General features: G+C 40.6%; 60 protein-coding genes, 1 other RNA gene and 2 pseudogenes (1 of these 63 running past the window's edge). 55 read left to right on the top strand and 8 right to left on the bottom strand.

Translation table 11 applies throughout. From position 1 onward, the window contains the following. Positions 1–446: 446 nt before the first annotated feature. Positions 447–794: a transfer-messenger RNA gene (gene ssrA, locus PCY08_RS06385) on the bottom strand. Between the two features lie 206 nt (positions 795–1,000). On the opposite strand from ssrA, the gene recJ reads away from it, so the two are divergent. From recJ to dnaJ, 23 genes and pseudogenes are all read left to right on the top strand, one after another. After that, positions 1,001–3,226: a single-stranded-DNA-specific exonuclease RecJ gene (gene recJ, locus PCY08_RS06380; protein ID WP_301559806.1), complete on the top strand. Its 2,226-nt coding sequence runs from the start codon at positions 1,001–1,003 to the stop codon at positions 3,224–3,226. A 134-nt stretch (positions 3,227–3,360) separates the two neighbouring features. Beyond that, complete coding sequence (locus tag PCY08_RS06375) at positions 3,361–3,645, top strand: DUF2695 domain-containing protein (protein ID WP_301559802.1); 285 nt, start codon at positions 3,361–3,363, stop codon at positions 3,643–3,645. A gap of 226 nt (positions 3,646–3,871) precedes the next feature. Beyond that, positions 3,872–5,533, top strand: coding sequence for a ribonuclease J (locus PCY08_RS06370; RefSeq protein ID WP_301559801.1), 1,662 nt, complete (start codon positions 3,872–3,874; stop codon positions 5,531–5,533). 65 nt (positions 5,534–5,598) lie between these two features. Then, complete coding sequence (locus PCY08_RS06365) at positions 5,599–6,378, top strand: alpha/beta hydrolase family protein (protein ID WP_301559800.1); 780 nt, start codon at positions 5,599–5,601, stop codon at positions 6,376–6,378. Between the two features lie 130 nt (positions 6,379–6,508). Next, positions 6,509–7,729, top strand: coding sequence for an aminoacyltransferase (locus PCY08_RS06360; RefSeq protein ID WP_006144934.1), 1,221 nt, complete (start codon positions 6,509–6,511; stop codon positions 7,727–7,729). 4 nt (positions 7,730–7,733) lie between these two features. After that, a pseudogene (locus PCY08_RS06355) lies at positions 7,734–8,874 on the top strand (peptidoglycan bridge formation glycyltransferase FemA/FemB family protein). A 146-nt stretch (positions 8,875–9,020) separates the two neighbouring features. Next, positions 9,021–9,722, top strand: a complete 702-nt coding sequence (locus PCY08_RS06350; protein WP_025168598.1) for a M57 family metalloprotease — start codon at positions 9,021–9,023, stop codon at positions 9,720–9,722. 68 nt (positions 9,723–9,790) lie between these two features. Beyond that, positions 9,791–11,614 (top strand): excinuclease ABC subunit UvrC, encoded by a 1,824-nt coding sequence (uvrC, locus tag PCY08_RS06345; protein WP_301559799.1) that lies wholly within the window; start codon positions 9,791–9,793, stop codon positions 11,612–11,614. 71 nt (positions 11,615–11,685) lie between these two features. Beyond that, positions 11,686–12,636, top strand: coding sequence for a 16S rRNA (cytosine(1402)-N(4))-methyltransferase RsmH (rsmH, locus tag PCY08_RS06340; protein ID WP_049530144.1), 951 nt, complete (start codon positions 11,686–11,688; stop codon positions 12,634–12,636). 9 nt (positions 12,637–12,645) lie between these two features. Next, positions 12,646–12,963, top strand: a complete 318-nt coding sequence (gene ftsL, locus PCY08_RS06335; protein WP_301559798.1) for a cell division protein FtsL — start codon at positions 12,646–12,648, stop codon at positions 12,961–12,963. A 3-nt stretch (positions 12,964–12,966) separates the two neighbouring features. Beyond that, entirely contained in the window at positions 12,967–15,222 is a 2,256-nt protein-coding gene (gene pbp2X / locus PCY08_RS06330; RefSeq protein WP_301559797.1) for a penicillin-binding protein PBP2X, read from the top strand. A gap of 1 nt (position 15,223) precedes the next feature. Beyond that, entirely contained in the window at positions 15,224–16,204 is a 981-nt protein-coding gene (gene mraY / locus PCY08_RS06325; protein WP_301559796.1) for a phospho-N-acetylmuramoyl-pentapeptide-transferase, read from the top strand. 127 nt (positions 16,205–16,331) lie between these two features. Beyond that, the gene (locus PCY08_RS06320) at positions 16,332–16,859 is read left to right on the top strand and encodes an aromatic acid exporter family protein (RefSeq protein WP_301559805.1); all 528 of its coding nucleotides are present in this window, start codon (positions 16,332–16,334) and stop codon (positions 16,857–16,859) included. 75 nt (positions 16,860–16,934) lie between these two features. Then, positions 16,935–17,291, top strand: coding sequence for a MerR family transcriptional regulator (locus tag PCY08_RS06315; RefSeq protein ID WP_301559795.1), 357 nt, complete (start codon positions 16,935–16,937; stop codon positions 17,289–17,291). Positions 17,292–17,326: 35 nt separating this feature from the next. Then, positions 17,327–18,673 (top strand): type I glutamate--ammonia ligase, encoded by a 1,347-nt coding sequence (gene glnA, locus PCY08_RS06310; protein WP_301559794.1) that lies wholly within the window; start codon positions 17,327–17,329, stop codon positions 18,671–18,673. 118 nt (positions 18,674–18,791) lie between these two features. Beyond that, complete coding sequence (locus PCY08_RS06305; protein WP_049508281.1) at positions 18,792–19,112, top strand: PadR family transcriptional regulator; 321 nt, start codon at positions 18,792–18,794, stop codon at positions 19,110–19,112. Continuing rightward, positions 19,112–19,687: a DUF2812 domain-containing protein gene (locus PCY08_RS06300; RefSeq protein ID WP_301559793.1), complete on the top strand. Its 576-nt coding sequence runs from the start codon at positions 19,112–19,114 to the stop codon at positions 19,685–19,687. Before PCY08_RS06305 ends, PCY08_RS06300 begins: the two co-directional genes overlap by 1 nt. 34 nt (positions 19,688–19,721) lie before the next feature. Beyond that, positions 19,722–20,228 (top strand): DUF2812 domain-containing protein, encoded by a 507-nt coding sequence (locus PCY08_RS06295; RefSeq protein ID WP_301559792.1) that lies wholly within the window; start codon positions 19,722–19,724, stop codon positions 20,226–20,228. A 166-nt stretch (positions 20,229–20,394) separates the two neighbouring features. Continuing rightward, positions 20,395–21,429, top strand: a complete 1,035-nt coding sequence (gene hrcA, locus PCY08_RS06290) for a heat-inducible transcriptional repressor HrcA (RefSeq protein ID WP_301559791.1) — start codon at positions 20,395–20,397, stop codon at positions 21,427–21,429. A gap of 26 nt (positions 21,430–21,455) precedes the next feature. Next, the gene (gene grpE / locus PCY08_RS06285; protein WP_301559790.1) at positions 21,456–21,971 is read left to right on the top strand and encodes a nucleotide exchange factor GrpE; all 516 of its coding nucleotides are present in this window, start codon (positions 21,456–21,458) and stop codon (positions 21,969–21,971) included. Between the two features lie 316 nt (positions 21,972–22,287). Then, positions 22,288–24,111 (top strand): molecular chaperone DnaK, encoded by a 1,824-nt coding sequence (gene dnaK / locus PCY08_RS06280; protein WP_301559789.1) that lies wholly within the window; start codon positions 22,288–22,290, stop codon positions 24,109–24,111. A 214-nt stretch (positions 24,112–24,325) separates the two neighbouring features. Then, complete coding sequence (locus tag PCY08_RS06275; RefSeq protein WP_301559788.1) at positions 24,326–24,958, top strand: DJ-1/PfpI family protein; 633 nt, start codon at positions 24,326–24,328, stop codon at positions 24,956–24,958. A 269-nt stretch (positions 24,959–25,227) separates the two neighbouring features. Continuing rightward, the gene (gene dnaJ, locus PCY08_RS06270) at positions 25,228–26,364 is read left to right on the top strand and encodes a molecular chaperone DnaJ (protein WP_060955286.1); all 1,137 of its coding nucleotides are present in this window, start codon (positions 25,228–25,230) and stop codon (positions 26,362–26,364) included. A gap of 86 nt (positions 26,365–26,450) precedes the next feature. Here dnaJ and PCY08_RS06265 read toward each other — a convergent pair whose 3' ends face one another. From PCY08_RS06265 to PCY08_RS06255, 3 genes are all read right to left on the bottom strand, one after another. After that, entirely contained in the window at positions 26,451–27,104 is a 654-nt protein-coding gene (locus PCY08_RS06265) for a hypothetical protein (protein ID WP_301559787.1), read from the bottom strand. A gap of 80 nt (positions 27,105–27,184) precedes the next feature. Further along, on the bottom strand, positions 27,185–27,472 hold the full coding sequence (locus PCY08_RS06260) for a hypothetical protein (RefSeq protein ID WP_301559786.1): 288 nt from the start codon (positions 27,470–27,472) through the stop codon (positions 27,185–27,187). Between the two features lie 9 nt (positions 27,473–27,481). Continuing rightward, positions 27,482–27,892 carry an HIT family protein gene (locus PCY08_RS06255; RefSeq protein ID WP_045763641.1) on the bottom strand — a complete coding sequence of 137 codons (411 nt, stop codon included), beginning with the start codon at positions 27,890–27,892 and terminating at the stop codon, positions 27,482–27,484. Positions 27,893–27,959: 67 nt separating this feature from the next. Here PCY08_RS06255 and PCY08_RS06250 point away from each other — a divergent pair, with 67 nt between their 5' ends. From PCY08_RS06250 to PCY08_RS06180, 15 genes are all read left to right on the top strand, one after another. Beyond that, positions 27,960–28,691 carry an ABC transporter ATP-binding protein gene (locus tag PCY08_RS06250; RefSeq protein ID WP_301559785.1) on the top strand — a complete coding sequence of 244 codons (732 nt, stop codon included), beginning with the start codon at positions 27,960–27,962 and terminating at the stop codon, positions 28,689–28,691. After that, positions 28,688–29,737 carry an ABC transporter permease gene (locus PCY08_RS06245; RefSeq protein ID WP_301559784.1) on the top strand — a complete coding sequence of 350 codons (1,050 nt, stop codon included), beginning with the start codon at positions 28,688–28,690 and terminating at the stop codon, positions 29,735–29,737. Before PCY08_RS06250 ends, PCY08_RS06245 begins: the two co-directional genes overlap by 4 nt. Positions 29,738–30,179: 442 nt before the next feature. Further along, positions 30,180–30,974: a cell cycle regulator CcrZ gene (ccrZ, locus tag PCY08_RS06240; protein ID WP_248034700.1), complete on the top strand. Its 795-nt coding sequence runs from the start codon at positions 30,180–30,182 to the stop codon at positions 30,972–30,974. After that, positions 30,971–31,606, top strand: a complete 636-nt coding sequence (gene trmB, locus PCY08_RS06235; RefSeq protein WP_070460207.1) for a tRNA (guanosine(46)-N7)-methyltransferase TrmB — start codon at positions 30,971–30,973, stop codon at positions 31,604–31,606. The genes ccrZ and trmB overlap by 4 nt, the downstream gene beginning before the upstream one ends. 99 nt (positions 31,607–31,705) lie before the next feature. Continuing rightward, complete coding sequence (gene rimP, locus PCY08_RS06230; protein ID WP_367316845.1) at positions 31,706–32,212, top strand: ribosome maturation factor RimP; 507 nt, start codon at positions 31,706–31,708, stop codon at positions 32,210–32,212. Positions 32,213–32,254: 42 nt separating this feature from the next. After that, complete coding sequence (nusA, locus tag PCY08_RS06225) at positions 32,255–33,391, top strand: transcription termination factor NusA (protein ID WP_000032287.1); 1,137 nt, start codon at positions 32,255–32,257, stop codon at positions 33,389–33,391. A gap of 22 nt (positions 33,392–33,413) precedes the next feature. Then, positions 33,414–33,707 (top strand): YlxR family RNase P modulator, encoded by a 294-nt coding sequence (locus tag PCY08_RS06220; RefSeq protein WP_000857562.1) that lies wholly within the window; start codon positions 33,414–33,416, stop codon positions 33,705–33,707. Beyond that, positions 33,700–33,999, top strand: a complete 300-nt coding sequence (locus PCY08_RS06215) for a YlxQ-related RNA-binding protein (protein WP_223140590.1) — start codon at positions 33,700–33,702, stop codon at positions 33,997–33,999. Before PCY08_RS06220 ends, PCY08_RS06215 begins: the two co-directional genes overlap by 8 nt. A 16-nt stretch (positions 34,000–34,015) precedes the next feature. Further along, on the top strand, positions 34,016–36,769 hold the full coding sequence (gene infB / locus PCY08_RS06210; protein WP_301559782.1) for a translation initiation factor IF-2: 2,754 nt from the start codon (positions 34,016–34,018) through the stop codon (positions 36,767–36,769). Positions 36,770–36,936: 167 nt separating this feature from the next. Continuing rightward, positions 36,937–37,287, top strand: a complete 351-nt coding sequence (rbfA, locus tag PCY08_RS06205; RefSeq protein ID WP_001273602.1) for a 30S ribosome-binding factor RbfA — start codon at positions 36,937–36,939, stop codon at positions 37,285–37,287. 151 nt (positions 37,288–37,438) lie between these two features. Next, on the top strand, positions 37,439–38,218 hold the full coding sequence (locus tag PCY08_RS06200; protein WP_301559781.1) for a hypothetical protein: 780 nt from the start codon (positions 37,439–37,441) through the stop codon (positions 38,216–38,218). A gap of 1 nt (position 38,219) precedes the next feature. After that, entirely contained in the window at positions 38,220–38,402 is a 183-nt protein-coding gene (locus PCY08_RS06195; RefSeq protein WP_301559780.1) for a hypothetical protein, read from the top strand. 321 nt (positions 38,403–38,723) lie between these two features. After that, positions 38,724–38,957: a DUF1858 domain-containing protein gene (locus PCY08_RS06190; RefSeq protein ID WP_000368732.1), complete on the top strand. Its 234-nt coding sequence runs from the start codon at positions 38,724–38,726 to the stop codon at positions 38,955–38,957. Then, positions 38,957–40,291 carry a DUF438 domain-containing protein gene (locus tag PCY08_RS06185; protein ID WP_301559779.1) on the top strand — a complete coding sequence of 445 codons (1,335 nt, stop codon included), beginning with the start codon at positions 38,957–38,959 and terminating at the stop codon, positions 40,289–40,291. Before PCY08_RS06190 ends, PCY08_RS06185 begins: the two co-directional genes overlap by 1 nt. Positions 40,292–40,300: 9 nt before the next feature. Beyond that, entirely contained in the window at positions 40,301–40,555 is a 255-nt protein-coding gene (locus tag PCY08_RS06180; RefSeq protein ID WP_049527031.1) for a DUF1912 family protein, read from the top strand. A 37-nt stretch (positions 40,556–40,592) separates the two neighbouring features. Here the strand turns inward: PCY08_RS06180 and PCY08_RS06175 are convergent. Next, a pseudogene (locus PCY08_RS06175) lies at positions 40,593–40,898 on the bottom strand (DUF898 family protein). A gap of 164 nt (positions 40,899–41,062) precedes the next feature. Here PCY08_RS06175 and PCY08_RS06170 point away from each other — a divergent pair. The 16 genes from PCY08_RS06170 (at position 41,063) to groL (ending at position 53,330) form a co-directional block, all read left to right on the top strand. Next, positions 41,063–41,353, top strand: a complete 291-nt coding sequence (locus PCY08_RS06170) for a DUF4651 domain-containing protein (RefSeq protein WP_000850670.1) — start codon at positions 41,063–41,065, stop codon at positions 41,351–41,353. After that, positions 41,350–41,667, top strand: a complete 318-nt coding sequence (locus PCY08_RS06165) for a thioredoxin family protein (RefSeq protein WP_301559778.1) — start codon at positions 41,350–41,352, stop codon at positions 41,665–41,667. Before PCY08_RS06170 ends, PCY08_RS06165 begins: the two co-directional genes overlap by 4 nt. A gap of 13 nt (positions 41,668–41,680) precedes the next feature. After that, positions 41,681–42,307 carry a YtpR family tRNA-binding protein gene (gene ytpR / locus PCY08_RS06160; RefSeq protein ID WP_301559777.1) on the top strand — a complete coding sequence of 209 codons (627 nt, stop codon included), beginning with the start codon at positions 41,681–41,683 and terminating at the stop codon, positions 42,305–42,307. A gap of 42 nt (positions 42,308–42,349) precedes the next feature. Continuing rightward, on the top strand, positions 42,350–43,111 hold the full coding sequence (locus PCY08_RS06155) for an SDR family NAD(P)-dependent oxidoreductase (RefSeq protein ID WP_301559776.1): 762 nt from the start codon (positions 42,350–42,352) through the stop codon (positions 43,109–43,111). Between the two features lie 75 nt (positions 43,112–43,186). Then, positions 43,187–43,582 carry a single-stranded DNA-binding protein gene (locus tag PCY08_RS06150; RefSeq protein ID WP_301559775.1) on the top strand — a complete coding sequence of 132 codons (396 nt, stop codon included), beginning with the start codon at positions 43,187–43,189 and terminating at the stop codon, positions 43,580–43,582. Between the two features lie 188 nt (positions 43,583–43,770). Then, positions 43,771–44,754, top strand: a complete 984-nt coding sequence (locus PCY08_RS06145; protein ID WP_049527042.1) for a substrate-binding domain-containing protein — start codon at positions 43,771–43,773, stop codon at positions 44,752–44,754. Next, complete coding sequence (locus PCY08_RS06140; protein ID WP_049527044.1) at positions 44,754–46,070, top strand: sensor histidine kinase; 1,317 nt, start codon at positions 44,754–44,756, stop codon at positions 46,068–46,070. The genes PCY08_RS06145 and PCY08_RS06140 overlap by 1 nt, the downstream gene beginning before the upstream one ends. A 6-nt stretch (positions 46,071–46,076) precedes the next feature. Beyond that, entirely contained in the window at positions 46,077–46,760 is a 684-nt protein-coding gene (locus PCY08_RS06135; protein WP_006147185.1) for a response regulator transcription factor, read from the top strand. Beyond that, positions 46,757–48,055 carry a sugar ABC transporter substrate-binding protein gene (locus PCY08_RS06130; RefSeq protein ID WP_301559774.1) on the top strand — a complete coding sequence of 433 codons (1,299 nt, stop codon included), beginning with the start codon at positions 46,757–46,759 and terminating at the stop codon, positions 48,053–48,055. The genes PCY08_RS06135 and PCY08_RS06130 overlap by 4 nt, the downstream gene beginning before the upstream one ends. A gap of 140 nt (positions 48,056–48,195) precedes the next feature. Next, positions 48,196–48,633: a PTS sugar transporter subunit IIA gene (locus tag PCY08_RS06125; protein ID WP_301559773.1), complete on the top strand. Its 438-nt coding sequence runs from the start codon at positions 48,196–48,198 to the stop codon at positions 48,631–48,633. Between the two features lie 14 nt (positions 48,634–48,647). Beyond that, positions 48,648–49,142 carry a PTS sugar transporter subunit IIB gene (locus PCY08_RS06120; RefSeq protein ID WP_000261775.1) on the top strand — a complete coding sequence of 165 codons (495 nt, stop codon included), beginning with the start codon at positions 48,648–48,650 and terminating at the stop codon, positions 49,140–49,142. A gap of 56 nt (positions 49,143–49,198) precedes the next feature. Beyond that, entirely contained in the window at positions 49,199–50,041 is an 843-nt protein-coding gene (locus PCY08_RS06115) for a PTS sugar transporter subunit IIC (protein WP_006151610.1), read from the top strand. Then, complete coding sequence (locus tag PCY08_RS06110) at positions 50,025–50,879, top strand: PTS system mannose/fructose/sorbose family transporter subunit IID (RefSeq protein WP_301559772.1); 855 nt, start codon at positions 50,025–50,027, stop codon at positions 50,877–50,879. Before PCY08_RS06115 ends, PCY08_RS06110 begins: the two co-directional genes overlap by 17 nt. A gap of 102 nt (positions 50,880–50,981) precedes the next feature. Beyond that, positions 50,982–51,275, top strand: coding sequence for a DUF202 domain-containing protein (locus tag PCY08_RS06105; protein WP_301559771.1), 294 nt, complete (start codon positions 50,982–50,984; stop codon positions 51,273–51,275). 135 nt (positions 51,276–51,410) lie between these two features. Continuing rightward, the gene (gene groES, locus PCY08_RS06100; RefSeq protein WP_301559770.1) at positions 51,411–51,695 is read left to right on the top strand and encodes a co-chaperone GroES; all 285 of its coding nucleotides are present in this window, start codon (positions 51,411–51,413) and stop codon (positions 51,693–51,695) included. A gap of 15 nt (positions 51,696–51,710) precedes the next feature. Next, the gene (groL, locus tag PCY08_RS06095; protein WP_301559769.1) at positions 51,711–53,330 is read left to right on the top strand and encodes a chaperonin GroEL; all 1,620 of its coding nucleotides are present in this window, start codon (positions 51,711–51,713) and stop codon (positions 53,328–53,330) included. Between the two features lie 98 nt (positions 53,331–53,428). Here groL and serS read toward each other — a convergent pair whose 3' ends face one another. From serS to PCY08_RS06080, 3 genes are all read right to left on the bottom strand, one after another. Next, a complete protein-coding gene (gene serS / locus PCY08_RS06090; RefSeq protein WP_223140603.1) occupies positions 53,429–54,703 on the bottom strand; it encodes a serine--tRNA ligase in 1,275 nt (424 codons plus the stop codon). Positions 54,704–54,916: 213 nt separating this feature from the next. Continuing rightward, entirely contained in the window at positions 54,917–55,288 is a 372-nt protein-coding gene (locus PCY08_RS06085) for a DUF956 family protein (RefSeq protein WP_301559768.1), read from the bottom strand. A gap of 2 nt (positions 55,289–55,290) precedes the next feature. Then, the gene (locus tag PCY08_RS06080) at positions 55,291–56,655 is read right to left on the bottom strand and encodes an aspartate kinase (RefSeq protein WP_301559767.1); all 1,365 of its coding nucleotides are present in this window, start codon (positions 56,653–56,655) and stop codon (positions 55,291–55,293) included. 158 nt (positions 56,656–56,813) lie between these two features. Between PCY08_RS06080 and PCY08_RS06075 the strand changes: the two genes are divergently transcribed. Further along, on the top strand, positions 56,814–57,043 hold the beginning of the coding sequence (locus PCY08_RS06075) for a hypothetical protein (RefSeq protein WP_301559766.1). The gene runs 331 nt beyond the window's last position; 230 of the gene's 561 nt are visible here — the first part of the coding sequence; it begins with the start codon at positions 56,814–56,816; the stop codon falls past the right edge of the window.

Here is a 57,043-nt window from a genome sequence, read left to right as displayed (position 1 = left end):
CGTGAAAGCCAGCGTCTTTAGGCGCTGGCTGGTAATTTGGGCTTATAGCCCTAGTACAAACCACCCGTTTGACGGGTGGTTATGATTGGTCTACTTAATGGAAAAGTGGTAAATAAGCAATTTTTAAACTGTTCAAAAGGGTCGTAAATTGAAGTGGAGAAATTTCTATCGAGTATCGTTAGTAGGATTACTAAAAATAAAAGTTGACTGTTTATTTTTAAAATATGGAGATGGAGCCTTGTAAACTAGGCAAACAAAAAAAGAGGTTGGGATAAAAAAGATCCCGACCTCACTTTTTATTAGCAATCAAACTTTGACGCGGTAGCTGATTGGAGTTTTTGTTTGTCTTTTAGACTCCAAAAAGCTCCTAATCATCCTCGCAGGGATGGGACTACGAAATCGAGACTTTGTCTATCGATTTCTGTCCCACCGCCTTTTTTAAAATATAATGGAGCCGGTGGGAGTCGAACCCACGTCCAAACACCTGCTAACATATTTGTCTACAACCATAGGTTATGTATTGTTTTAACAGCCCCTCGACACATAACTCAAGCCTAGGAACTGCGAGTCTATAAATCTCTTATCAAACTGCTAGACAAAGTTTGATCGTATCTCGCTAATAATAAGACCTGTCATTGAACACGAGCGATCCAAATCGGGTCACGCCTGCTGGTTTTTAGGCAGCTAGAGCGTAAGAAGTGTTATTTTTTGCAGTTATATTTAACTGAGCGTTTACGTCGCCACACGAGTCGCAAAATATGCCTCATAATGCCTGTCGAATCCGTAACGACCCCAAAAGACAATACAATTATTATACCTTATCTGAGGGGAAATTGCAAAAGTCAAGTAAAAAAAGGAATGACACTTTGTCATGTATATGTTTTATAAGTGGCTGTTTAGAGCGATGAAGAGTCATTAACTTAGTAAGAAAATCAAGAGAAAAACTGGAAATCATGTTATAATAAAAAGATAGAATCGTAAGAAAGAGTGGATGATTTTTTTGATAATTCCTACTTATAATTGGCAATTCGCTCCGCAAGTTGAGGATGCGGATTTTACAAAGATAGCTAAGAAAGCTGGTTTGGGCCCAGAAGTAGCTCGTTTGTTATTTGAACGAGGCATTCAGGATGAGACTAGTCTAAAAAAATTTTTAGAACCTTCTTTGGAGGAATTGCATGATCCCTACCTTTTAAATGATATGGAAAAGGCAGTGGAGCGAATTCGCCATGCTATTGAGCAAGGGGAACTGATTCTCATTTACGGGGACTACGATGCGGATGGGATGACTTCAGCTTCCATTGTCAAGGAAAGTTTAGAACAGTTAGGCGCTGAGTGCTTGGTTTATCTTCCCAATCGCTTTACGGATGGTTATGGTCCAAATGCCAGTGTCTACAAATATTTTATCGAACAGCAGGGCGTGTCTTTGATTGTGACGGTGGACAATGGTGTGGCGGGGCATGAAGCCATTGATTTGGCCCAGTCTATGGGAGTGGACGTCATTGTGACTGACCACCATTCTATGCCTGAGGTTTTACCAGATGCCTATGCTATTATCCATCCTGAACATCCAGGGGCGGACTATCCTTTCAAGCATTTGGCGGGTTGTGGTGTCGCATTTAAGTTGGCTTGTGCACTTTTAGAAGAAGTACAGGTTGAGTTGTTAGACTTGGTTGCAATTGGGACAATTGCCGACATGGTCAGCCTGACGGATGAAAATCGTATCATGGTCCAATATGGTCTTGAGGTCTTGCGCAATACCCAACGAATGGGCCTGCAAGAAATGTTTGAAATCGCTGGGATTTCGAGTAGTGATGTGACAGAAGAGACAGTTGGTTTTCAGTTAGCACCGCGTTTAAATGCTCTAGGACGTTTGGATGATCCCAATCCAGCTATTGATTTGTTGACTGGATTTGACGACGAGGAAGTGCATGAAATCGCCCTTTTGATTCATCAGAAAAATGAAGAACGTAAGGAAATTGTTCAGTCGATTTACGATGAAGCCAAGGGCATGGTGGATCCTGATAAAAGTGTTCAAGTCATGGCTAAAGAAGGCTGGAATCCGGGGGTTCTTGGAATTGTGGCAGGGCGTTTGCTTGAAGAACTAGGTCAGACAATTATTGTGCTTAATATCGAAGATGGACGTGTCAAGGGTAGTGCTCGAAGCATAGAAGCAGTCGATATTTTTGAAGCTTTGGACCCACATCGAGAACTGTTTATCGCATTTGGTGGTCACGCAGGTGCTGCGGGTATGACCCTCGAAGTGGATAAGTTAGAAGTCTTGTCTGATGTTTTGGAAGCCTATGTCCGAGAAAAAGGTGCAGATGCCCAAGGTAAAAACAATCTATTTTTAGACGAAGAACTGGACTTAGAGGCATTGAGTTTGGAGACGGTGAAAAGTTTTGAACGTCTAGCTCCTTTTGGGATGGATAACCAAAAACCTGTCTTCTATATTCGAAATTTTCAAGTTGAAAATGCTCGCGTTATGGGGGCTGGTAATGCTCATCTCAAGCTGAAAATTTCCAAAGGTGAATCCAGTTTTGAGGTGGTCGCTTTTGGTCAAGGGAAATGGGCGACTGAGTTTTCGCAGACTAAGCAACTGGAATTGGCGGTGACTCTTTCTGTCAACCAATGGAATGGACAAACAACCTTGCAGTTGATGATGGTTGATGCCCGTGTAGAAGGAGTCCAGCTCTTTAACATCCGTGGCAAGAATGCCCTGTTACCAGAAGGGGTAGCCGTTTTGGATTTTACGCAAGAGCTACCTGATGTGACCTCTTGTTCAGCTATTGTCGTTAAGAATATTCCTGAGGATATATCCCTCCTTAAGAAAATCTGTCAGGAGCAGGAATTTTCAGCTCTTTACTTTAAAAATGATATAGCCAAGGCTTACTATTTGACGGGCTATGGCACAAGAGAGCAGTTTGCAAAATTGTATAAAACCATCTATCAGTTCCCAGAGTTTGACATTCGCTATAAACTCAAGGATTTGGCGGCCTATCTCAAGATTGAGCAAATCTTGTTAGTCAAAATGATTCAGATATTTGAAGAGCTTGGCTTTGTGACCATTGAAAATGGAGTCATGAGGGTGAATAAAGAAGCTGAAAAGCGTGATATAGCTGAGAGTCAGATTTATCAAAAGCTGAAACAAACTGTTAAAGATCAAGAGATTATGGCTCTTGGAACAGTTCAGGAAATCTATGATTTCTTAATGGAAAAAAATGAATAGAGATAGAAAGAGTTGGCTTGCTGACTCTTTTTATATTCATGAATAAGCTCCAATTGGAGTCGGTTTTGTGTTATAATGAGGAAAGAGGACTAGTTGGCAGATAAACTGGTCAAAGGAAAGTCTAGAGGTGTCAAATGGATAAGCTGAAGAAAAAGAGATTACGAGCGGACTATAAAAAGCAAGAAAGACAAAAATTCGAAGAAAGTTTGCCCCTGTCAAGGGAGCTCTTTTTTGACTTGTTTGACTTTTTGGATGTAGAGCTTGAATATCAAGCTTGTCAGGACGATTTTTTATTAACACAAACATTTCTAGAAGAGCACAATGTGGATGTCGAAATAGTTAGAGACTTTTTAGAAGTAAATGGAGCCTACTGTGACTGCGAAGTGTTATTCAATGTCGCGGAAAGATTTGAAGAGTGACAGGAAGCTAGTCAGAAAACATTCTTTTGAGAAGCTTGTAGTTCTCACTTGTTTGTGCATTTGAGAAGAGTTATTGATAGTTCTTTAACTGGAAACCTTCATTTTGAAAATTAGTAAAAAAATGGTATAATGAATGGAAAAGATTCGGCTGAAAGTGAATTGGACTTTCAGAAAAAGAGAGCATTTAAAGCTCTACAAACAGTTGAAGTGACTATTCGGAGGAAAAATGAATACTATTAAATTAACAACACTTGGGGGTGTACGTGAAAATGGTAAGAACATGTACATCGCAGAAATTAACGACTCGATTTTTGTATTAGATGCAGGTTTGAAATACCCTGAAAATGAACAGTTGGGTGTCGATGTCGTTATTCCCAACATGGACTATCTGTTTGAAAATAGTGATCGTATTGCTGGGGTTTTCTTAACACACGGGCATGCGGATGCGATTGGAGCCCTTCCATATCTCTTGGCAGAAGCTAAGGTTCCTGTATTTGGCTCAGAGTTGACTATCGAACTGGCCAAACTATTTGTTAAGGGAAATGACAGCGTCAAGAAATTTGATGATTTCCATGTGATTGATGAAAATACAGAGATTGATTTTGGCGGAACGGTAGTATCATTCTTCCGTACAACTCACTCTATCCCAGAAAGTTTGGGTGTGGTCTTGAAAACATCTGAAGGCAACATCGTCTATACAGGAGATTTCAAGTTTGACCAAACGGCTAGTGAATCATATGCCACTGACTTTGGACGTTTAGCCGAAATTGGTCGTGAAGGAGTCCTGGCTCTTCTAAGTGATTCTGCGAATGCAGATAGCAATGTCCAAGTAGCCAGTGAAAATGAAGTTGGTGTAGAAATCACGCAAACCATCTCTGACTGGGAAGGACGCATCATTGTTGCTGCAGTTGCAAGTAACCTTTCTCGCATTCAGCAAGTTTTTGACGCAGCTGCGGAGACAGGACGTCGTGTTGTCTTGACAGGATTTGATATTGAAAATATCGTCCGTACAGCTATTCGTCTGAAAAAATTGTCTTTAGCAAGTGAAAATCTTTTGATTAAACCAAAAGATATGTCTCGTTTTGAAGATCATGAATTAATTATCCTTGAAACTGGACGTATGGGTGAACCCATTAACGGCCTACGCAAGATGTCTATTGGTCGTCACCGTTATGTTGAAATCAAAGAAGGTGACCTAGTTTATATCGTTACAACACCATCAATCGCCAAGGAAGCGGTTATGGCACGTGTAGAAAATATGGTCTACCAAGCAGGTGGAGTTGTCAAGCCAATTACTCATAGCTTGCGTGTGTCAGGACATGGGAATGCGCGTGATTTGCAATTGATGATCAATCTCTTGCAACCTCAGTATCTTTTCCCGATCCAAGGAGAATACCGTGAGTTGGATGCCCATGCTAAGGCTGCTATGGCAGTTGGTATGCTACCAGAACGTATTTTTATCCCTAAAAAAGGGACTACTATGTCTTACGAGCATGGGGACTTTGTTCCATCTGGTGCAGTTACAGCAGGCGATGTTTTGATTGACGGAAATGCCATTGGAGATGTTGGGAATGTCGTTCTTCGTGACCGTAAGGTCTTGTCAGAAGATGGGATTTTCATCGTGGCTATCACTGTTAACCGTCGTGAGAAAAAAATCATTGCTAAAGCTCGAGTGCACACGCGTGGATTTGTCTATCTCAAGAAGAGCCGTGATATCTTGCGCGAAAGTACAGAGTTAGTCAATCAAACAGTAGAAGGCTATCTACAAGGTGAAGAGTTTGATTGGGCAGAACTCAAAGGTAAGGTACGTGATCATTTGGCCAAGTTCCTCTTTGACCAAACCAAGCGTCGCCCAGCTATCTTACCAGTAGTCATGGAAGCAAAATAGGATCAAATAGCAAGAGAAAGTCGAGTTTCGGCTTTTTCTTATCTTAAATGAATAAGGAGCAAGTTATGGCAGTAATGAAGATTGAGTATTACTCAGAAGTTTTAGATATGGAGTGGGGAGTGAATGTTCTCTACCCTGATGCGTCTCGGGTTGAGGAGCCAGATTCTACGGATATTCCTGTTCTTTATCTCCTTCATGGGATGTCAGGAAATCACAACAGTTGGCTCAAACGGACCAATGTTGAGCGCTTGGTGCGAGGGACCAATCTGATTGTTGTCATGCCGAATACAAGTAACGGTTGGTATACAGATACTCAGTATGGCTATAACTACTATACATCTCTAGCAGAAGAACTGCCTAAAGTGCTCAAACGTTTCTTCCCTAATATGTCTAGCAAGCGTGAAAAAACTTTCATCGCTGGCCTTTCAATGGGAGGCTATGGTTCCTTCAAATTGGCCCTATCAACCAACCGTTTCTCACATGCAGCTAGTCTTTCTGGTGCTCTTAGTTTCGAAGAGTTTTCTCCTGAAAGCCAAGATTTAGGGACGCGTACCTACTGGCGAGGTGTTTTTGGCAAGCTTGATAACTGGGAAACTAGTCCTTATTCACTTGAAACCCTTGCTAAAAAGTCAGACAAGAAGACCAAGCTCTGGGTTTGGTGTGGCGAGCAAGATTTCTTGTATGCTGCCAATAACCTAGCGGTGAAGAACCTCAAAAGGCTTGGTTTTGATGTGACCTATAGCCATAGTGCAGGAACTCATGAATGGTATTATTGGGAAAAACAATTGGAACGGTTTTTGGCTACACTGCCGATTGATTTTGTTTTGGAAGAGAGATTGAGCTAGTTTTTTATCGATAAAATAATATAGACTATTTCTCTAAGGTTAAAAATGAAAATGAGAGTTTATTTTCACTAGACTTTTTAATTGAAAGTAGTAAAATAGTAATGAGATACTAGGTGAAAGAGAGTGAGATATGTATCGTTATCAAATTGGTATTTCTTCGTTAGAGCATGATCGATTTATCGAACAACATGAGTTGGTCAATATATTACAAAGTAGTGCTTGGGAAAAAGTGAAATCTGATTGGAATCATGAGAGACTTGGTGTTTATGAAGGGAAAACATTACTGGCTGTGGCTAGTATTCTCATTAAGTCTCTGCCTTTGGGGTATAAAATGTTTTATATTCCAAGAGGTCCCATATTGGATTATAGGGATACAGAACTTTTAAAGTTTGTCCTGCAGTCTATTAAGTCTTATGCTCGCAGTAAGAGAGCGGTTTTTGTGACTTTTGACCCAAGTATTTGCCTATCTCAAAGTTTAATCAATCAGGAAAAGACAGAATATCCTGAAAATTTGGCTATTATTGATAGTTTGCAACAAATGGGAGTAAGGTGGTCAGGAAAAACGGAGGAAATGGGAGACACTATTCAACCTCGTATTCAGGCGAAAATATACAAGGAAAATTTTGAAGAAGATAAACTTTCTAAGTCAACAAAACAGGCTATTCGAACAGCGCAAAATAAGGGAGTAGAGATCCAATTTGGTGGAACTGAATTATTAGCGCCTTTTTCCTTTTTGATGAAAAAAACCGAGAAGCGAAAAGAGATTCATTTGAGGAATGAAGCCTATTATAAAAAGTTGTTAGATAATTTTAAGGACAAGGCCTACATCACCTTGGCAACCTTGGATGTCTCTAAACGTTCGCAAGAATTAGAAGAACAGTTGGCGAAAAACAGAACCTTGGAAGAGACCTTTACTGAGTCAACTCGCACTTCAAAAGTAGAAGCGCAGAAGAAGGAAAAAGAACGTTTGTTAGAGGAATTGACTTTCTTGCAGGAATATATGGATGCAGGTCAATCAAGAGTTCCCTTGGCGGCTACCTTGACTTTAGAATTCGGACAAACTTCTGTCAATCTATACGCAGGAATGAATGAAGATTTTAGACGTTATAAAGCTCCTATTTTGACTTGGTATGAGACAGCTCGATATTCCTTTGAACGTGGCATTTTATGGCAAAATTTAGGAGGCGTCGAGAATGCTTTAGATGGTGGACTCTATCGTTTTAAAGCTAATTTTAATCCAACGATTGAAGAATACTTGGGTGAATTTACAATGCCCACTCATCCTCTCTATCCTCTGTTAAGACTTGCTCTTGATTTCCGTAAAACATTAAGAAAAAAACATAGAAAGTAAGTATATGGCACTAATTACACTCACGAAAGAAGAGTTTCGTACTTACTTCTAATCAGGTTTCTTCTCGTTCCTTTATGCAATCTGTCCAGATGGGTGATTTGATAGAAAAAAGAGGAGCTCAAATTGTTTATCTTGCTTTAAAACAAGAAGGAGAAATTCAAGTTGCAGCTCTGGTTTATAGCTTGCCTATGCTAGGTGGTCTGCATATGGAGCTCAATTCGGGGCCGTTTTATACCCAACAAGATGCCCTTCCAGTTTTTTATGCGGAGTTAAAAGAATATGCCAAGCAAAATGGTGTATTAGAGTTGCTTGTAAAGCCCTATGAGACCTGTCAAGCTTTTGACAGTGATGGGGAGCCAATAGATGAAGAAGAAAAAAGTATTATCCAAGATTTGTGTAATTTAGGCTACCAATTTGATGGTTTGCCAACCGGTTATCCTAATGGCGAAATTTTTTGGCATTTTATCAAAGATTTGGAGGGTTACGATGAGAAATCTTTGCTGAAATCCTTTAATAAAAACAGTATTCGAAATATTCAATCAGCATATGATTTTAATCTGATTGTAAGAAATATAGAACGAAATGAAATTTCGAAATTCAAACAAATTATTGAAGAAACAGGAAAAATACAAGGGTTTAAGGATAAGAATTTAGATTATTACTGTAAATTGTATGATGCTTTTGAGGACAAGGCGGCTTTTCTAATTGCTGAAGTGAATCCTAAAAAATCAATCGAAGCTCTCGATGTGAAGCAGGCTGGTCTTGATGAAAGGTCAAAGCAATTTAAACAGCAATATCAAGTTTTACAAAAGAAAAAAGATCTTTTGAGGAACTTGGATAGTGAATCTGACAACATTGCTTTAGCTTGTGCTTTAATCATTTACACAAATACGGAAGTAGCATATTTGTTTGGAGGCTCATTTACAGAGTATCAGAAGTTTTCTGCTCCGTTTTTGCTTCAATATCATGCAATGAAGCAGGCTCTGGAAAGAAAAATTGGCAAATACAACTTTCTGGTTATTCAAGGGATTTTTGATGGAAGTGATGGCGTATTACGATTTAAGCAGAACTTTAATGGTTATATTGTGAGAAAGGCAGGAACTTTCCGATATTATCCAAATCCAATCAAGTTTAAGTGTTTATAATTTTTGAAAAAAACAATCGGAAGATAAGTGAACAAAGTGGTTTTAGTTTTCTTTCAGCTTACTCAAGTAAAATAAGGAATCTATCTTTAGAATGGGAAACCAGGACTAAAAGATGGGTTCTTATTTTTTTAGAAAGGTGGGCAATTATGGGCTGGATTATTCGTGTGTTATGTCGATTTTTATTAGGGATTTTGCGCATTTTTTGGCGCCTTGTATGGACACTTATCCTCTTAATTCTCATCACTTTTGGGATTCTCTGGTATGTGACAGGTGATTTACCTGCTACTTTAAATCAAGTTAGCAAAGTAGTTCAAGTCGGCCAAGCAGGTTGGCAACAATGGCAAGAAACTGGTAAATTACAAGGTCTGTCTCAGACCGATAATCATCAAGGTTCAGGGGCAAAATGGCCAAAGGCGCAAGCGACTATCTATATCGATCCTCAAATGGATGCGACTTTCCAAAGGGCCTATCTTGAAGCTATTGCTAACTGGAATCAGACTGGAGTATTTCATTTTGAAATTGTAACCGAACCGGATCAGGCCAATATTTTTGCGACTGAAATGAATGATGGTTCGACAGCCGTTGCTGGTGAGGCGGAGAGTCAGACAAATCTCCTAACCAAACAATTCACTTCAGTGACCGTTCGCCTGAATCATTATTATTTATCTAATCAAAACTATGGCTATACCTACGACCGCATCTTGCATACAGCAGAGCATGAGCTAGGGCATGCCATTGGTTTGGAACATACCAATGAAGTTTCGGTCATGCAGCCAGCGGGGTCATACTATGGTATTCAGGCTCAAGATGTTCAAGCAGTTCAGAAACTTTACGGCTCTGGAGAATAAGTGTTTTTAAGCTCAAATAGGACTTCTTGATGTCAGCAATGGTAAGGAGTTTTTGCTATAATGGAACTATGAATAACTTGATCAAATCAAAACTGGAGCTCTTGCCAACTAGTCCAGGTTGTTACATCCACAAAGACAAGAATGGGACCATCATCTATGTGGGGAAGGCTAAAAATCTGCGTAATCGTGTACGGTCCTATTTCCGTGGAAGTCATGATACCAAGACAGAAGCCTTAGTATCTGAAATTGTGGATTTTGAGTTTATCGTTACGGAGTCCAATATTGAGGCTCTTCTACTTGAAATCAACCTGATTAAGGAAAACAAGCCTAAATACAATATTATGCTCAAGGACGATAAGTCCTATCCTTTTATCAAAATTACCAATGAGCGTTATCCTCGTTTGATTATTACCCGTCAGGTCAAGAAAGACGGAGGACTCTATTTTGGTCCCTATCCGGATGTGGGCGCGGCCAATGAAATCAAACGGCTATTGGATCGGATTTTTCCTTTTCGTAAATGTACCAATCCACCATCGAAGGTTTGTTTTTATTACCATATAGGTCAGTGTATGGCACATACTGTTTGCCATAAAGACGAGGCCTATTTCAAAGCCATGGCCCAAGAAGTTTCTGATTTTCTCAAGGGGCAGGATGATAAAATCATCGATGACCTCAAGGAAAAGATGAATGTGGCGGCTCAGAGCATGGAATTTGAACGTGCAGCTGAATACCGTGATTTAATTCAGGCCATTGGAACCCTTCGGACCAAGCAACGTGTTATGGCCAAGGATCTCCAAAATCGTGATGTCTTCGGTTACTATGTGGATAAGGGTTGGATGTGCGTTCAGGTTTTCTTTGTTCGCCAAGGTAAGCTCATTGAGCGTGATGTCAACCTTTTTCCATACTACAATGATCCAGATGAAGATTTCTTAACCTATGTTGGGCAGTTTTATCAAGAAAAATCACACTTGGTTCCTAATGAGATTCTGATTCCTCAGGATATTGATGAAGAAGCAGTTAAGGCTTTGGTGGATACCAAGGTTCTTAAACCTCAGCGCGGGGAGAAAAAGCAACTGGTCAATCTCGCCATCAAAAATGCTCGTGTCAGTCTAGAACAGAAATTTAATCTGTTGGAGAAATCGGTTGAAAAGACCCAAGGGGCTATTGAAAACTTAGGACGATTGCTCAAGATTCCAACCCCAGTCCGTATCGAGTCCTTTGACAATTCCAATATCATGGGGACTAGTCCAGTATCTGCTATGGTTGTTTTTGTCAATGGAAAACCTAGCAAGAAGGATTACCGTAAGTATAAAATTAAGACTGTGGTCGGACCAGATGACTATGCTAGTATGCGTGAGGTTATCCGCAGACGCTATGGACGCGTTCAACGTGATGGCTTGACCCCGCCAGATTTGATTGTCATTGATGGTGGCCAAGGTCAGGTTAATATTGCCAAGCAGGTCATTCAAGAAGAGTTAGGGTTAGATATTCCAATCGCAGGTCTGCAAAAGAATGATAAGCATCAAACCCATGAATTGCTCTTTGGAGACCCGCTTGAGGTGGTAGAGTTGTCTCGCAATTCTCAAGAATTTTTCCTCTTACAACGCATTCAGGATGAAGTTCACCGCTTTGCGATCACCTTCCACCGTCAACTACGTTCTAAAAATTCCTTCTCTTCTCAATTAGATGGAATTGAAGGTTTGGGTCCAAAACGCAAGCAGAATTTAATGAAATATTTTAAATCTCTGACAAAAATCAAGGAAGCCAGCGTGGATGAGATTGTCGCCGTTGGTATACCAAGAGCAGTAGCAGAGGCTGTTCACCAACACTTGAATCCTCAAGAGCGTGTAGAACTAGCTCAGGTAGCAGAGTCGCCTGCTGAATACAAGTGATAAAGTAGTAAGGAAAGGTTTTTGCTTTAGCGAGTGCAAGCTAGTCAGAATTGTGGTAAAATAGATAAGATATGACTAAAGAATTTCATCATGTAACGGTCATGCTCCATGAAACCATTGATATGCTTGATGTAAAACCTGATGGTGTTTACGTTGATGCGACCTTGGGTGGAGCAGGCCATAGCGAGTATTTATTAAGTAAATTAAGTGAAAAGGGGCATCTCTATGCCTTTGATCAGGACCAGAATGCCATTGACAATGCCCAAAAACGTCTGGCGCCTTATATCGAAAAAGGAATGGTTACCTTTATCAAAGACAACTTCCGTCATTTGCAAGCCCGTTTACAAGAAGCGGGTGTAGAAGAAATTGATGGCATTTGTTATGACTTAGGTGTTTCAAGCCCTCAGTTGGATCAACGTGAACGTGGTTTTTCTTATAAAAAAGATGCACCACTGGATATGCGGATGAATCAGGAAGCTAGTTTGACAGCTTATGAGGTTGTCAATCATTATGACTATCATGACTTGGTGCGAATCTTTTTCAAATATGGAGAAGACAAGTTCTCCAAGCAAATTGCTCGGAAGATTGAACAGGCGCGTGAGTTGAAGCCGATTGAGACAACAACAGAATTGGCCGAGATTATCAAGTCTGCTAAGCCTGCCAAGGAACTCAAGAAAAAAGGTCATCCTGCCAAGCAAATTTTCCAAGCCATCCGTATTGAGGTCAATGATGAATTAGGAGCTGCAGATGAGTCCATCCAACAAGCTATGGAATTACTAGCAGTGGACGGAAGAATCTCAGTCATTACCTTTCATTCGCTGGAAGATCGCTTGACCAAGCAATTGTTCAAGGAAGCTTCGACAGTGGAAGTGCCAAAAGGTTTGCCTTTCATTCCGGATGATCTGAAGCCCAAGATGGAATTGGTCTCTCGCAAACCGATTCTACCAAGCAAGGAGGAGTTGGAGGCCAATAATCGTTCCCACTCAGCCAAGCTACGAGTAGCTCGAAAAATTCACAAGTAAGGGGATAAAATGGTAGAAAAAAGAGAAACGACGAGCCAATTACTGCAAGCTCGTATCAAGAGATTTTCACGTGTTGAAAAGGCCTTTTACCTTTCAATTGCCATTACAGCCCTTGTCTTAGCCATCAGTGTGGTCTATATGCAAACCAAGCTTTTGCAAGTCCAGAGTGAACTAACGACTGTTAATGCTCAGATTGAAGAAAAGAAGACAGAGCTGGATGATGCTAAGCAAGAAGTCAATGAATTGATCCGTTCAGAGCGTCTGACAGGAATTGCGGATTCGCAAGAACTGCAACTAAATAATGAAAATATCCGAACAGCGGAGTAGTATATGAAAACTTGGAAAGAAAAAATAGTACACTTTGCCATTAAGAATCGCAAATCTCCCCTTGAAAACCGCAGACGAGTTGGAAAGAGCCTCAGTCTCATAGCCGTCTTTCTCTTTGCTGTTTTTTTGGTTAACTTTGCGGTAATTATTGGTATAGGCTCAAAATTTGGTGTTGACCTAGTTAAGGAAGCAAGCAAGGTCCACCAAACAACTCTGACTGTTCCTGCTAAAAGAGGAACTATTTATGATCGTAATGGAACTCCCATAGCAGAAGATGCGACCTCTTATAATGTTTATGCTGTAATAGATAAAGAATATAAGTCCGCTAATGGTGATGTTCTTTATGTAGAAGAATCTCAGTACAACAAAGTTGCAGAAGTCTTCCATAAATATCTAGATATGGATGAGTCCTACGTCAAGGAACAACTTTCTCAACCTAATCTTAAGCAAGTTTCCTTTGGTGTTAAAGGTAATGGAATCACTTACGCCAACATGATGGCCATTAAAAAGGACTTGGAAACTGCTAAGGTTGAGGGTATTAATTTTACGACTAGTCCAAATAGAAGTTATCCAAATGGGAAATTTGCATCATCCTTTATTGGTTTAGCACAGTTACATGAAAATGAAGATGGCACGAAAAGTCTAATTGGGACATCTGGTATCGAGAGTTCCTTAAATAGTTTATTGGCAGGGACAGATGGTATTATTACATACGAAAAAGACCGTCTAGGTAATATTGTTCCTGGTACAGAACAAGTCACCCAACAGACCGTAAACGGGAAAGACGTCTATACGACCCTATCTAGTCCTTTGCAGTCCTTTATGGAAAGTCAAATGGATGCCTTCCAAGAAAAACTAAAAGGTAAGTATATGACCGCGACCTTGGTCAGTGCAAAGACCGGTGAAATCCTCGCTACCACCCAACGACCTACCTTTAATGCAGATACTAAAGAAGGAATCACTGAGGACTTTGTTTGGCGTGATATTCTTTATCAAAGTAACTATGAACCAGGATCAGCCTTTAAGGTCATGATGTTAGCTTCTTCTATTGATAATAATACCTTCCCAAGTGGAGAATACTTCAATAGCAGTGAATTCAAAATAGCGGATGCGACGACTCGAGATTGGGATGTTAATGCTGGTTTGACTACTGGTGGGATGATGACTTTCTCACAAGGTTTCGCTCACTCCAGTAATGTTGGAACGAGTCTACTTGAACAAAAAATGGGAGATGCTACTTGGTTGGATTATCTAAAACGCTTTAAATTTGGGGTTCCAACTCGCTTTGGTTTGACAGATGAATACGCTGGTCAACTTCCAGCTGATAATATTGTTAGTATTGCTCAAAGCTCATTTGGGCAAGGAATTTCAGTGACACAAACACAAATGCTTCGTGCCTTTACAGCTATTGCTAATGATGGAGTTATGCTGGAGCCAAAATTTATAAGTGCTATTTATGATACTAACAATCAGTCTGTACGTAAGTCACAAAAAGAAATAGTAGGAAATCCTGTTTCCAAAGAGGCAGCAAGCACAACTCGAAATCACATGATCTTAGTTGGGACGGACCCTCTATATGGAACTATGTATAATCACTACACAGGAAAGCCAATTATAACAGTTCCTGGACAAAATGTAGCAGTTAAATCCGGTACGGCTCAAATCGCTGATGAGAAAAATGGAGGATACTTGGTTGGTTCTACCAATTATATTTTCTCAGTTGTGACTATGAATCCTGCTGAAAATCCTGATTTTATCTTGTATGTAACGGTTCAACAGCCAGAACACTTTTCTACACCTTGGTTTGGAGAATTTGCTAATCCTATTCTTGAGCGAGCTTCAGCTATGAAGGAATCGCTCAATCTCCAATCAACAGCTAAAAGCTTAGATCAGGTAGCAACTACAACCAACTATGCAATGCCTGCAACAAAAGACTATAGCCCTGGGGACTTGGCAGAAGAGCTACGACGTAATCTTGTTCAACCAATCGTTATCGGTTCAGGAACAAAAATTAAAGAAAGTTCAGTATCAGAAGGGACTAATTTAGATGCTAACGAACAAATTCTGTTGCTCTCTGATAAGGTTGAAGAGATGCCTGACTTGTATGGTTGGTCTAAGAAGAATGTTGAAACCTTTGCAAAATGGCTCAATCTCGAGGTAGAATATGAAGGCTCTGGACAAACTGTTACGAAACAAAGTGTTCGTGCCAATACAGCTTTAAAAAACATACAGAAAATAAAAATAACATTAGGAGATTAGAATGTTAGTTTCTATCTTTGCTGGAGTCGTTGCTTTTGTTCTTACAGTAGTAGGAATTCCAGTCTTTATCCGTTTTTATCATAAGGCACATATTACCGGTCAGCAGATGCATGAGGACGTGAAACAACATCAGGCTAAGGCCGGAACCCCAACAATGGGGGGGATCGTCTTTCTTATAACGGGTGTCTTAGTTAGTTTAGTTCTTGCTCTTGCGACGAATCAGTTAACCAATAATGCTGGGATGATTCTTTTTATCCTAGTCTTATATGGATTGGTTGGTTTCTTTGATGATTTTCTCAAGGTTTTTCGTAAAATCAATGAAGGACTCAATCCCAAGCAAAAACTCCTACTTCAATTAGTTGGAGGAGTAATCTTCTATTTCTTTTATGAAAGAGGGGGAGATATCTTAAATGTATTTGGCTATCCTTTGCATTTGGGTGTGCTTTATATTCTCTTTGCTCTTTTCTGGTTAGTCGGTTTTTCAAATGCTGTTAACTTGACTGATGGGATTGATGGTTTGGCAAGCATATCAGTGGTGATTAGTCTATCTGCTTATGGAGTGATTGCCTATGTGCAAAACCAGTTGGATATCTTACTTGTAATTCTAGCTATGATTGGTGGTCTCCTTGGATTCTTTGTCTTTAACCACAAACCCGCAAAAATTTTTATGGGAGATGTCGGAAGTCTTGCTCTTGGAGGAATGCTGGCTGCTATTTCCATGGCTCTACACCAAGAATGGACATTACTTTTAATTGGCTTAATTTATGTTTTTGAAACAACATCTGTCATGATGCAGGTCAGCTACTTCAAGTTGAGTGGAGGGAAACGCATCTTCCGTATGACGCCAGTTCACCACCATTTTGAGTTGGGGGGCTTTTCTGGTAAAGGTCAAGCTTGGAGTGAGTGGAAGGTTGATTTCTTCTTCTGGGGAGTGGGCTTACTTGCTAGTCTCTTGACTTTGGCTTTCATGTATTTATTCTAAAAATAGAATATTGATTATAAGAGAGAAGGATTTATGCCCTTCTCTTTTTCTATTTGTAGCAGTTTATTGCATCCCCATCTCAAAAATAGGTAAATTTATGGTAAAATGGAGAAAGAGAGTTGAAATGATGAGTTATTTTAAAAAGTATACATTTGATAAATCTAAGTTTAAGTTAGGGATGCGAACGTTTAAAACAGGAATCGCTGTTTTTTTAGTTCTCATGATTTTTGGTTTTTTTGGTTGGAAAGGACTTCAGATTGGAGCTCTTACTGCAGTTTTTAGTTTAAGAGAAGACTTTGATAAGAGTGTCCACTTTGGGACATCACGTATTCTCGGAAATAGTATCGGTGGTTTTTATGCCCTGATTTTCTTTCTCTTAAATAATCTTTTTCATGGCGCCTTCTGGGTAACCCTCCTAGTTGTTCCAATTTGTACCATGTTAACCATTATGACAAATGTTGCTATGAACAATAAAGCAGGTGTTATCGGTGGAGTTGCGGCTATGTTGATTATTACCTTATCAATTCCAAATGGTGAGACTGTTTTGTACGTATTTGCCCGAGTTTTTGAAACATTTATGGGTGTTTTTGTAGCAATTCTTGTAAATTACGATATTGATCGTTTACGAAGCATTTTACTGAAAAAAACAAAATAATGTCACAAGATATAACATTATTGATTGACGATTGAATTTTTTTAGACTATAATAGACAGAAAGAAGGAAGTGTACATGAAGGAAAAAGAATTTCGTCGCAATATGGCAGTTTTTCCAATTGGTAGTCTTATGAAACTGACCGATCTTTCGGCGCGCCAAATTCGTTATTATGAAGACCAGGAATTGATTAAGCCTAATCGTAACGAGGGCAATCGTCGTATGTATTCTTTGAATGACATGGATCGATTACTTGAGATTAAAGATTATATCTCTGAAGGTCTTAACATTGCTGCCATCAAGAAAAAATATGCTGAACGTGAGGCGAAGTCTAAGAAACCAGTGAGTCAAACTGAAGTACGAAGAGCCCTTCGGAATGAAGTTCTCCAACAAAGTCGCTTCGCTTCTCAACAATCACCTTTTGGTCGCGGTTAGGCAACCGCAAGTCGTCATATATAAGGAGAAAAACCATGCCAATCACAGCTGCAGATATTCGTCGTGAAGTTAAGGAAAAAAATGTAACCTTTATCCGTCTCATGTTTTCAGATATTTTGGGAACTATGAAAAACGTCGAAATTCCTGCTACAGATGAACAACTAGACAAGGTCTTGTCAAACAAGGCTATGTTTGATGGATCTTCTATTGAAGGGTTTGTTCGTATCAACGAATCTGATATGTACTTATACCCTGACTTGGACACTTGGACAGTCTTTCCTTGGGGAGATGAGAACGGTAGTGTCGCAGGATTGATCTGTGATGTCTATACAACAGAAGGGGAACCATTTGCAGGAGACCCTCGAAGCAACCTTAAACGAGCTCTTCATCACATGGAGAAAGTTGGATTCAAATCTTTCAATCTTGGTCCGGAACCAGAATTCTTCCTATTCAAGCTTGATGAAAATGGAGACCCAACTCTTGAGGTGAATGACAAGGGTGGTTACTTTGATTTGGCGCCTACAGACCTTGCTGATAATACCCGTCGTGAGATTGTAAATGTCTTGACCAAGATGGGATTTGAAGTAGAAGCCAGTCACCACGAAGTTGCCGTAGGTCAGCATGAGATTGACTTTAAGTACGATGAAGTTCTTCGTGCATGTGACAAGATTCAAATCTTTAAACTTGTTGTAAAGACAATTGCGCGTAAACATGGTTTGTATGCAACCTTTATGGCTAAACCTAAATTTGGTATCGCTGGTTCAGGTATGCACTGTAATATGTCTTTGTTTGATGCGGAAGGAAACAATGCCTTCTTTGATCCAAATGATCCAAAAGGAATGCAATTGTCAGAAACTGCTTACTACTTCCTTGGTGGTTTGATCAAACATGCCTACAACTATACAGCTATCATGAATCCAACCGTTAACTCATACAAACGTTTGGTTCCAGGCTACGAAGCCCCTGTTTACATCGCTTGGGCTGGCCGTAACCGTTCACCACTTGTCCGCGTACCAGCATCACGCGGAATGGGAACACGTTTGGAGTTGCGTTCAGTGGACCCAATGGCGAACCCATATATTGCTATGGCTGTTCTTTTAGAAGTTGGTTTGAACGGTATCGAAAACAAAATCGAAGCACCAGCACCAATCGAAGAAAATATCTACATTATGACTGCTGAAGAGCGTAAAGAGGCTGGCATCACAGACCTTCCATCAACTCTTCACAATGCTTTGAAAGCTTTGACAGAAGACGAAGTGGTTAAAGCAGCTCTAGGTGAGCACATCTATACTAGCTTCCTTGAAGCCAAACGTATCGAGTGGGCAAGCTATGCGACCTTCGTTTCGCAATGGGAAATTGACAACTACCTAGATCTTTACTAATAACAAATAAGAAGATTGTCCGTGAGGACGATCTTTTTTTCTTGCATTTTGTATCGAAGTGTGATATATTTTGTATAACGAAGTACGATATATCGAACCAAATAGGAGGTCTGGTTAAATGGAATTAACAGATAAGATTAGGCGTGTCTACCTTCCCATGACTGAAACGGGATTTTATATTCTGTTCTGTCTGCAAAAGGAGAACCATGGCTATGGTATTACACAAAAAGTCAAAGAGATGACAGATTCACAGGTTTCAATTAGTCCTGGAACTATGTATGGAACCCTGTCAAAGATGGAAAAGGATGGTTTGATTTCCTTTGTCCGAGAAGAGGAAAAACGAAAAATCTATCAGATAACAGACTTGGGCCGAAAAGTTTTAGAGATTGAGTTGAAACGTATTGAACGGCTCTACAGAAACAGTCGGGAGGAGCTTTGATGGAAAAGAAAGTTGTTTATAGAATGTGTACCATTGCGGATTATGATAGAGAGGCTCTCTATCTCAGAGAGATGCATGCTGAGGGCTGGAAACTTAAGGAAGTAAGTTATTCTAACTTAGTAGTTGCGGTTAAGTATACTTTTGAAAAGTGCCAACCGGAGCAGGTGGTTTATCAGTTGGACTTTTATCCTATGAAAAAATCAGAGAGAGCTTCCTATTTACAATTATATAAAGACTGTGGCTGGGAGCATATTACAAACTTTAATGGTTTTTCCTACTTTAGAAAGCTTTATTCTGGAGTTGAGTCGGATGCCGAGTTTGAAATTTATAATGACGCGGCCGGGAAGTTAGCAATGGTCAAGAAGATTTTAACAATGCGGATGCTTCCTGTTTTGCTTCTCTTTTCAGCGCTACTACCGGTTTTCTCAAAGTTACTCAGTGGAAGAAGTTATTTCAGTTGGGGAATGTTTTTGATTGTTATCATAGACTGTACTTTATTGATAGTTTTCGCGATTCAGATTTCTTATATTTTTTGGAGATTGATTCAAAAGTGGAAAGAATTATCTGATAAATAAAACCATGCATGTTTTCTAATTTGGAGGTCAGACAATGAATAGCAAAGTACAATTTCGAATGTTTACCATTTTTGATTTGGATAAGGTAGAAGAGTATTTGCATGAGATGCATTTGAAAGGTTGGAGATATAAAGCAAATCGTTTTGGCTTTTTCTATTTTGAGCAATGCCAACCAGATGATGTGGTTTACTGTGTATGGAATACTAGCTATCTTAGAAAAAATGAGGTCGATTTACAAAGTATTAAGGATAGAGGATGGGAATTTGTGGAAAATTGTTCTTATTCTGTTTTTCGAAAGGCAACTGATGATTTAGTTCCGAACGATCAAATTTTTATGAACAATCGTCTTAGATGGGATGGTGTGAAATCTGGACTTCGTACGTCTACAGTTTCTATCTCTGGTGGTCTTGTTGTTTGTATGAGTCTGTTTCGCGAAAGTCTCTCTCAGTCTTTTTTCGTTATTTTTGCCCTATATGCTCTCATGATTTTTTATCTAATCTATAGTTTTTACAGACTGAGACGGAAATATCCGATTGATTGACAATAGTTTCTAGGTCCTCAGACCGATTTTTAGCACTCTTGATAAAAGAGTGCTAATTTTTTGAGTTTTTGTCTTGACATTCTCTTTTAAGGGTGTATAATAGAATCATAAGTTAGCACTTGGATGTGTCGAGTGCTAAAACGATCTATCAGAGAGGAGTAGCGAGATGGTTACAGAACGTCAGCAGAATATTTTAAATCTGATTATTGACATCTTTACCAAAACGCACGAACCTGTTGGATCCAAAGCCTTGCAAGAATCTATCAACTCAAGTAGTGCTACCATTCGAAATGACATGGCGGCTCTAGAAAAGCAAGGCTTGCTTGAAAAGGCTCATACTTCCAGTGGTCGGATGCCGAGCGTAGCTGGTTTTCAATACTATGTCAAACACTCCCTATCCTTTGACCGTTTAGCTGAGAATCAAGTTTATGAGATTGTAAAAGCCTTTGATCAGGAATTCTTCAAGCTTGAGGATATTCTTCAAGAGGCAACGAAAATCTTGGCAGACTTGAGTGGTTGTACGGTTGTAGCGCTGGATGTAGAACCAAGTAGGCAGAAGCTAACAGCTTTTGATATTGTTGTCCTCGGACAACATACAGCTCTGGCAGTTTTTACGCTTGATGAGTCTAGAACAGTTACCAGTCAGTTTTTGATTCCGAGAAATTTCTTGCAGGAGGATCTAAATCGCCTAAAGACCATGATTCAAGAGCGTTTCCTGGATCAGACTGTTTTGGATATTCACTACAAGATTCGGACAGAGATTCCGCAAGTTATCCAACGTTACTTTACAACAACGGATAACGTCATGGACCTTGTCGAACATATCTTCAAAGAAATGTTCAATGAAAATATCGTGGTTTCTGGGAAAGTCAATCTTTTGAATTTCGCTAATTTAGCGGCATATCAGTTTTTTGATCAGCCACAAAAAGTAGCATTGGAAATTCGAGAGAATTTGATTGGAGACCAGATGCAGAGTGTTCGAGTTGCGGATAGCCAAGAATCTTGTCTTGCTGACTTAGCAGTGATTAGCAGTAAGTTCCTGATTCCCTATCGTGGATTTGGAATTCTTACGATTATAGGTCCGGTAAATCTGGATTATCAACAATTGGTTAATCAACTTAATGTTGTCAATCGAGTTTTAACTATGAAGTTGACGGATTTTTACCGCTATCTCAGCAGCAATCACTATGAAGTGAATTAAGATTGAAATCATTAAAGGAGGCGAAAATGGCCCAAGATATAAAAAATGAAGAAGTAAAAGAAGAGGAAGTTGTGGAAACAGCTGAAGAAACAACTCCTGAGAAGTCTGAACTAGACTTGGCAAATGAACGTGCCGAAGAGTTTGAAAACAAATATCTTCGAGCTCATGCAGAAATGCAAAACATTCAGCGCCGTGCCAATGAAGAACGTCAACTCTTGCAACGCTATCGCAGCCAAGATTTGGCAAAAGCAATCTTACCATCACTAGATAACTTAGAGCGTGCCCTTGCCGTTGAAGGTTTGACAGATGATGTGAAGAAGGGCTTGGAAATGGTCCAAGAAAGTTTGGTACATGCTCTGAAAGAAGAAGGGATCGAAGAAATCGCAGCAGACGGAGAATTTGACCATAACTATCATATGGCTATTCAAACCGTTCCAGCAGATGACGAACATCCAGCAGATACCATCGCACAAGTCTTCCAAAAAGGCTACAAACTCCATGACCGCATCCTAAGACCGGCTATGGTAGTGGTTTATAACTAGGCAATTCTGACGGTAGCTAAAGCAACTCGTCGTCGAAATAATATCGATTTCGACTCCTCGTGTCGTAACATAAAAGAAAACTTGTCCGAAATGACAATAAACTATGAAAGAAAGATAAGAAACGGTTCGGCTTTACCAATAGTGAGCGTAGCGAACCAGAGGCGATACTCTTCGCCGTGGCGGTATTTTCGCAAACTTTGAGACCTGAGGCTCAAAGTTTAGTCAAAGAGATTGACGAAGTCAAGCTCTGACGGCGTCGCCACTTAAGAAGAGTATCAAAAAGAAAAAAAGAAGATAAATTTAAGGAGAAAAACATATGTCTAAAATTATCGGTATTGACTTAGGTACAACAAACTCAGCAGTTGCAGTTCTTGAAGGAACTGAAAGCAAAATCATTGCAAACCCAGAAGGAAACCGTACAACTCCATCTGTAGTGTCATTCAAAAACGGTGAAATCATCGTTGGTGACGCTGCAAAACGTCAAGCAGTAACAAACCCAGATACAGTGATTTCTATCAAATCTAAGATGGGTACTTCTGAAAAAGTTTCTGCTAACGGTAAAGAATACACTCCACAAGAAATCTCAGCTATGATTCTTCAATACTTGAAAGGTTATGCTGAAGAATACCTTGGTGAAAAAGTAACTAAAGCAGTTATCACAGTTCCAGCTTACTTCAACGATGCTCAACGTCAAGCAACAAAAGACGCTGGTAAAATCGCTGGTCTTGAAGTAGAACGTATCGTCAACGAACCAACTGCAGCAGCCCTTGCTTACGGTTTGGACAAGACTGATAAAGAAGAAAAAATCTTGGTATTCGACCTTGGTGGTGGTACGTTTGACGTATCTATCCTTGAATTGGGTGACGGTGTCTTTGATGTATTGGCAACTGCAGGGGATAACAAACTCGGTGGTGATGACTTTGACCAAAAAATCATCGACCACTTGGTAGCAGAATTCAAGAAAGAAAACGGCATTGATTTGTCAACAGACAAGATGGCCCTTCAACGTTTGAAAGACGCGGCTGAAAAAGCTAAGAAAGACCTTTCTGGTGTAACTTCAACACAAATCAGCTTGCCATTCATCACTGCTGGTGAAGCTGGACCTCTTCACTTGGAAATGACTTTGACTCGTGCGAAATTTGACGATTTGACTCGTGACCTTGTAGAACGTACAAAAGTTCCAGTTCGTCAAGCTCTTTCAGATGCAGGTTTGAGCTTGTCAGATATCGACGAAGTCATCCTTGTCGGTGGTTCAACTCGTATTCCTGCCGTTGTAGAAGCCGTTAAAGCTGAAACTGGTAAAGAACCAAACAAATCAGTGAACCCTGACGAAGTAGTTGCCATGGGTGCTGCAATCCAAGGTGGTGTGATCACTGGTGACGTCAAAGACGTTGTCCTTCTTGACGTAACACCATTGTCACTTGGTATCGAAACAATGGGTGGAGTATTTACAAAACTCATCGACCGCAACACTACTATTCCAACATCTAAATCACAAGTCTTCTCAACTGCAGCAGACAACCAACCAGCCGTTGATATCCACGTTCTTCAAGGTGAACGCCCAATGGCAGCAGATAACAAGACTCTTGGACGTTTCCAATTGACTGACATCCCAGCTGCACCTCGTGGTATCCCACAAATCGAAGTTACATTTGACATCGATAAGAACGGTATCGTATCTGTTAAGGCCAAAGACCTTGGAACTCAAAAAGAACAAACAATTGTTATCCAATCTAACTCAGGTTTGACAGACGAAGAAATCGACCGCATGATGAAAGATGCAGAAGCTAACGCTGAAGCAGATAAGAAACGTAAAGAAGAAGTTGACCTTCGTAACGAAGTAGACCAAGCAATCTTTGCGACTGAAAAGACAATCAAAGAAACTGAAGGTAAAGGCTTCGATGCAGAACGTGATGCTGCCCAAGCTGCCCTCGATGAGCTTAAGAAAGCCCAAGAAGACAACAACTTGGATGACATGAAAGCAAAACTTGAAGCTTTGAACGAAAAAGCACAAGGACTTGCCGTTAAACTCTACGAACAAGCCGCAGCAGCGCAACAAGCCCAAGCAGGAGCAGAAGGCGCACAAGCAACAGGAAACGCAGGCGATGACGTCGTAGACGGAGAGTTTACGGAAAAATAAGATGCAGAGCCCGTTAAAACCTCACAGTGAAAATAGGAAATCTGACGCAGAAACTTTAGTTTCTAGAAAGATTTATCTTTTTCACCAAGAGGTTAGGGCGTGCTCAATTCAGCATTACTAGTTTGATTTTTAAAACTTAAACTAGTAAGTAAAAGAAGAAATCCAGAGGTTGCAACCCAGCCTCTGTTTTTCGGTAAAATAGAGGATGTTGCGTATGAAAAAAGTACTTTGTATCATTTATCCTAATTTTTCTCTGTATGAGATAACCACTTTAACGAGTACTTTAGCTCTGTCTTTTGATATCACGATTGATTATGTAGCTTCTGAGAATTCGATGGTGGTCTCTGAGGATGGTTTGTCCTGTCAACCGATGAAAACATTGGATCAAATCCGTATAGAAGATTATTCTTGTGTGATTTTGCCAGGAATGGTAAATATAGGTTCTGCTCTACAAGATGAGAAATTGATCTCATTTTTGAGAAGTCTTGGTGAGCAAGATATCCTCATTGCAGCCATTTCTTCAGCGCCTCTTTTATTGGCGAAAGCAGGCTTGTTGAAGGATACGAAATTTACAGGTGGCATTTGGCAAAACTTCTTTGACTATTTTGAATTTCTTCCACGTGAGAATTTCCAACCGAAAGTTCTTGTGCAAGATAAACAAATCATTACGGCTATAGGCTTTGCGCACCAAGAGTTTGCAAGAAAAGTAATTCTTAGTCTAGGTTTGGCAGAGAATACGGACAACTATTTTAAAGAACAGAACGAATATTCAGAAGAGGATTTGATATTTACTCTATCGGACCAAGAGTTTGATCAAGTGAAGCGAAGTATAGAAAACATCCTCTAAAGATTTGCTTATAAATTATAGAAAGGAACAAAGAGTGTTCGGGGAATTGAACCCGAGTTCTAAAGTTTCTTACTCAATATGAAAGAAAGGAATTGAACCCGACCTAAATTCGTGGTTTGATTCACAACATCAATAGAAAGGAACAAAGAGCGTTCGGGGAATTGAACTCGAGCGGAAAGCTTGGAAATTAGATAAACCTCCTAAGAAATCAGGATTTCTTGTCGGTTTCCTAAATTTCAGTCGCTTTCTGTTCGCTCTTAGTATCTTGTATGAACAATACTGAATTTTACGACCGTTTGGGCGTTTCGAAAAATGCATCTCAAGATGAGATCAAGAGAGCCTATCGGAAATTATCTAAAAAATATCATCCAGATATCAACAAGGATCCTGGAGCTGAGGACAAGTACAAGGAAGTTCAAGAAGCTTATGAAACTTTGAGCGATGAACAGAAACGTGCTGCCTATGACCAATACGGTGCTGCTGGTGCCAATGGTGGTTTTGGTGGTGCAGGCGGTTTCGGTGGCTTCGATGGAGCAGGTGGCTTTGGTGGATTTGAAGATATCTTCTCAAGCTTCTTTGGTGGTGGCGGTGCATCACGTAATCCAAATGCCCCTCGTCAAGGTGACGACCTCCAGTATCGCGTTCATTTGACTTTTGAAGAAGCTATTTTTGGTACAGAAAAGGAAGTCAAATACAATCGTGAAGCAAGCTGTCGTACTTGTAATGGGTCTGGTGCTAAACCTGGAACAAGTCCAGTTACTTGTGGACGCTGTCATGGTTCAGGTGTGATCAATGTTGATACCCAAACACCGCTCGGTATGATGCGTCGCCAAGTAACCTGTGATGTCTGTCATGGCCGTGGTCAAGAAATCAAAGATCCATGTACAACTTGTCATGGAACTGGTCATGAAAAACAAGCCCATAGCGTACACGTAAAAATCCCTGCTGGTGTGGAAACAGGTCAACAAATCCGCCTAGCTGGTCAAGGTGAAGCTGGCTTTAATGGTGGTCCTTATGGTGACTTGTACGTAGTGGTTTCAGTTGAAGCTAGTGATAAGTTTGAACGTGAAGGAACTACTATCTTCTACAATTTGAACCTCAATTTTGTTCAAGCAGCACTTGGTGATACAGTAGACATCCCTACAGTTCATGGTGATGTAGAATTAGTCATTCCAGAAGGAACTCAGACTGGTAAACGATTCCGCCTACGTGGTAAAGGTGCGCCTAGCCTTCGTGGTGGTGCCCTTGGTGACCAATATGTTACTGTCAATGTTGTTACCCCAACAGGTTTGAATGACCGCCAAAAAGCAGCCTTGAAAGAATTCGCAGCTGCAGGTGATTTAAAAGTAAATCCAAAGAAAAAAGGCTTCTTTGACCATATTAAGGATGCCTTTGAAGGAGAATAAAGCATAAAGTAAAAAGAGCCTTCGGGCTCTTTTTCGTGCAATCTTTAGAATGTTAGCATGGGAGAAATCATTTTCCGACTGGTCTGTTATTGATATTTTTGAGTGAGTAAGCCAGCCTCATCCATTTCCAGGATGAGTTGCTTGAATTCCGCTTCTTTTCCAGGTTTAATGGTGACGGTATCAATGTGCTTAATTGCCGAATTATCCTGAATATCCACCAAGGTCAAAGCTTTTTCATAGAATGCGATCCCCTTTTTCATGCTCTCCGGATCATTCAAAGTTAGAATTGTGTAAGAAGAATGTGATTTATTTCCGTTTTCTCGGAAATACTTCTCGCCTTCCTCCTCTAAAAATTGGGATAAACCATGATTGAATAAGTTGTCCTCTACTGAATGGTAGGAAATATCTCCTGTGTTTAGGACATAGACTTTGAGTCGGTTTTTAGTCAGGTTTGGACTTTCTTTTAGGACTGGGTGGCTATTGACAACATCATCAGAGAATGTCACATAAAAATCCAACCCCCCGCCTTCGAATTGATACTTTCCATTTGATTCTACTTTCTCAGGAGGCAGGTCAAGGGAGATGAAGATTTGTTTTAAGGCTTTATTTCCTTTTTTGATGTCACTCGGTGAGGCCTTGAACAGATTGGTCAGTATTAGAAATGCCAGGGCTGCAAGAAGGCAGGGACCACCACAAATGATCAGGATGATACGCGTCAGAACTTTAAAAAACTGTTTCATTTTCATGCCCTCCCTGGTCTGTTAGAATTTGCTAACCCAAAATGGATTTAAAGGGGAAATAAGGAAAATTGGAGTTTCCCTTAGTTTTCTTCAGTTTCCTGCAATTCTTTTAGTACAGCAAGTCTCGTTTGGACATCTTTTTCCAAGACTTTAAACTTATAGGTTAAATCTTTTTGATATTCCTTGATGAGTTCTTTTTGTTGGTTGATAATTTGCAGGCTATCTTGGATGATATCCAAGTCATCCTTAATGGCTTCAACACGATCAGTTGTATCTAGAACCTCTTCAGTGATAGCTTGGCGGTTCTTAACGAGAAGGTATGAACCGACTGCAGAGCCTGCAAAAAGTAGTAAATTTGATAGTTTCATAGTGACTCCTTAAGCGTTTTTGATCGTTTCAGCGACTTGGGCAAGTTTGTCAAAGTCTGGTTCATGAGCGACAAAGTCAATCTTGAGGTCGTCATCTGCACTATAGCGAGGGACAAGGTGGACATGGGTATGGAAAACAGTTTGTCCAGCAACTTCTTCGCAGTTGGCGATGATATTCATACCTTCAGCTTTGGTAGCTTTCATGACTTTTTGAGCAATCTTTGGTACTTGGGCGAACAGTTGGCTAGCACTTGCAGCATCCATTTCTAAAAGATTGCGGTAGTGTTCTTTTGGTACGACCAAGGTGTGACCAGGTGTTACTTGTGAAATATCAAGGAAGGCAAGAACTTGATCATCTTCGTAAACCTTTGATGCGGGAATCTCCCCTGCGATAATTTTACAAAAAATGCAATCTGACATAAAATCTACCTCTACTGTATTGAATTTTGATATAATATAGCTACATTATACCAGATTTGGAGAAAATATGTTAGAAATTAAAAATCTGACAGGGGGCTATGTTCATGTTCCTGTCTTGAAAGATGTGTCCTTTACAGTCCAGAGTGGACAGTTGGTCGGTTTGATCGGTCTCAATGGTGCTGGGAAATCAACGACCATCAATGAAATTATCGGTTTGTTGACACCTTATAGTGGAGAAATAAACATCGACGGGCTAACCTTAGGTGCTAATCCTCGTGAATATCGTCAGCAGATTGGTTATATTCCTGAAACTCCTAGTTTGTACGAGGAATTGACTCTCAGAGAACATATCGAGACGGTTGCTATGGCCTATGGTATTGAGCAAAATCTAGCTTTTGAACGTGTAGAACCGCTTTTAAAAATGTTCCGTTTGGATCAGAAATTAGACTGGTTCCCAGTTCATTTTTCAAAAGGGATGAAGCAGAAGGTTATGATTATCTGTGCCTTTGTCGTGGATCCGAGTCTCTTTATCGTCGATGAACCCTTCCTTGGTCTTGATCCCTTGGCGATTTCGGACTTGATTCAGCTTTTGGAAGTGGAAAAGCAAAAGGGCAAGTCTATTCTTATGAGTACCCACGTTCTTGACTCTGCTGAAAAAATGTGTGACTCTTTTGTCATTCTTCATAAAGGACAAGTGAGAGCTAAAGGAGATCTTCAAGAACTGAGAGAAGCTTTTGCCATGCCTCAAGCAAGTCTCAATGATATCTATTTGGCTTTGACCAAAGAGGAGGACCGATGAAAGACTTGTTTCTAAAGCGAAAGCAGGCTTTTCGTAAAGAGTGTGTCGGTTATCTTCGCTATGTTCTCAATGACCACTTTGTCTTGTTTTTACTGGTCTTAGTAGGTTTTCTAGCCTATCAGTATAGTCAGCTGCTTCAGCATTTTCCTGAGAATCACTTACCAATCCTAGGTTTAATTGGGATTGCTTCTATTTTACTCATGCTTTGGGGTGGAATCGCGACCTATGTGGAAGCGCCTGATAAGCTCTTTCTCTTAATAGCTGAAGAAGAAGTGAGAGAACACATCCAGAAGCAAAGTCTAGTTTCCTTCATCTTTTGGGTCAGTGTACAGACTCTCTTTTTGCTTCTTTTTGCCCCTTTATTTTTAGTCATGGGCTTAGGCTTAGGAGTTTTTGGGGTCTATGTTCTTCTGTTGGGAGTCGGGAAATATTTCCTATTTCAGAAAAAAGCTGGCAAGTTTTTTAGTGAAAATCATCTTGACTGGGACTATGTAATTGCCCAAGAAAGTAAGCGCAAGCAGTTCTTGCTTCGCTTCTTTGCCCTCTTTACCCAAGTCAAGGGAATTTCAAACAGCGTCAAGCGACGAGCTTATCTAGACTTTATCCTAAAGGCTGTTCAGAAGGTGCCGAGCAAGATTTGGCAGAACCTCTATCTTCGTTCTTATTTGCGAAATGGAGATCTCTTTGCCCTCAGTCTTCGTCTCCTCTTCCTATCCTTGCTGGCGTTTATCTTTATCGAGCAAGCTTGGATAGCAACAGCAGTAGTGGTTTTATTTAACTATCTCTTACTCTTTCAGTTATTGGCTCTCTATCATGCCTTTGATTACCAATATTTGACCCAACTTTTCCCGCTAGACAAGGGACAAAAGGAAAAAGGGTTACAGGCAGTTGTCCGAGGATTGACTGGTTTTGTTTTATTGGTTCAGCTGGTAGTTGGGTTGATTACCCTCCAAGAAAAACTAGCCCTTCTAGCCTTACTAGGTGCTGGTTTGGTTTTACAAGTACTTTACCTGCCATATCAGGTGAAACGCCAGATGCAGGACTAACATTGCTTATATAATACTAAAAAAGAAGTTGAGTTCAGTCTGTCTCAGCTTCTTTTATTTTCTACAAGAGAATGGTTGGTCCGTAGAGACTTATACTCATCTAAAATCTCTTCAAACCACGTCAGATTCCATCTGCAATCTCAAAACAGTATTTTGAGCTGACTTCGTCAGTTCTATCCACAACCTCAAAACGGTGTTTTGAGCAACCTGTGGCTAGCTTCCTAGTTTGCTCTTTGATTTTCATTGAGTATAAGTGCAGATTTTTGGGGGGCGATTTACTAAGAAAAAATTGAAATACCAAGGCTAGGCAGATCTCTCTGCTTGCCTTTTTCTTTTAACAAGGTTGGATAAAGGGCTTTTATTTGAGAATCAGGTCTGGACTGGTTGACGAATAGCCTAAAAACTAGTAGAATAGTAAGGAAACTTTATACGGAGGAAAGAAATGGACTTGGGTGATATTGAGCTAACGCTGACCCCTATACCTGGGAAAAGCGGAAAAGCTTATATGGGAAGCTACCCTGATGGGAAGCGCGTCTTTATTAAAATGAACACCTCTCCAATCCTACCTGGTTTAGCCAAGGAACAAATAGCTCCTCAATTATTATGGACTCGCCGTTTATCGGATGGGCGTGATATGTGTGCCCAAGAATGGTTGAATGGTAAAATTTTGACCCCTTATGATATGAATCGCAAGCAGATTATCAATATTCTGAGTCGTTTGCATCGTTCGCGTCCTTTGATGACGCAATTGACTCGTTTGGGCTATTCTTTAGAAACACCTTTAGACTTGCTTCAGGCTTGGTTAAAAGATGCTCCAGAATCCTTGAAGAACAATCAATATCTAAGAATGGTAGTAGAGGATTTGCGAGGAAGCTTGCCAAACTTTAGGGAAGATTATGCAACGATCGTTCATGGAGATGTACGACATAGTAATTGGATTGAGACAGAGAGCGGTCTTATTTATTTAGTGGATTGGGATTCCGTTCGTTTAACGGATCGCATGTTTGATGTAGCGCATATGCTATGTCACTATATTCCAGACTATCAGTGGAAAGAGTGGTTGACTTATTATGGTTACAAATACAACCAAACAGTCATCAACAAACTATTTTGGTATGCTCAGTTATCCTTCTTGAGCCAGATTGCCAAATATTATACAAATGAAGATCTAGAAAATGTCAATCGGGAGATTTATGCCTTGCGTATCTTCCGTGACAAGTATGGAAAGAAGAGATGAGAGTTAGAAATCGTAAAGGGGCAACAGAATTACTAGAGGCTAATCCTCAGTATGTTGTCTTAAATCCTTTAGAAGCCAAAGGGAAATGGCGAGATTTGTTTGGAAATGACAATCCTATCCATGTTGAGGTTGGTAGTGGTAAGGGTGCTTTTGTGACAGGTATGGCCAAGCAAAACCCTGACATCAACTATATCGGGATTGATATTCAAAAGTCTGTTTTGAGTTATGCCTTGGACAAGGTCTTGGAAGTCGCTGTACCCAATATTAAGTTGTTGTGGGTTGATGGTTCTGATTTGACCGACTACTTTGAAGATGGTGAGATTGATCGTTTGTACCTGAACTTTTCAGATCCGTGGCCTAAAAAGCGCCATGAAAAGCGTCGTTTAACCTATAAGAGTTTCTTGGATACCTTCAAGCGTATCTTGCCTGAACACGGTGAGATTCATTTCAAGACAGATAACCGTGGCTTGTTTGAATATAGCCTAGTGAGTTTTTCTCAATATGGCATGAAGCTCAATGGAGTTTGGTTGGATTTGCACGCCAGCGACTTTGAAGGCAATGTCATGACAGAATATGAGCAAAAATTCTCAAGTAAGGGTCAAGTTATCTACCGAGTTGAGGCAGAATTTTAAGAAAAAGCTTAAAATCAAGCCTTCTGAGTGCTTATACTTTACATAAGTAGTCAAAAGTGTTATACTGTAAGTAAGAATATGAGAAAGTGAGGCGGGGAAATATCTTCGCCTCTTGCTTATGAGGAGGTGGACGCAATCGCAACTATAGTAGAATTAGTCAGAGAAGTCGTAGAACCTGTCATTGAAGCTCCCTTTGAACTCGTGGATATCGAGTACGGAAAGATTGGCAGTGACATGATTCTTAGTATTTTTGTAGATAAACCAGAGGGAATTACCTTGAACGACACAGCGGACTTGACAGAAATCATCAGTCCTGTCCTAGATACTATCAAGCCAGATCCCTTCCCAGAACAATATTTCCTAGAGATCACCAGTCCAGGCTTGGAGCGTCCTTTGAAAACCAAGGAAGCAGTCGCTGGAGCAGTTGGGAAATACATCCATGTTGGACTTTACCAAGCCATCGATAAGCAAAAGGTCTTTGAAGGAATCTTGCTAGCCTTTGAAGAGGATGAGTTGACTATGGAATATATGGACAAGACTCGTAAGAAAACAGTCCAAATCCCATACAGTTTGGTATCAAAAGCACGTTTAGCAGTAAAATTATAGTAAAAGAAAGGAAGCTTTTGAAGATTCAAAAGTGAATAGAAGATGAGTAAAGAAATGCTAGAGGCCTTCCGCATTTTGGAAGAAGACAAGGGAATCAAAAAAGAAGACATCATTGATGCAGTGGTGGAATCACTTCGTTCAGCCTATCGCAGACGCTATGGGCAGTCTGACAGTGTAGCCATTGATTTCAACGAAAAGACAGGTGACTTTACAGTTTATACTGTTCGTGAAGTTGTTGATGAAGTATTTGATAGCCGTTTGGAAATCAGCTTGAAAGATGCTCTTGCCATTAACTCAGCTTACGAGCTTGGGGACAAGATTAAATTTGAAGAAGCACCAGGTGAGTTTGGTCGTGTAGCAGCCCAGTCTGCAAAACAAACCATCATGGAAAAAATGCGCAAGCAAACACGTGCTATCACCTACAACACTTACAAAGAGCATGAGCAAGAAATCATGTCAGGTACAGTGGAGCGCTTCGACAATCGCTTTATCTATGTCAACCTTGGCAGCATCGAAGCTCAATTGTCAAAACAAGACCAAATTCCTGGAGAAGTCTTTGCTTCTCACGATCGTATCGAAGTTTATGTCTACAAGGTTGAAGACAATCCTCGTGGAGTGAATGTCTTTGTAAGCCGTAGCCATCCAGAAATGATCAAACGCTTGATGGAACAAGAAATTCCAGAAGTCTATGACGGAACTGTTGAAATCATGAGTGTAGCCCGTGAAGCAGGTGACCGTACCAAGGTTGCTGTTCGTAGTCACAATCCTAACGTGGATGCGATCGGAACAATCGTTGGTCGTGGTGGTGCTAACATCAAGAAAATTACTAGCAAATTCCACCCAGCTCGCTACGATGCCAAGAGCGATCGTATGGTCCCAATCGAAGAAAACATCGACGTTATCGAATGGGTAGCAGATCCAGCTGAATTTATCTACAACGCTATCGCTCCTGCAGAAGTTGACCAGGTTATCTTTGATGAAAACGACAGCAAACGTGCCTTGGTCGTTGTGCCAGATAACAAGCTTTCTCTTGCGATTGGTCGTCGTGGACAAAACGTTCGTTTGGCAGCTCACTTGACTGGCTACCGTATCGATATCAAGTCTGCAAGTGAGTTTGAAGCCATGGAAGCAGCAGAACAAGCTGACCAGGTAGAAACAGACGAATTGGTCGAAGAATAAAAGCTGATCAGAGGAGGGAAGGATGAAAACTAGAAAAATCCCTTTGCGTAAGTCTGTTGTGTCCAATGAAGTGATTGATAAGCGTGACTTGCTCCGTATTGTCAAGAACAAAGAGGGACAGGTCTTTATCGACCCGACAGGCAAGGCTAATGGTCGTGGTGCTTATATCAAGCTAGACAATGCAGAAGCCCTTGAGGCCAAAAAGAAAAAAGTCTTTAACCGTAGCTTTAGTATGGAAGTTGAAGAAAGCTTTTATGACGAGTTGATTGCCTATGTTGATCACAAAGTGAAAAGAAGAGAGTTAGGACTTGAATAAGCAAAAAATTGCCAATCTCTTGGGTCTTGCTCAGAGAGCAGGGAAAATCATCTCGGGTGAAGAAATGGTGGTCAAGGCTATTCAAGACCAGAAAGTAAAACTGGTATTTCTTGCCCATGATGCTGGTCCCAATCTGACCAAGAAGATTCAGGATAAAAGTCATTATTATCAAGTAGAAGTTATTACCGTGTTTTCAACACTGGAATTAAGCATAGCAGTCGGAAAATCAAGAAAAGTTTTGGCTGTGACAGATGCTGGATTTACAAAGAAAATGAGGTCTCTTATGGAATAGAAGAGGAGGACATGATTTGTCTAAGAAAAGATTGTACGAAATCGCAAAAGAACTTGGAAAAGAAAGTAAAGAAGTTGTAGCGCGTGCAAAAGAGTTGGGCTTGGATGTAAAAAGCCACTCATCAAGTGTGGAGGAAGCAGCTGCTTCAAAAATCGTAGCAAGTTTTAAACCTGCTCCAGCTCCAAAGGTAGAATCGAAACCTGTGGCTCCAAAGCCAGTTGACGCTAAGGAAGAGGCAAAACCAGCAACAGCTGTTGCCCCTAAAGAAGAAAAAGTGGCACCAGTAAAACCACAGAGTCGAAACTTTAAGGCTGAGCGTGAAGCACGTGCAAAAGAGCAGGCAGAACGACGCAAGCAAAATAAGGGCAATAACCGTGATCACCAACAAAATGGAAATCGTCAAAAAAATGATAACCGTAATGGTGGTAAACAAGGTCAAGGCAATCGCGACAACCGTCGATTCAATGATCAAGGTAAAAAACAGCAAGGTCAGCAAAATCGCGGAAATGATCGCCGTCAGAAAGAGGACAAACGTCCAAATCAAGCTGGCCCACGCATTGACTTCAAAGCCCGTGCAGCTGCTCTAAAGGCAGAGCAAAATGCAGAATATGCTCGTTCAAGTGAGGAACGCTTCAAACAGTCTCAAGCTGCCAAAGAAGCCTTGGCTCAAGCAAACAAACGCAAGGAACCTGAGGAAATCTTTGAAGAAGCTGCTAAATTGGCTGAACAAGTACAGCAAGTTCAACCAGTGGTTGAAGTAGCTCCTGCAGCTAAAGAACCTGTAGTGGATACACGTCGTAAGAAACAAGCCCGACCAGACAAAGAACGTGATGATTTCGATCACGAAGAAGATGGTCCTAGAAAACAACAAAAGAATCGAAGTAGTCAAAATCAAGTGAGAAATCAAAGAAATAGTAACTGGAACAATAACAAAAAGAATAAAAAAGGCAATAACAAAAACAACCGTAATCAGGCCCCAAAACCTGTTACAGAGCGTAAGTTCCATGAATTGCCAACAGAATTTGAATATACAGATGGTATGACCGTCGCGGAAATTGCAAAACGTATCAAGCGCGAACCAGCTGAGATTGTTAAGAAACTCTTCATGATGGGCGTGATGGCGACACAAAACCAGTCCTTAGACGGTGAAACAATCGAACTCCTCATGGTCGATTACGGTATTGATGCTAAACAAAAGGTTGAAGTGGACAATGCTGATATCGAACGTTTCTTTGCTGAAGATGGTTATCTCAATGAAGATGAACTCGTAGAGCGTCCACCAGTTGTTACCATCATGGGACACGTTGACCATGGTAAGACAACCCTCCTAGATACCCTTCGTAACTCTCGTGTTGCGACAGGTGAAGCCGGTGGTATCACTCAGCATATCGGTGCTTATCAGATTGAAGAAAATGGGAAGAAGATTACCTTCCTTGATACACCAGGACACGCGGCCTTTACTTCTATGCGTGCGCGTGGTGCTTCTGTTACCGATATTACCATCTTGGTCGTAGCAGCAGATGACGGGGTAATGCCTCAGACTATCGAAGCCATCAACCACTCAAAAGCGGCTAATGTTCCAATCATCGTAGCTATCAACAAAATCGATAAACCAGGTGCTAACCCAGAACGTGTGATCGGTGAATTGGCTGAACATGGTGTTATGTCAACAGCTTGGGGTGGAGATTCTGAGTTCGTAGAAATCTCAGCCAAGTTCAACCAAAATATCGATGAACTCTTGGAAACTGTTCTACTTGTGGCTGAAATTCAAGAGCTCAAAGCTGATCCAACAGTTCGTGCCATCGGTACTGTTATCGAAGCTCGTTTGGATAAAGGAAAAGGTGCGGTCGCAACCCTCCTTGTTCAACAAGGTACTTTGAATGTCCAAGATCCAATCGTTGTCGGAAATACTTTCGGACGTGTCCGTGCTATGACTAACGACCTTGGACGTCGTGTGAAGGTTGCAGGCCCATCAACACCAGTATCAATCACTGGTTTGAATGAAGCGCCAATGGCAGGTGACCACTTTGCTGTTTACGAAGATGAAAAATCTGCTCGTGCAGCTGGTGAAGAGCGTGCAAAACGTGCTCTTATGAAGCAACGTCAAGCTACTCAACGTGTCAGCCTTGAAAACCTCTTTGATACCCTTAAAGCTGGAGAACTCAAGTCTGTTAACGTCATCATCAAGGCAGACGTACAAGGTTCTGTTGAAGCTCTCTCTGCATCACTTCAAAAGATTGATGTGGAAGGTGTTAAAGTAACTATTGTTCACTCAGCAGTAGGTGCTATCAATGAATCTGACGTGACTCTTGCCGAAGCTTCAAATGCCTTTATCGTTGGTTTCAACGTGCGTCCTACACCACAAGCTCGTCAACAAGCAGAAGCTGACGATGTAGAAATCCGTCTCCACAGTATCATTTACAAGGTTATCGAAGAGATGGAAGAAGCCATGAAAGGGATGCTTGACCCAGAATTTAAAGAAAAAGTTATCGGTGAAGCGATCATTCGCGAAACCTTCAAGGTATCTAAAGTGGGAACAATCGGTGGATTTATGGTTACCAGCGGTAAAGTTACTCGCGACTCTAAAGTCCGTGTCATCCGTGACGGTGTCGTTATTTACGATGGTGCCCTAGCTAGCTTGAAACACTATAAAGATGACGTTAAAGAAGTTACAAACGGCCGTGAAGGTGGTCTCATGATTGACGGCTACAATGATATCAAGATGGATGATGTGATTGAGGCCTACATCATGGAAGAAATCAAGAGATAATAGAGAAACGATAGCCGATTTGACTCGTCGTCAACAACGCCTTGATGAACCCTTAGTTCTATCTATGGCTTGTTTCCTAGATTCAAATGGCTCTAGTTCCTCTATCTACTAGACAAAGCTAGGTCTGCTGGCCTAGCTTTTGGTTCAATTGAGAGAAAGGAAAAAGCATGGCAAATCATTTCCGTACGGATCGTGTGGGCATGGAAATCAAGCGCGAAGTCAATGAGATTTTGCAAAAGAAAGTCCGTGATCCGCGTGTCCAAGGTGTGACTATCACTGATGTTCAGATGCTAGGTGACTTGTCTGTTGCTAAGGTCTACTACACTATTTTGAGTAATCTTGCCTCAGATAATCAGAAAGCTCAAGTCGGGCTTGAAAAAGCAACTGGCACCATCAAACGTGAGCTTGGTCGCAATTTGAAATTGTACAAAATTCCAGACTTAACTTTCGTCAAAGACGAATCCATCGAATATGGAAACAAGATTGACGAGATGCTACGCAATCTGGATAAAAATTAAGCAGAAAGAGGGGTAACCCTCTTTTTTAGTTAAAGAAAATATAAAAACTTAAAAACGTTATAAAAACTCGAGATATTACATGAAAACGCTTTATAATTTTTGGGTTGTATGGTATGATATTATATAATATAAAAATCAAAGGGAGATAGAAATGGCTGAACAAGATATTGCTATGCAAGTATTGCAACAAGTTGTGAAACTGCCAGTTGTTAAAGTTGATCGATCAAAATTTTTAGTTGATAAATTTTCTAATGAATTGGATCCAAGGGAAGTCCCTATATTATTGGAACAGGGACCAACAGCCTTGTTGTCTCAGGAAGTTTTAGATCGAGTAGCAAACGCATGTATTAGAGATAATGTCTTGTTAGCAAGTGGGACCTCTGTTTTAGCTGGATTACCTGGTGGGCTTGCCATGGCGGTTACTATACCAGCAGATGTAGCCCAGTTTTATGCTTTTTCATTGAAATTAGCGCAAGAATTAGGTTATATCTATGGATACGATGATCTCTGGGCTTCTCGTGACGAGTTGAGTGAAGATGCTCAAAATACACTTTTGCTCTATCTTGGTGTAATGCTAGGAGTGAATGGAACTGCTGCTCTACTTCGTGCTGGTGGTGTTGCGATTGCCAAGCAAGTTATGAAAACAGTTCCTCAGAAAGCTTTAACAAAGACACTTTGGTATCCAATTTTGAAGAAAGTTTTGAAAATTTTTGGGGTTAATCTGACAAAAGGAGGCCTAGCCAAAGGAATGGGAAAATTTATTCCGATCTTAGGAGGTGTCATTTCGGGAGGTTTAACATTTGCGACCATGAAGCCAATGGGAGAAAGTCTGCAAAAGGAATTGTCTAAATTGGTTAATTATGACGAAGTACAATATCAGGAAGATATAGAAACTATCCGAAAAGAAGTGGAAATTATAGAAGGAGATTGACATGGGTATCGTAAAAGTGTTGGCCAAAACTTATGGTAATTATTTTCTTACAACCCAAGCTTTAAAAGTTGCAGAAACCATAAAAAAAGATGAAAACACAGTAGTTAGTTTGGGAAAATTAGTTCTCGTAGATAAGCTTATGGACACAGCTACTTGGTTGATGAAGCCAGAGGATATAGAATGAAATCTTTTTGGAAGCTCTTCATTCTTCTTTTTATAACACCAATTGTTGGTCTGATAAAAATACTCTGGTTCCTAATCTCTTTCGCCTTCCAATTACTGTTCTATAAGATTCTTTTCAAGATCATAGACTGGTTTTTCAAACTTCTCTGATGATCATGGTAAGGATAAGACTTTGAGGTTTTACTAGTAAGAGTCTATATAATTAGAAATAATGAAGTGATACGAAATAAACTAGCAAGTCTTCTACTGCTAGTTTTTTAATCTTTGCCCTTGTGGTATAATAAAAAAGAAAAAACTGTTAGAGAATATGATGGAGGTTATGATGGACAATATCATTGATGTATCTATTCCTGTTGCGGAAGTGGTGGACAAGCATCCAGAAGTTTTAGATATCCTAGTAGAACTTGGTTTTAAACCTCTTGCAAATCCCTTGATGCGAAATACAGTCGGACGAAAAGTATCGCTCAAACAGGGATCTAAGCTCGAAGGAACTCCTATGGACAAGATTGTTCGTACACTGGAAGCAAATGGTTACGAAGTGATTGGATTAGACTAATGGTAGATGAACGAATTCATGTCCTACGGGATATTTTATTAGAATTGCATAATGGAGCCTCACCTGAATCCGTTCAGGAACGCTTTGATGCAACCTTTACAGGTGTATCAGCTATCGAGATTTCCCTCATGGAGCACGAGTTGATGAACTCGGACTCAGGTGTGACCTTTGAAGACGTCATGGAGCTCTGTGATGTCCATGCCAATCTCTTTAAAAATGCTGTTAAGGGTGTCGAAGTTGAAGATACAGAGCATCCAGGTCATCCCGTGCGTGTCTTTAAGGATGAAAATCTAGCCCTCCGTGCTGCCTTGATTCGTGTTCGTAGATTATTAGATACATATGAGTCTATGGAAGACGAGGAAATGCTTGCGGAGATGCGTAAGGGTTTGGTTCGCCAGATGGGTCTTGTAGGTCAATTTGACCGTCACTACCAGCGCAAGGAAGAACTCTTCTTTCCTATTATGGAGCGTTATGGACATGATTCGCCTCCAAAAGTCATGTGGGGAGTTGATGACCAGATCAGGGAACTCTTTCAAACAGCAATGGAGACAGTCAAATCCTTACCAGAGATACCAATTAGCACTGTAAAGGAAGCTTTTGAAGCTTTTGCGACAGAGTTTGAAAGTATGATTTTCAAGGAAGAATCTATCCTCCTCATGATTCTACTCGAATCCTTCACCCAGGATGACTGGATTCAGATTGCTGAGGAAAGTGATGCTTATGGCTATGCCATTATCCGACCTTCTGAAAAATGGGTGCCAGACCGTCAGAATTTTGTTGAGGAAAAAAGAGAAGAGGAATTTGTTCAGCAAGATAGGAAAGATGGACAGGTTCAACAAGTGATTGATACGCCAGAAGGTCAGTTTACTATTACCTTCACACCTAAGAAAAAGGAAACAGTGGTAGACCGCCATAGCCAACAGGCTTTTGGCAATGGCTATCTTTCAGTTGAACAAGCCAATCTTATTCTCAATCACCTGCCAATGGAGATTACCTTTGTTAATAAGGATGATATTTTCCAGTATTACAATGACAATACGCCAGCAGATGAGATGATTTTCAAGCGGACACCGTCTCAAGTCGGGCGCAATGTTGAGCTTTGTCACCCGCCCAAGTACCTTGATAAGGTAAAGACCATTATGAAAGGTCTTCGTGACGGGGTCAAGGACAAGTACGAGATGTGGTTCAATTCCGAGTCACGAGGTAAGTTTGTCCATATCACCTATGCTGCAGTACACGATGAAAATGGAGAATTTCAAGGTGTGCTGGAGTATGTTCAGGATATCCAGCCCTACCGTGAGATTGATACAGACTACTATCGAGGAATAGAATAAGGAGAAACAATGAGTTACGAACAAGAATTTATGAAAGAATTTGAAGCCTGGGTCAATACCCAGATCATGATTAATGATATGGCGCTCAAGGAAAGCCAAAAGGTCTATGAAGAAGATCAAGATGAGCGTGCTAAAGATGCCATGATTCGCTATGAAAGCCGCTTGGATGCCTACCAGTTCTTGCTAGGCAAATTTGAAAATTTCAAGGCAGGCAAGGATTTCCATGATTTGCCAGAAGGTTTATTTGGTGAGAGACATTATTAAGAGCTATAAAAAAAGTGTGGTCTATAAACCGCACTTTTTACATATGATGGGTATGCTTGGTAATCCATTGTTCTGTTTTTATTTTTAACCAAAATGAATAGATTCCAAGAGTGATAATCGTCAGTAAGAACCATTTGATCTAATTTCCAAATAACTGGGCGCCAGTTCCATCAAAGTATAAACGTTGACCATCGATGACAGTATGTCTGACTTTCCAATCTTGCATAAAACAAACTGCCCAAGGTGTGGCAATTCCTAGAGTTAAGGCGATGATGAAAAAAGCGACAATTGAGTGCCCGATAAAGCTGAGTAATCCACCGTCAAAATAACTTTCTTTGTTCATTTAGAGTCTCCTTAGAATTTTATGGATAAGTAAATCGTTACTTTGAGGTATTGTACCATAGGAGGAGATAGGAGTCAATATTTCTTGAAATGAGGTACATATAGTTCAAACGAAAATAGCATTCACGATTTGTCCTACTTATCTTTTTGTGTTACAATGTTAGCATGAAAACGAAAAATATCATTAAAACAGGTTTGGCATTAGTAGGCCTCGGAGCACTTGCTTTTGGAGCTAAGAAAGTAGCCGATGACCATAAACTCATGAAAACGCAGGAAGAGTTGACCGCTATTGTGCGTGACTCCTTTTCAGAGATGGGTGAAATTGCGACTCTCTATGTCCAAGTCTACGAAAGTAGCTTAGAGCGTCTCGTTGGTGGTGTCATTTTTGAGGATGGTCGTCACTATACCTTTGTCTATGAAGATGAAGATCTTATCTATGAGGAGGAAGTCTTATGATAAATCCTCATAGTTTGGAAGAACTAGCTAATCTAGTTGAACAGGATGGCAAGAAGGTCTTCCTTTTTGTTGCGGATTGGTGTGGCGATTGTCGTTATATCTACCCTGCCTTGCCAGAGATTGAAGAATCAAATCCAGAGTTTACCTTTATACGAGTAGACCGTGATGAGTACATGGAACTAGCTAAACTTTGGGATGTTTACGGGATTCCAAGTCTTGTTGTTTTAGACAAGGACAAGGAGATTGGGCGCTTTGTTAATCGTGACCGTAAAACCAAGGCACAAATTAACGACTTTTTAGCAGGATTAAAATAGGAGAAAAGAAAGAATGATTTTTACATATAACAAAGAACATGTCGGTGATGTCCTTATGGTCATCGTGAAAAACAGTGGCGATGCCAAACTAGATGTTGAACGTAAAGGCAATGTGGCGCGTGTTTTCCTAAAGGAAACTGGTGAAACTGTTGCTTGGAATATTTTTGAAGTTTCTAGCTTATTCGAAATTGAGGAACGTGGCCAAGTATTCTTGACAGACGACCAAGTAGCTCGTTTGAACCAAGAATTGCAAGCTCAAGATTTTACCGAAGAGATTATCAATGACAAGGAACCGAAATTTGTGGTTGGAGAAATTGTAGAGATGGTGGCACATCCAGATAGTGATCACTTGAACATCTGTCAAGTTGCTGTTGGAAATGATAAGACAGTGCAAATCGTGGCAGGTGCTCCAAATGCGCGTCTTGGTTTGAAAACCATTGTAGCTCTTCCGGGAGCTATGATGCCAAAAGGGAATCTCATTTTCCCAGGGGAACTTCGTGGGGAAAAGAGTTTTGGGATGATGTGCAGTCCTCGTGAACTTGCCTTACCAAATGCTCCACAAAAACGTGGTGTCATTGAACTGTCAGACGACCAAGTTGTTGGAACTCCATTCGATCCAGCAAAACATTGGACAGCTTAATCCGTAACAGTTATCTATGCTGTTCGCTTGAGGGGAAATAAGATGGCAAAAAATGTAGTGATTACAGGTGCAACATCAGGTATCGGTGAAGCAATTGCGCGTGCATATCTAGAAAAAGGTGAGAATATCGTTCTCACAGGGCGTCGAACAGAAAGACTTGAAGCTCTCAAAACTGAGTTCGTAGAAGCCTTTCCAAATCAAAAAGTTTGGACTTTTTCTTTAGATGTTACGGATATGAGCATGGTTAAGACTGTCTGTTCAGATATTCTAAAAACTGTGGGTCAGATTGATATATTGGTCAATAATGCTGGACTTGCTTTAGGCTTAGCTCCCTATCAGGACTATGAAGAGTTGGATATGCTGACCATGCTGGATACCAATGTCAAGGGCTTGATGGCAGTTACTCGTTGTCTCTTGCCTTCTATGGTAGCAGCCAATCAAGGCCATATCATTAATATGGGTTCAACCGCAGGTATTTACGCTTACGCTGGTGCAGCAGTCTATTCAGCAACCAAGGCTGCAGTCAAGACCTTTTCGGATGGACTACGGATTGATACCATTGCGACTGATATCAAGGTGACAACCATTCAGCCTGGTATTGTAGAGACTGACTTTTCTAAGGTCCGTTTCCATGGAGATGAGGAACGGGCTGCAACGGTCTATCAGGGGCTCGAAGCCTTGCAGGCACAAGATATCGCAGATGCTGTGGTTTATGTGACCAGCCAACCTCGTCGTGTGCAAATCACAGATATGACCATCATGGCCAATCAACAAGCAACTGGATTTATGATTCACAGAGATTAACATTATTTTAAAAAAGTTACAAATTTTGTAACTTTTTTCTTTTACCTTCGAATAGATAAGTAGGAGGATGAAAAAATGTATAATAAAGTTATTATGATCGGACGTTTGACGTCTACACCAGAGTTGCACAAAACCAACAATGATAAGTCTGTCGCACGAGCAACTATCGCAGTGAATCGCCGTTATAAAGATCAAAACGGAGAACGTGAAGCAGACTTCATCAATATTGTAGTATGGGGCAAGCTTGCTGAAACCTTGGCTAGTTATGGCAGTAAAGGTAGTCTCATTTCTGTGGATGGGGAACTTCGTACCCGTAAGTTTGAGAAGAATGGCCAGACCAACTATGTAACAGAAGTTCTCTGTACAAGTTTCCAACTCTTAGAAAGTCGCGCCCAACGTGCTATGCGTGAAAATAATGCTGGACAAGACTTAGCAGATTTGGTCTTGGAAGAAGAGGAACTTCCATTTTAATATCAATCAAATAGAAGAGCTGGTTCGCCTATAGACCAGCTTTTTCTATTATTTTTGTAGTATTGTTCGGAAATTAATTCTTAAATAGGTCAAATAAATGCACTTGTACAATAAAATCAAGCACTTTTTTTGAAAAAGTAGTAGAATAAAGTAATATATATTCAAAATTTTCAGAAAAGGAATGAAATTTGAAGAAAAATAAAGAGAAAATAGAATTGTTGAAATGGCTGATAAAGCGTCTATTACTACTGATTCCAGTGGTCTGTGTTCTCTTATGGGTTTTCGGCCGTTGTCAAACAAGTGGCATCAAGGATCAGACTAAAATTGGTGTCACCTATATGACCATGAACAATGGGTTCTATAAAAGTATTCATTCGGAAATTAGTCGAATTGCCGATGAAAGAGGAGCTCTTGTTTACGTCCGAGATCCAGAATTGGACGAAGAAAGACAGAGCCAACAGATTGATGATTTTTGTGCTCAAAAAGTTGATATGATAGTGATCAATCCGGTCAAGGGGGATAGCCAGTCAATTTTAACTGCTCTTGAAAAAGCTAGAAAACAAGGAATTAAAATCATTGCGGTCGATACCCAACTGAAGAATTTTAAGCCAGATGCAAGTATTGTATCCGATAACTACCAAGCGGGAGTATTGATTGCTAAAGAGTTGATGAAACGTTCTTCTAGTGCTCGGGTCCTCCTTTTGGAACATAAGGGGACTGTTTCAGCAGATACGAGGATTCAAGGCTTTAAAGATACTATAGAGGGGCACAGTTCTTATCAGATTGTTTCGGAACTGGAAACCAAGGGGCAGACGGAGATTGCTATGCCGGCTGTCCAAAACTTCTTACAGTTAGGGGTTGAAATTGATACCTTGGTTGCCTTAAATGACCGCTCAGCTATAGGAGCTCTGGCTGCAATTAAGGAGCAAGGAATAACTTACCCCATTGCGATTTATGGAATCGATGGTTCACCAGATATGAAATCTTTGTTGCACTCGACGGATGATGTTGTGGGAACCGTTGCTCAGTCTCCTTTGAAGATGGGAGACCGCGTGATGGAGGTCATTCAAGATATTGCTGAAGGGAAGAGCTATAACAAAGAGGTGAGCATTCCAGTTGAAATGATGACAAAGGAAAACATTGATCAGTTTGATGTGAATGGGTGGCAGTAATGAGAAAGTTTAGAGGTGTTCGATACAGTTTAGCCATTCTTATGGTCGTCAATTTTATCGCTGTTATGCTAAACAGTATCATCTATCTTCAAGCAACCAACTATATCATAGCTCAACGCCAAGCCTCTCTATTATTAGAGCGTCTAGAGCGTATTCCCTTTGCTCCATCTACGACTTTTTGGTTGTCTGCAGTTTTGTTTGCTGGGATTGCTTTGATATCGATGAGTCGATATCGGCCTCAAACGAGTCGATGGTCTATTTTTGATAAGAGGAATATTCTGGAGATTCTCCTGATGCTGCTTCTGATGTGGGTTCAAAATGTAGCTTATAACGGGCTCATTCTCTTGGTTTTTGCGGATATCTTCTATGGTTCCAAAGAGTTGAATACCAAGAGAGATCGGAAGTATTGGTTTGCCTTTATCCTAGTGAGCTTCTTGATGCTCCTTGTGACAAATTCAGATGTCTTTTCTCTTTTCTTCCCGATTCCGTCCTTAGATGTCTATATTCATTTTTATCCTGAATCTATCCGCATTCTGGCCTTTTTCTTAAAGAATTCCCTTTATGCCTCAAATATGGTACTCTTCATTATTTCACTTTTGTTTTATATTATGAACGTCCTTGCGGAAAACCACGAAGTAGAGGAAGAATTGGCTATGGTGTCCAAGGTTAATACGGAGTTGAACAATTATATGGCCTTGTCTGAGAAGATTGCAGAGGATCGGGAGCGTAAGCGGATTGCTCGTGAGATTCATGATACTTTGGGGCACGCACTAACAGGCATCTCAGCAGGTTTAGATGCTGTTGGGGTCTTGATCGATATCGATCCAAATCGGGCAAAAGAGCAGGTGAAAAACGTATCAGAAGTGGTCCGTGAAGGAATCCAAGATGTGAGAGGTTCTCTTAATCGTCTTCGTCCGGGAGCCCTTGAGGGACGAACTCTCAAAGATGCTTTAGAAAAGACCATCCGCGAGTATCAAATTCTTTCCAACTTACAAGTTGATCTAAACTATGAATGGGTAGATGTCGATATGGATGTCATGATTGAAGATACGATCTTTCGTGTGATTCAAGAGTCTATGACCAATGCGGTTCGCCACGGTCACGCCAGCCAACTAAAACTCCATTTTTTTGAGGATAAAGAGAATTATTTGATCGCTTTGCAAGATAATGGAGTTGGGTTTGAAACCTTAACTTATGGTTATGGACTCAAACAGATGATGGAGCGTATTTCAATTCTAGGAGGCCAGCTTCAATTTGAAAGTCGCGATGGATTTTTCACACGTGTCAGTTTACCAAAATATAAAGAAGGGAGATAAGATATGGTGATAAAAGTAATGGTGGCAGATGACCAAGCCTTGATTCGAGAATCTTTGAAAATTATTTTGTCGGCTCACTCCGACATCGAAGTGGTAGCTACAGTGGAAGATGGGAATCATGTCTTGTCCAGCATTCCACAGACGCATCCGGATCTGATCCTTATGGATATTCGGATGCCAGGCATGGATGGGGTTTTGGCTACAAAAGAAGTAAAAGAACACTATCCGGATATCAAAATTATTATTTTAACAACTTTTGACGATGATGAATTTATCTATAGTGCACTCAAGTATGGTGCTTCAGGATATCTCTTAAAGGGAGCCTCGACAGAAGAGCTCTATGAGGCTATTAAGGTGGTGCATCAGGGTGGAGCTATGATCAACCCCAATATCGCAAGCAAGGTCTTTCAGATCTTCTCTCAAATGGCCAAATCGAATTTCTCTATTGCTGTGGATGAGGACAACGTCAAGGATTTGAGCACGACAGAATGGCGAATTATTCAAGAAGTAGGCTATGGCGAGTCAAACAAAGAAATTGCTGCAAAACTCTTCTTATCAGAAGGAACTGTGCGCAATTACTTATCAACGATTTTGGCGAAATTAAACCTAAGAGATCGAACGCAATTAGCAATTTGGTCAGTTCAAACAGGAGTGACTAGACGCGATTTTTCAAAAGGAAATACGGAATGAAATTAAACCGAAAGCATCTTTGTTGGGGAATCGTTCTCCTTTTTGTGGTCTCTGTGAGTACTAGTTTTTATTGGTGGAAACAACAACCGATCGTGCTCCATATAGGAGTTTATGCAGGATCTAGTTGGGATGTACCGACCAGTCAACGCTCCCATGCTTTGGATCTTGCGATTCAAAAATTTGAAAAGTCCCATCCTAATGTCCGTGTGGAATATGAAAATGGGATTCCACAGTCGGATTATTCAGACTGGCTCTCAGAAAAGATTGTTTCAGGAAAGACGCCGGATGTGTTTATGGTCTCTGAGCAAGATCTGTCCTTATTGGCGGCGCGTGGCGTTCTAGAAAAGTTAAATGGCTATATGAATCAAGAAGACCAAGCTGCTTTTTATCCTGTTGCATTTGAATCAGGTGTCTATCAGGGGCAATCCTATGCATTACCTTATGAAAGTAATCCTATTTTGATGTGTGTTAATAAAGATTTGCTGGACAAAGAAGGCATTGAGGTTCCCAAGGAAGGTTGGAGCTTGGAAGAGTTCTATACAATTTGTAAAAAACTAACCAAAGATACCAATGGAGATGGTCAATTGGATCAGTTTGGGAGTACAGAATATACATGGAAAGAAGCTTTGGCAGCAAATGGGGGTAGTCTTTTTCAAGGAGGGATGCTCAAACTTACGGCTCCAGAAGTCAAAGAGTCTTTGACTTTTTTACAAAAATTGGAAGAGTTGAATAAGAACTATAAGGTGAGTTCCAAAGATTTTGACCAGGGGAAAGTCGCTTTTTATCCCATGACTTTGGCTCAATATAGAACCTATAAACCTTATCCTTACCATGTTTCAAAATATTCAAACTTCACCTGGACCTGTATCCCTATGCCTGCTAAGTCAAAAACTACCAAGGCGACTTTGGTTACGACGACTTCTTTTGCCATGTCTGCTCGGACTCCTCATTCCAAGTTAGCTTGGGAATTGATGCAATTGTTGACAGAAGATCCAGAAATTCAACAACTCCTCTTTGCTCAATCTCAAGGGATTTCCGTTATGCCACAGGTGGTCCAAAGTCAATCTAGTAAAGATCTTCTACAGGTAGATGATTTTGGCACGGATTCCTTGACCAATCAGACCTTGAACCGTATCATGGAACAAGCTGTTGAAAGTAGTCCCAAGAATGTCTCTAAAGAAATGTTGGAAAAGCTGGACTACTTGATTGACAATGCTTTGCGCGATCAAGATGTCGAGAACCGCTTGCCTCAAATTCAGAGGGAAATTGAAAGTAGTCTTCAGGTAGGAGTTTAAAGAAAAATAAGATGACATCGTGTCAAGTGACAGATGTCATTTTTTTATTGCTAAATGTCATGTTTATAATGTGACATTTGACAATGTAAAAACGCTTTCAAATAATCTACAATAGAGTCAAATAAAGGAGGCGTAGCAAAATGAAATACCTCATTTTAGTCAGTCATGGAGGATTGGCAGAAGGCCTAAAAACATCACTAGCTATGTTTGCTGGTGATAAGATGAACCAGGTCATTGCAGTTGGACTCAAAGAAGGAAAATCGGTCGATGATTTTGCGGTTGAATTTAGAGAAAGCATTTCAGAATTGACAGCAGATGATTCTGTATTGGTCCTGGCAGATATTGTAGGCGGTAGTCCATTAACCACAGCAGCAACTGTCCTAGAAGAAGTTGGGAAGCTAGAGGGGGCCGTGATTCTTGGTGGAATGAACCTTACCATGGCTTTAACAGCAGTAGTAATGAAGGATGTGTTGGATGGAGACGATTTGTCAGCTACCATCTTATCAGAAGCACAATCTGCACTACAGCCTTTTGAAGTTTCAGCCACCAGTGCTGAAGAAGATGATGACGATATTTAATAGGGAGGTACCTTATGGTAGTAACATTTGTACGGATTGATGACCGCATGATTCACGGTCAAACAGTCACACGCTGGGCAAAGGAAAAACCATGTGATGGTTTGATTGCCGTAAACGATGCAGCAGCATCAAACAAGGTTTTAATCCAGGCATACAAGGGTGCATCAGACAAGAAAACCTTTGTATGGACAAAAGAAGCCTTTAAAGAAAAATCAGCAAAAGTAACGGAATCAGATAGTCGTTACTTCTTGATCACCAAAAATCCAATCGATATGAAGGAAATTTTGGTGGACCAAGGTTTTGTTCCAGGGGATGTTAAAGAAATCATCGTAGGCCCTGCAAATGATCGTCCTGGTGCAGTGAAATTGGGTAATAACCAATCCATCACACAGGAAGAAGCAGAAGCCTTCCAAGCCATTCAAGCAGCAGGCTATAAGGTGAAATTCCAGTTGTTGCCTGATGTTTCGATTGGTTACTGGGATGATTTCAAATCTAAATTTGGTTTTTAAACCTAACAATTTTATTAGTTAGGTAAATAAATTTACAAACATAAGGAGCGTTTGTTATGACAATTTCATGGATTCAAGCAATCTTGCTTGCTGTTTTCGCCAGCTTGTCTTCAATGCCTGGTATGGGAGGTTCCAGTATCGGGAACTATACACTCGGTCGTCCCTTGATCGGTGGGTTGATTTCAGGTTTAATTCTTGGAGATGTGACAACTGGTATTATGGTCGGGGTTGCCCTTCAAGTCGTTTATATCGCCTTGGTAACACCTGGTGGAACCGTATCTGCCGATGTTCGTGCCATCTCTTATATCGGTGTTCCTCTTGCTATCTTATTTGTGCATGCAAATCACATCACAGACGAAGCTGGAATTGCCGCAGCTGCAGCCCCAATCGGTGCAGCCGTTGGGACAATCGGTACTGTTCTTTTCTACGGTACAGCTACAATGAACTTGCTTTGGCAACACATTGGTTGGAAAGCCGTTGAAGAAGGAAACTTCAAAAAACTCTACGCAGTTGACTGGGTTTATCCTTGGATCTCTCACTTCCTCTTCTCTTTCCTTCCAACTATGATTATCACCAAATATGGTGAAAACATGGTTGATTTGATGAAACTTTACCTTCCTATGGATGGTTTCTGGATGAAAGCCCTCTTTACAGTTGGAGCCCTTCTCCCATGTGTCGGTATTGCTATCTTGTTGAAACAAATTGTTACAAAAGCAACTGACTTCATTCCATTCTTTGTTGGATTTACCTTGGCTAAATCTCTCGGCTTGAACTTGGTAGCTAGTGCGGTTGTTTCATTGATCTTTGCAGTAATCTACTATGAACTTGAAGTAATCAAATCTATGAAAGCTGCTCCAGCTGGGGTTGTTTATGTAGACGATGATGAGGAGGATATTTAAAATGGCTGATAGAAAGAAAATTTCAAAGAAAACATTAGCAAAAGCATTTCATCATTGGTATTATGGTCATTTGACTTGTTTCTCTCAAGAACACATGCAAACCTTTGGGTACTTGACTTCTATGCTTCCAATCGTAGAAGAAATGTATGATACAAAAGAAGAACAAAAAGATGCCATGCAAACCTATACTGCTTTCTTCAATACTGAACCGCAACTTGGATCTCTTGTTGTAGGGATTACAGCTGGTTTGGAAGAAGCACGTGCAAATGGAGATGCAGTAGATGGTGAAACCATCAATGGGATGCGTGCCGGTTTGATGGGACCAATCGCTGGTATTGGTGACTCTTTGATCGTTGGTACCTTGATTCCAGTTCTTTTGGGGATTGCCCTCGGTCTTTCTAAAGGTGGTAACGTCGCTGGTGCTATCTTCTACATCGTCGTATGGAACCTCTTAGTATACTTTGGTATGCGCTTTGCCTTCTTCAAAGGATATCAATTGGGGGATAAAGCTGTTGAATTCCTAGTAGGACCAAAAGGACAAGCTCTTCGTAAAGCAATTAGCGTTGTTGGTGGTATGGTTATTGGTGCGGTAGCAGCAACTTGGGTATCTGTTACAACGGCCCTTCAATTCGAGAATTCTGAAGGAAAAGTCTTCTTAAATATCCAAGAAAAGATTGATGGTGTTTATCCAGGTCTCTTGACAGCAACTTTCATCACTATTTGCTGGTGGTTAATGTCTAAGAAAAAAGTTTCACCAAACAAAGTTATGTTGCTTCTAGTTGTTGTCGCTTTGGTCGGTGTTGCTCTAGGTATCTTTGACCCACATCTTAATTACTAAGCTCAAGAAAAGCACATATTTACTAGTAGGAAATTTTGAGAATGAAGTAGACTAACCTCCTTCTCTTGCCCTTCATTCTCAATTTTTGTCAGGAGGATCCTCATGGTTACAAAACAAGAACTTGTTAATGGATATGAAACAGAAATTAAGTATCAACGTCATATGATTGAAAATCTTGGCCGTTGGTTTAGCTTACTCTTTATCATTGCCAGTATAGGTATAGTCTTAATTTATCTCTTTCATAAAAGCTTCCTCCCAATCTTAATGTTCGGAATTTTACTTGCCTTGGTTGGAATATTGGGAATGGTGGTTTTTGGATATGGTATCTATCGAGGACGGATCAATCTCCAAAAAGTCGTCGATGATTTTAATCGAAAGTTAATAATTCTAAAGTGATCTTTAAGGAACATCTCATTCATTTTGAGGTGTTTTTTTCTTGACTATTTCTGACTAAGTGATACAATAGAACTATGGTTTAGCACTCGTTGGCAAAGAGTGCTAACAATATGATTATGTTATGGAGGAAAACAGATGTTGAAACCGTTAGGAGACCGCGTGGTCTTGAAAATTGAAGAAAAAGAACAAACTGTTGGAGGCTTTGTCCTTGCAGGATCAGCCCAAGAAAAAACAAAAACAGCTACAGTAGTGGCTACTGGACAAGGCGTTCGTACCTTGAGTGGTGAACTAGTCGCTCCAAGTGTAAAAGTTGGAGATCAAGTTTTAGTCGAAGCTCATGCAGGTATCGAGGTCAAAGATGGTGACGAAAAATATGTCATCGTGGGTGAAGCTAACATCTTAGCAATCGTTGAAGAATAATAGGAGGAAGTAAGTATGTCAAAAGAGATTAAATTTTCATCTGATGCACGTTCAGCAATGGTCCGTGGTGTTGATATCCTAGCTGATACGGTTAAAGTAACCTTGGGACCTAAAGGCCGTAATGTTGTTCTTGAAAAATCATTCGGCTCACCATTGATTACCAATGATGGTGTAACAATCGCTAAAGAAATCGAACTAGAAGACCATTTTGAAAATATGGGTGCCAAATTGGTATCAGAAGTAGCTTCTAAAACCAATGATATCGCGGGTGACGGGACAACAACTGCAACAGTTTTGACCCAAGCTATTGTTCGTGAAGGGATCAAAAACGTTACAGCAGGAGCAAATCCAATCGGTATTCGTCGAGGGATTGAAGCAGCGGTTGCAACTGCTGTAGAAGCCTTGAAGAACAATGCCATTCCAGTATCAAGCAAGGAAGCTATTGCACAAGTCGCTGCCGTATCCTCTCGTTCTGAAAAAGTAGGTGAGTACATCTCTGAAGCCATGGAAAAAGTTGGCAAGGATGGAGTTATCACTATTGAAGAATCACGTGGGATGGAAACAGAGCTTGAAGTTGTAGAAGGAATGCAATTTGACCGAGGTTATCTATCACAGTACATGGTCACTGACAATGAAAAAATGGTTGCAGACCTTGAAAATCCATACATTTTGATTACAGATAAGAAGATTTCAAATATTCAAGAAATCTTGCCCCTACTAGAAAGCATCCTTCAAAGCAGTCGTCCACTCTTGATTATTGCAGACGATGTTGACGGTGAAGCTCTTCCAACTCTTGTTTTGAACAAAATTCGTGGAACCTTCAACGTAGTTGCTGTTAAGGCACCTGGATTTGGTGACCGTCGTAAGGCTATGCTGGAAGACATCGCGATTTTGACAGGCGGAACTGTTATTACAGAAGATCTTGGTCTTGAATTGAAAGATGCTACTATCGAAGCGCTTGGTCAAGCAGCTAAAGTGTCTGTTGATAAAGATAGTACAGTCATTGTAGAAGGTGCAGGTAATCCTGAAGCAATTGCTAACCGTGTTGCTGTCATCAAATCACAAATTGAAACAACAACTTCAGAATTTGACCGTGAAAAACTCCAAGAACGCTTGGCTAAGTTGTCAGGTGGGGTAGCAGTTATCAAGGTCGGAGCTGCGACTGAAACAGAATTGAAAGAAATGAAACTCCGCATCGAAGACGCCCTCAATGCGACTCGCGCAGCTGTTGAAGAAGGTATCGTTGCAGGTGGTGGTACTGCCCTTGTCAATGTTATCTCTGCTGTTGCTGCCTTGGAGTTAGAAGGCGATGAAGCAACAGGTCGCAATATTGTTCTTCGCGCCTTAGAAGAGCCTGTTCGTCAAATCGCTTATAATGCAGGTTATGAAGGTTCAATCGTAATTGATCGTTTGAAGAATGCAGAAGCTGGTACAGGCTTCAACGCTGCAACAGGTGAATGGGTCAACATGATTGAAGCAGGAATTATCGATCCTGTTAAGGTTAGTCGTTCAGCCCTTCAGAACGCAGCTTCAGTAGCAAGTTTGATTCTAACGACAGAAGCAGTCGTAGCTAACAAACCAGAACCAGCTGCACCAGCGCCAGCTATGGATCCATCTATGATGGGTGGCTACTAAGAAATAAATAAAAACAGGTAGAATGAAAGATTTCTACCTGTTTCTTTTGAATTACTCAAAAAGAGGAAGCTCAGCCTCCTCTTTTTACATCTGTTTAATTATGGTTTGATAACTTCAGCTCCACCCATGTATGGACGAAGAACTTCTGGAATGGTCACAGAACCATCTTCGTTTTGATAGTTTTCAAGGATAGCAGCGACTGTACGTCCAACAGCAAGTCCAGAACCGTTCAAGGTGTGAAGGAGTTTCACTTTTCCATCGGCTTCATCACGGTAGCGGATTTGGGCACGACGAGCTTGGAAATCTTCTGTATTTGAACAGCTTGAGATTTCACGGTAGGTATTTTGCGCAGGAATCCATACTTCCAAGTCATAAGTCTTAGCAGCTGAGAAGCCCATGTCTCCTGTAGAAAGAGCAACTACGCGATATGGAAGGTTGAGTTTTTGAAGGATGTTTTCAGCGTTGGCTGTCATCTTTTCTAGTTCTTCGTATGACTCTTCAGGTTTGGCAAATTTCACCATTTCTACCTTGTGGAATTGGTGTAAACGAATCAAACCACGAGTATCACGACCAGCTGAACCAGCTTCAGAACGGAATGATGGGCTCATAGCAGTAAAGTAGATTGGTAAGTCTTTTCCATCAAGAATTTCATCACGATAGTAGTTGGTCAGAGGAACTTCAGCAGTAGGAATGAGGACGTAGTTCGTATCTTTCAATTCAAACGTATCTTCTTTGAATTTTGGATATTGACCAGTACCGAACATAGAATCATGGTTAACCATGTAAGGTGTGATGACTTCAGTGTAACCTTCTTTTCCATGCTCATCCAACATAAAGTTGTAGATAGCACGTTCCAAACGAGCCCCAAGTCCTTTATAGAAGAGGAAGCGCGCTCCAGTTACCTTTCCACCACGTTCCCAGTCAAGAATACCAAGATCTTCACCTAGATCCCAGTGAGCTTTTGGTTCAAAGTCGAACTTGCGAGGAGTTCCCCAACGGCGAACTTCTACGTTATCATCTTCGTCTGCACCGATAGGCACGCTATCAGCTGGGATATTTGGAAGTGTAGTAGTAAATTCAGTCAATTTCGCATCGATTTCTGCCAATTCAGCATCAAGAGCTTTTACCTCGGCAGAGAGGGTTTGCATAGCTGCAATCTTGTCGTCTGCATTTTCCTTGTTACGTTTAGCTTGGGCAATCTCAGCAGAAACTGTGTTACGTTCAGCCTTGAGGGTTTCAACCTTAACCAAGATGTCACGTCGTTTGGCATCGATTTCTTTCATCTCGTTCAAGATAGCAGCATCTACACCACGTGTAGCTAGTTTTTCTGCAACAGCATCAAAGTCTGTACGAATACGTTTGATATCTAACATATAAACTCCTTTATGAAAAAAGCACACCCGACAAAGCGTTGGAGTGGCAGGGCCACGGTTCCATCCAACTTCACAGGTGTGCACTTGATTCTGTATTTGATTTAAAACAACGGTAGAATTTCAATTAAATCTTCTATCTGCTCGCAGCACCCGCAGACTTTCTGAAAGAAGGAAGTAACCTACTTATCCGTTTCTATGATTATACTAAACTTTCTATTTTTTTGCAAATAGATTTTTAATTTTTCGGCCAATGATTTGGATTAAGGTAGGAAGTTTGACTACCTTGTCATTTCCCAGTTTTTCACGAGCTATTTTAAGAATTTTTCCAGAGTCTTTTGAGGCGAAGAGGAATTTTCCTTGATCTGTAAAGACTTCAAAATGCCGACTAACCTTGCGGCCTGAAACATTGGCTCCGATTTGATTAATGCTGGACCATGGGATTTGAATATAGTCCTCGACATTACGATCTGAGTAAAATTCTAGGGCATGATCTCCGACCAGAAATTTTCCAACCTTTCCTGTAATGGAGAGATAGGAGGTTCCAGTTGTTTGCAAGTCGACGACCTTGTTGAGGGATTGTGCCATGTTTAGTCTTCCTTATTTTCACCGAAAAATGCTTGGTAGAGAGCTTTAAGAGCGGCTTTTTCTTGGTCTTTATGGACAACAAACATGATAGAAACTTCACTAGAACCTTGAGACATCATTTGGATGTTGATGTTGTTCTCAGATAAGGCACGAGTGGCTGTAGCAGTTACCCCGATATGACGCTTCATTTTTTCCCCAACAATCATAATGATAGAGAGGTCGTGTTCGATTTCAGCGTGGTCTACCTCTGCTTTTTGGACTAATTGACGAAGGATTTCTTCTTCCTTGATCGGAGTTAATTCTCGTGAACGTAAGATGATAGACAGGTCATCGATACCAGTTGGCATATGTTCCCAACCAATATTAAGGTCCTCAAGGATCTGAAGAACTTTACGACCAAAACCGATTTCGCGGTTCATCAGATATTTAGACATATTAATGCTGACAAAGCCAGAATCACCAGCGATCCCAACAACTGGGAATTTGTCGCTGCTATGTTGTAGCACAATGCGAGTACCTGGGTGGTCTGGATTGTTGGTATTTTTAATGACAAGAGGAATTTTCCCACGGTAGGCTGGTAGAAGTGCTTCATCGTGTAGTACAGAGAATCCAGCATAGGCCAATTCACGCATTTCACGGTAGGTCAATTCAGGGATAGAGTGTGGCTTATGGATAATACCAGGGTGAGCTGCAAAGATTCCGTCTACATCAGTAAAGTTTTCATAGAGGTCAGCCTTGACACCAGCAGCGATGATGGAACCAGTAATATCTGATCCCCCACGTGAGAAGGTACAAATTTGATCTTCTTTCGTAACACCGAAGAAACCAGGGATAACAAGAACTTCAGTTGAATTTGTCAATTCCTCGATTTTATCGTAACTTGATGGGATGATACGTGCATTTCCAGGTTCGCTCGTAACGACGATACCAGCTTCTCTAGGATGAACATAACGCGCCTCCAAGCCATTTTGGTTAAAGTAGGCTGCAATCAATTTGGCATTGTTGTTTTCCCCTGCAGCAAGGAAGGTATCGTAAAGAAACTTATTCTCTTCAATTGGAAGAGTTGCAAGAGCACGGATGCTTTTTGAAATTTTATCTAAAACGGCTGGTTTAAGACCTAATTCGCTAACCATAGCAGCATAGCGATCAATAATCCAGTTTTGGCTTTTACTAATGTCATTTCCAGCTACATAGTCGCGGTAGTATTTAATTAAGGCGTCTGTAACCTTAGTGTCTTCAGAATTACGTTTACCAGGGGCAGATACAACCACAAAACGACGTTCTGGGTCACTTTTGACAATATTTAAAACTTTTTCTAATTGACTAGCAGAGGCAAGCGAGCTTCCACCAAATTTAACAACCTTCATAAGAACTCCTAAAGTAAGTATTTTATACGATTATAGCAGAAAGAGGGGCTTTTTTCAATCTGGAAAATGTCCTATATAATTGTTTGAAAGTCTCATCAGGAAATCTTATAATAAAGGTGTAGGAGGAAAGATTCTTCTAATGAAAGGAGTTGGGAAAGATGATTAAAAGAGTAATTTGTTTAATACTACTAGTCCTGACCTTCGTGATGATTCCTACAAATATCGGAGCAAGTTCTCATCCTCTTCCCAGTGGTCGTTTGACCGGAGAGGAATTAGCGATGGAGTATGCGCAAGAGCGTCAGATTTCAGTTGAGAGGGCAAAAATTATCTTATCTATCGGCTTGTCAGATAGTAAGGCAAGGACCTATCGGATTCTCTCTGAAAAGAT

The sequence above is a fragment of the Streptococcus sp. SO4 genome, from assembly GCF_030440055.1.
Lineage (GTDB): Bacteria > Bacillota > Bacilli > Lactobacillales > Streptococcaceae > Streptococcus > Streptococcus nidrosiense.
Note: the sequence above shows the minus strand (reverse complement) of the source record. Positions and strands in the feature narration are given on the sequence as shown.

Coding starts and splice junctions, on each gene's coding strand:
- PCY08_RS06375 (WP_301559802.1), top strand. CDS start 3,361: ATGGATAAGCTGAAGAAAAAGAGATTACGAGCGGACTATAAAAAGCAA.
- PCY08_RS06370 (WP_301559801.1), top strand. CDS start 3,872: ATGAATACTATTAAATTAACAACACTTGGGGGTGTACGTGAAAATGGT.
- PCY08_RS06365 (WP_301559800.1), top strand. CDS start 5,599: ATGGCAGTAATGAAGATTGAGTATTACTCAGAAGTTTTAGATATGGAG.
- PCY08_RS06360 (WP_006144934.1), top strand. CDS start 6,509: ATGTATCGTTATCAAATTGGTATTTCTTCGTTAGAGCATGATCGATTT.
- PCY08_RS06350 (WP_025168598.1), top strand. CDS start 9,021: ATGGGCTGGATTATTCGTGTGTTATGTCGATTTTTATTAGGGATTTTG.
- uvrC (WP_301559799.1), top strand. CDS start 9,791: ATGAATAACTTGATCAAATCAAAACTGGAGCTCTTGCCAACTAGTCCA.
- rsmH (WP_049530144.1), top strand. CDS start 11,686: ATGACTAAAGAATTTCATCATGTAACGGTCATGCTCCATGAAACCATT.
- ftsL (WP_301559798.1), top strand. CDS start 12,646: ATGGTAGAAAAAAGAGAAACGACGAGCCAATTACTGCAAGCTCGTATC.
- pbp2X (WP_301559797.1), top strand. CDS start 12,967: ATGAAAACTTGGAAAGAAAAAATAGTACACTTTGCCATTAAGAATCGC.
- mraY (WP_301559796.1), top strand. CDS start 15,224: ATGTTAGTTTCTATCTTTGCTGGAGTCGTTGCTTTTGTTCTTACAGTA.
- PCY08_RS06320 (WP_301559805.1), top strand. CDS start 16,332: ATGAGTTATTTTAAAAAGTATACATTTGATAAATCTAAGTTTAAGTTA.
- PCY08_RS06315 (WP_301559795.1), top strand. CDS start 16,935: ATGAAGGAAAAAGAATTTCGTCGCAATATGGCAGTTTTTCCAATTGGT.
- glnA (WP_301559794.1), top strand. CDS start 17,327: ATGCCAATCACAGCTGCAGATATTCGTCGTGAAGTTAAGGAAAAAAAT.
- PCY08_RS06305 (WP_049508281.1), top strand. CDS start 18,792: ATGGAATTAACAGATAAGATTAGGCGTGTCTACCTTCCCATGACTGAA.
- PCY08_RS06300 (WP_301559793.1), top strand. CDS start 19,112: ATGGAAAAGAAAGTTGTTTATAGAATGTGTACCATTGCGGATTATGAT.
- PCY08_RS06295 (WP_301559792.1), top strand. CDS start 19,722: ATGAATAGCAAAGTACAATTTCGAATGTTTACCATTTTTGATTTGGAT.
- hrcA (WP_301559791.1), top strand. CDS start 20,395: ATGGTTACAGAACGTCAGCAGAATATTTTAAATCTGATTATTGACATC.
- grpE (WP_301559790.1), top strand. CDS start 21,456: ATGGCCCAAGATATAAAAAATGAAGAAGTAAAAGAAGAGGAAGTTGTG.
- dnaK (WP_301559789.1), top strand. CDS start 22,288: ATGTCTAAAATTATCGGTATTGACTTAGGTACAACAAACTCAGCAGTT.
- PCY08_RS06275 (WP_301559788.1), top strand. CDS start 24,326: ATGAAAAAAGTACTTTGTATCATTTATCCTAATTTTTCTCTGTATGAG.
- dnaJ (WP_060955286.1), top strand. CDS start 25,228: ATGAACAATACTGAATTTTACGACCGTTTGGGCGTTTCGAAAAATGCA.
- PCY08_RS06265 (WP_301559787.1), bottom strand. CDS start 27,104: ATGAAACAGTTTTTTAAAGTTCTGACGCGTATCATCCTGATCATTTGT.
- PCY08_RS06260 (WP_301559786.1), bottom strand. CDS start 27,472: ATGAAACTATCAAATTTACTACTTTTTGCAGGCTCTGCAGTCGGTTCA.
- PCY08_RS06255 (WP_045763641.1), bottom strand. CDS start 27,892: ATGTCAGATTGCATTTTTTGTAAAATTATCGCAGGGGAGATTCCCGCA.
- PCY08_RS06250 (WP_301559785.1), top strand. CDS start 27,960: ATGTTAGAAATTAAAAATCTGACAGGGGGCTATGTTCATGTTCCTGTC.
- PCY08_RS06245 (WP_301559784.1), top strand. CDS start 28,688: ATGAAAGACTTGTTTCTAAAGCGAAAGCAGGCTTTTCGTAAAGAGTGT.
- ccrZ (WP_248034700.1), top strand. CDS start 30,180: ATGGACTTGGGTGATATTGAGCTAACGCTGACCCCTATACCTGGGAAA.
- trmB (WP_070460207.1), top strand. CDS start 30,971: ATGAGAGTTAGAAATCGTAAAGGGGCAACAGAATTACTAGAGGCTAAT.
- nusA (WP_000032287.1), top strand. CDS start 32,255: ATGAGTAAAGAAATGCTAGAGGCCTTCCGCATTTTGGAAGAAGACAAG.
- PCY08_RS06220 (WP_000857562.1), top strand. CDS start 33,414: ATGAAAACTAGAAAAATCCCTTTGCGTAAGTCTGTTGTGTCCAATGAA.
- rbfA (WP_001273602.1), top strand. CDS start 36,937: ATGGCAAATCATTTCCGTACGGATCGTGTGGGCATGGAAATCAAGCGC.
- PCY08_RS06200 (WP_301559781.1), top strand. CDS start 37,439: ATGGCTGAACAAGATATTGCTATGCAAGTATTGCAACAAGTTGTGAAA.
- PCY08_RS06195 (WP_301559780.1), top strand. CDS start 38,220: ATGGGTATCGTAAAAGTGTTGGCCAAAACTTATGGTAATTATTTTCTT.
- PCY08_RS06190 (WP_000368732.1), top strand. CDS start 38,724: ATGGACAATATCATTGATGTATCTATTCCTGTTGCGGAAGTGGTGGAC.
- PCY08_RS06185 (WP_301559779.1), top strand. CDS start 38,957: ATGGTAGATGAACGAATTCATGTCCTACGGGATATTTTATTAGAATTG.
- PCY08_RS06180 (WP_049527031.1), top strand. CDS start 40,301: ATGAGTTACGAACAAGAATTTATGAAAGAATTTGAAGCCTGGGTCAAT.
- PCY08_RS06170 (WP_000850670.1), top strand. CDS start 41,063: ATGAAAACGAAAAATATCATTAAAACAGGTTTGGCATTAGTAGGCCTC.
- PCY08_RS06165 (WP_301559778.1), top strand. CDS start 41,350: ATGATAAATCCTCATAGTTTGGAAGAACTAGCTAATCTAGTTGAACAG.
- ytpR (WP_301559777.1), top strand. CDS start 41,681: ATGATTTTTACATATAACAAAGAACATGTCGGTGATGTCCTTATGGTC.
- PCY08_RS06155 (WP_301559776.1), top strand. CDS start 42,350: ATGGCAAAAAATGTAGTGATTACAGGTGCAACATCAGGTATCGGTGAA.
- PCY08_RS06150 (WP_301559775.1), top strand. CDS start 43,187: ATGTATAATAAAGTTATTATGATCGGACGTTTGACGTCTACACCAGAG.
- PCY08_RS06140 (WP_049527044.1), top strand. CDS start 44,754: ATGAGAAAGTTTAGAGGTGTTCGATACAGTTTAGCCATTCTTATGGTC.
- PCY08_RS06130 (WP_301559774.1), top strand. CDS start 46,757: ATGAAATTAAACCGAAAGCATCTTTGTTGGGGAATCGTTCTCCTTTTT.
- PCY08_RS06125 (WP_301559773.1), top strand. CDS start 48,196: ATGAAATACCTCATTTTAGTCAGTCATGGAGGATTGGCAGAAGGCCTA.
- PCY08_RS06120 (WP_000261775.1), top strand. CDS start 48,648: ATGGTAGTAACATTTGTACGGATTGATGACCGCATGATTCACGGTCAA.
- PCY08_RS06115 (WP_006151610.1), top strand. CDS start 49,199: ATGACAATTTCATGGATTCAAGCAATCTTGCTTGCTGTTTTCGCCAGC.
- PCY08_RS06110 (WP_301559772.1), top strand. CDS start 50,025: ATGAGGAGGATATTTAAAATGGCTGATAGAAAGAAAATTTCAAAGAAA.
- PCY08_RS06105 (WP_301559771.1), top strand. CDS start 50,982: ATGGTTACAAAACAAGAACTTGTTAATGGATATGAAACAGAAATTAAG.
- groES (WP_301559770.1), top strand. CDS start 51,411: ATGTTGAAACCGTTAGGAGACCGCGTGGTCTTGAAAATTGAAGAAAAA.
- groL (WP_301559769.1), top strand. CDS start 51,711: ATGTCAAAAGAGATTAAATTTTCATCTGATGCACGTTCAGCAATGGTC.
- serS (WP_223140603.1), bottom strand. CDS start 54,703: ATGTTAGATATCAAACGTATTCGTACAGACTTTGATGCTGTTGCAGAA.
- PCY08_RS06085 (WP_301559768.1), bottom strand. CDS start 55,288: ATGGCACAATCCCTCAACAAGGTCGTCGACTTGCAAACAACTGGAACC.
- PCY08_RS06080 (WP_301559767.1), bottom strand. CDS start 56,655: ATGAAGGTTGTTAAATTTGGTGGAAGCTCGCTTGCCTCTGCTAGTCAA.